The sequence below is a fragment of the Rhodoglobus sp. GW821-FHT12B09 genome (genome assembly GCF_058809925.1).
Map to the genome: position 1 here is coordinate 56,986 of NZ_JBXATB010000009.1, position 57,671 is coordinate 114,656.

A 57,671-nucleotide genomic window follows, 5' to 3' on the forward strand; every position below is an offset into this window, starting at 1 on the left:
CTGGGACCCCCGCGAGCCGACGCTCTGACTACTTCTTCTCGGTGACCTTGCCCTGCTTGATGTGCAGGCGCCGCTCGGCCCGCTTCGCCACAGCCGAGTCGTGGGTGACCACGATGAGCGTGAGGCCGCGGTCGCGCCAGATGCCCTCGAGCAGGTCCATGATCTCGTCACGGGTCTCCTCGTCGAGGCTGCCGGTGGGCTCGTCGGCAAGGAGCACGTCCGGCTCCTTCACGAGCGCCCGTGCGATCGCCACGCGCTGCTGCTGGCCGCCCGAGAGCTCCGCGGGGCGGTGGCCGGCACGGTCGCCGAGCCCGACGCTCTCGAGGGCCGCTGCCGCGCGCGCGCGGCGCTGGTCGCCCGGCAGCCCGAGCGGGGCGAGCGCCGTCTCGACGTTCTCCTGGGCGCTGAGCGTCGGGATGAGGTTGAAGCCCTGGAACACGAACCCCACCTCCCGCGCCCGGATGCCCGCGAGCGCCGAGTCCGGCAGGGCGGAGAGCTCGGCGGGCCCGAGCATCACCGAGCCCTTGGACGGCCGCTCGAGCGCTCCGAGCATCTGCAGCAGCGTCGACTTGCCGCCGCCCGTCGGCCCCTGGATGGCGACCATCTGGCCGTCGGGGATGGACAGCGTGACGTTGTCGAGCGCCGTGATGGTGCGCCGCGACTGCTCGTAGCGCTTGGTGACGTTCGTCAGTTCGTACATGTGATTCGTCCTTCGTCTTCTCTAGGCCACGCTGCGGAGTGCTTCGGCCGGGCGCAGGCGCGCGGCGCGCCACCCGCCCACGGCTCCGGCGAGGATGCCGCCGAGGATCGCGAGACCCACCGCGAGGAGGATCACCGCCACCGTGACGGGCGCGTGCAGGGTGATGTCGGTGGTCGCCGCTGCCGTCTGGGGCCCCGGGCCGCCGAACCCGCCCGGGCGATCGCCGCCGAAGCCCGCGGGCTCCTGGACAGCCGCCGAAGCGCTCAGGGTCGGCGCGATCAGGTTGACGACGAGGATGCCGACGAGACCCACGGCCACGCCGAGCACACCGCCGATCGCGCCCTGCACGAGGCTCTCACCCGCGACCTGCCCGACGATCCGGCGGTTGCTCCAGCCGATCGCCTTGAGCGTGCCGAACTCGCGGGTCCTGCGGGTGACTCCCGAGATCGTGAACAGGATCGCAATCAGGAAGGCAGCCGCCAGCACGAGGACCGACAGCCAGGTGCCGAGGTTCGACACGAGGCCGGAGGCCGTCGAGAGCGACCCGGAGACACTCGCGGCGAGGTCCGCCTGGGTGCTGACCGTGGCATCCGGCAGCGCGGTCTCGATGTCGGCCTGCACCTGCGGGATATCGCTCGACGAGCCGGCCTGCACGTAGACCGAGCTCACCTGGCCGTCGAGCCCGGAGAGCGACTGCGCAACGTCGAGCGGGATGTAGGAGTTGGAGCCCCCGGATGCCACGAGCCCGATGATCTCGAAGTCGGTGCCGCCGATCGACAGCGTGCCGCCCACCGCGAGGTCGGCGCTGGTGGCGTAGTCGGAGTCGAGCACCACCACGTCGGAGCCGGCGTCGTCCGCCGTGAACGTGCGGCCGTCGGCGAGAGTCGCGGAGGTGAGCGGGCCCACCGCCTGCCCCGCGACGTCGATGCCCTCGACCGTGAACGAGTTGACGTTGAACGAGCTGCCGCCCGCGCCATCGGGGCCGCCGGCGGGCGGGCCCGCGGGGAGGCTGCCGTCACCCTGCTGGGAGAAGTCCGGGGTCTCGCCGCTGAAGCTCGTGTTCTGGAGGGAGAGCGTCGCGGTCGCGGCGGAGACGTTGTCGACGGCGAGAACGGTGTCGAGCGTGCTGGCGTCGAAGGTCGCGGTGCCGCGGGCGGCATCGAGCCGCTCCTGCGCCAGGATCGTCGAGCCGTCGGCGGTCTGGCCGTCACCGGCGCCGAAGTCGAACGCGGGCGGGCCGCCCTGGCCGCCCGCGCCCTGGGTGGGCGCCTCGGGAGCCTGGGTCACGGTCACGTCGGTGCCGACGCCGTAGATCGATGCCAAGACCTCGGACTGGGCATCCTTGACGCCCGCGGAGACCGCGTTGACGATGATGACGAGAGCGATCGCCAGGGCCATGCCGATGGCGATGATCGCCGTCTGCTTTCGCCGGTGGGTGAGCTCTCGTAAGAGATAGGTGCCGAACATGGAACTCCTCAGGACGGGTTGATGATGCCTGTGAAGCTAGGGACGGCGGCTATGGCCCTCGTATGGCGAAGCTGGGGAAATGCTGTATCGAAACGGACACCACTCACAGACAGCTCATAGGAACCTCCGAATAATGAGGACCATGACCGATTCGCTGCACACTCCGGCCCCGTCTGCCCCGCCGAGGCTCACCCGTGCCGACGGCAGCCCGGTGCGCGCGGTGGTCGTCGACGACGAGGACTCGCTGACCGACTTGCTCTCGATGGCGCTGCGGTACGAGGGCTGGGACGTGCGCCTCGCCTCGGACGGCCAGAAGGCGCTCACCGTCATCCGCGACTTCCGGCCTGACGTGGTCGTGCTCGACATCATGCTGCCCGACCTCGACGGGCTCACCGTCCTGTCGCGACTGCGGGCCGACGGCATCCAGGTGCCGATCCTGTTCCTCACCGCGAAGGACTCCGTGGACGACCGTGTCGCCGGCCTCACCGTGGGCGGCGACGACTACGTCACCAAGCCGTTCAGCCTCGAGGAGCTCGTGGCGCGCCTGCGCGCGCTCATCCGGCGCTCGAGCCTCACCGTGTCGGCCGCCGAGGAGTCGGTGATCGAGGTCGGCGACCTCAGCCTCGACGAGGACAGCTACGAGGTGCGCCGAGCCGGCCAGATCATCGAGCTGACCGCGACCGAGTTCGAGCTGCTGCGCTTCCTCATGCGCAACCCCCGCCGGGTGCTGAGCAAGGCGCAGATCCTCGACCGGGTGTGGAGCTACGACTTCGGCGGCCGCTCGAGCGTCGTCGAGATCTACATCTCCTACCTGCGCAAGAAGATCGACTCCCTCGGGCCGGCGATGATCCACACGGTGCGGGGGTTCGGCTACGTGCTGAAGCCGGCGGGATGACCCATCGCCTCACCCTGCGCAGGCGACTGGTGCTCGGCATCGTCGCCCTGCTCGCCGCGGTCACGGTGGTGATCGGCGTGGCGAGCGTGCTCGCGCTTCAGGGCTTCCTCGTGGCGCGGCTCGACACGCAGCTGCTCGCCGCGACGAGCCGCTCGCAGGACGCGTTCGACGGCCCGGGCGAGGGCCAGCCGGGCTTCCCGGGCAACCGCCCGCCCCCTGCCGCCCTTCTGAACCTCCCGGGCCAGCGGACCGGCACGCTCGCCGGCACTATCGGCGGAGGCGGGTCGCAGGCTGCCGTTCTCGGTGACGGCGCCACCGCGGAGAGCCTCGATACCGCGCAGCTCGCCGTCATCCTGGCGCTGCCCGCGGACGGGATGCCCCACAACGCCGACCTCGGAGAGGGCCTCGGCACCTACCGGGTCGTCGTGCAGGAGCCGTCGAACGACGGCGACTCCCTCGTGATCGGGCTCTCCCTGGCGGATGTGCAGGCGACCGTACTGCAGCTCAGCGCCCTCGTCGCGGGCATCGGCCTGTTCGGGGTCGCCGCGGCGGCGGTCGCGGGCGTGCTTGTAGTGCGCGCTGCCCTCCGGCCGCTCGAGCGGGTGGCGGCCACCGCCACGCGCGTCTCCGAGCTGCCGCTCGACCGGGGCGAGGTCGCGCTCGCCGTGCGGGTTCCGGAGGCGGACGCCGACCCCGCCACTGAGGTCGGCGCGGTCGGATCCGCCCTGAACCGCTTGCTCGGGCACGTCGCCTCCGCGCTGGAGGCGCGGCAGGCGAGCGAGAACAAAGTGCGCACCTTCGTCGCGGACGCGAGCCACGAGCTGCGCACGCCGCTGGCATCGATCCGCGGCTACGCCGAGCTCACGCGGCGCGGGAACCACGATCTGCCCGAGGACGTCGTGCACGCCATCGGCCGTGTCGAATCCGAATCGGTGCGCATGACCGCCCTCGTGGAGGACCTGCTGCTGCTCGCGCGGCTCGATGAGCACAACCCGCTCGAGACCCTCGACGTCGACCTCGGGCGGCTGCTTGTCGACGCCGTGAGCGACGCACGGGCATCCGGGCTCGACCACACCTGGGCGCTTGACCTGCCGGACGAGCCCGTGCTCGTGCAGGGGGACGCCTCGAAACTGCACCAGGTCGTCGCCAACCAGCTCGCCAACGCGAGCACGCACACGCCCGCGGGAACGCTCGTCACCACCTCCCTCACGACGAGCGGCTCTGACGTCGTCATCGAGGTCGCGGACACGGGCCCCGGCATCGACCCCGGCCTCGTGCCGACGATCTTCGAGCGCTTCGTGCGAGGGGATGGCTCGCGCTCGCGCGCCTCGGGCAGCACCGGCCTCGGACTCGCGATCGTCAACGCCGTGGTCGAGGCGCACGGCGGCCGCGCCGAGGTGGAGAGCGCGCCCGGTCGCACGGTGTTCCGCGTCGTGCTGCACCGCTGAGGCGCCCGGGGCCCCGGCCCCGCCCGGCCCCCGCAGTCTCGGCCCGGCCCCTGCCGGCCCCCGCAGCCCGCCCCCCGGCCCGGCCCGGCAGCCACACCGCCCGCCCATGCGGAGGTTTCGGCACCGTGCTGCCCCCGCGGACGCCGCATGGCGTCAAAAGGTCCGCATGGGCGGGCGGGGCGTGGGCGGGCCGGGCGGGCGGGGCCGGGCGGGCGGCGCCGGCGGCGCTGCGGCCGACGCGTGGCCAGGCCGGGAGGGTGGCACACTGGAGCCGTGAGAGTACCGGCCGCACTGTTCGCCGCGGCCGCGCTGGTCGTGGGGCTCGGCGCACCGGCGCACGCGTCCGAGGGCTCCGTGCCGCTGGAGGTCGCGGCCTTCGTGACGGCCCCCGACGGCCTCATCGCGAGTCTCGACGACTTCTTCGGCCCGGGCGCCGACGGCGGCGGTATCGAGTTCGACGACACCACCGAGACGGGCGCGGTCGCCCGTGTGTTCGCCTTCAGCCCGGAGTGGCTCGCGGGCGGGACTACCGACGAGCCGGTCGAGCTCGTCAACCAGTGGGCGGCCCCGGTGAGCGTCGGCGGCAAGGCCATCGGGGTGGCTGTCATCTGGATCAACCCCGCCACGGTGCGCCCGCAGCTCGCCGACTTCGTGGTGGACCCGGCGTTCGCCGAAGGGCTGGCCGATCTCCCCGCGGACGCCTGGCTCGTCGGGGACGAGCCGCGCGGCGCCTGGTTCGTGCTCGCGCCGCCCGCGCTGACCCCGCTCGTCGTGGGCACCTCGGGCATCTCGGGCGAGACACCGCTCGCGGACTACCAGTCGGACATCACGGCCGCCTCGGCCCAGCCTGCTGCCGAGAAGGCCGCGGACCTCGGGTCGGCGCTCTCCGTCGCGACGATCGTCGGCGGCGCCCTCGTCGTGGCGCTCGCGCTGCTCGTGCCGCTGCTGTGGCGGCGCCGGAAGGCGGCGAGCGCGGAGGCCGGCGAGGCCGAAGTTGCGGGGCATCCCCCGATCACCTAGTCTTACGGAGGCCAAAGACCGCTGGTATCCGCAAGGTGTAAACCCCGCGCAGGTGAATGAAGCAGATTTCCTTTGCTCCGTCCTCCAAGGCCGGAGCATTTTTATTGCCCCGGGTTGTCGATGGCCATGACATCCAACCATTAGGGAGCACCATGGCGAACAAGGAAGCATCAGTCGCCGAGTTGACGGGCTTGTTCCGCGACTCGACCGCTGTACTGCTCACCGAGTATCGCGGACTCACCGTTGCCCAGCTCAAGACGCTGCGGCAGTCGATCAGTGAGAACGCAACATACGCCGTGGTGAAGAACACGCTGACCAAGATCGCGGCAAACGCTGCGGGCATCTCGTCGTTCGACGAGGAGCTCGTGGGTCCGTCCGCGATCGCGTTCGTGCACGGTGACCCTGTCACCGTCGCTAAGAGCCTGCGTGACTTTGCCAAGGCAAACCCTCTGCTCGTGGTCAAGGGCGGTTACTTCGACGGTAACCCGCTCTCCGCTGCAGAGGTAACGAAGCTCGCCGACCTTGAGACCCGGGAGGTGCTGCTCGCGAAGTTCGCGGGTGCCGCCAAGGCCTCGCTGTTCGGCGCCGCATACCTGTTCAACGCACCGCTCGCCCAGGCCGTTCGCACGGTCGACGCGCTGCGCGAGAAGCAGTCCAACTAACAAGTTCTAAAGGAGACACATCATGGCAAAGCTGACCAGTGACCAGCTGATCGAGGCGTTCAAGGAGCTCACGCTCATCGAGCTGAGCGAGTTCGTCAAGAAGTTCGAGGAGACCTTCGAGGTCACCGCCGCCGCCCCCGTAGCCGTTGCCGGACCGGCTGCTGCCGGCGGTGGCGCCGCTGCCGAAGAGGTCGAGGAGAAGGACTCGTTCGACGTCGTTCTCGAGGCCGCCGGCGACAAGAAGATCCAGGTCATCAAGGAGGTGCGCACCCTCACGAGCCTCGGTCTCGGCGAGGCGAAGGCACTCGTTGACGGCGCTCCCGGTGTCGTGCTCGAGGGCGCGAACAAGGAGACCGCCGAGAAGGCCAAGGCCGTTCTCGAAGAGGCCGGCGCGACGGTTACCCTCAAGTAACTTCCGCAACACCTGCAACGCCCCCGGATGCTCGCCCGCGAGCCCGGGGGCGTTCTGGTTCAAGGCGCGCACCAAAGAGGGAAAGGGGCACCCGGTAACCAATCGGGTGCCCCTTTGTTGTGCCGCCTCGACGACTCGGGATCAGGTCCTCATCGTCGTACTAAGAGGCAGCTCGGCGACGGGTTGCTGCCTACACTCGGGTATGTCGAGCTATAGCTAACCAGTCCCCCCAAAGGCGGACAAATAGTTAACGGGTGATTGGGGGGTGAGCGATGGGTGATCTACAGCTGCAGGCCGAGCTCCCTGGCGCGCTGTATCGCCGCCTGACGGGAGCCCACTCCCAGCTTCCGGTACACGCTCTTGAGGTGCGATTTGACCGTGTTCACCGAGATGAACAGCTCGTCCGCCATCTCGCTGACGGTGCTGCCGCGCAGTAGCGCGCGCACGATCTCCCGCTCCCGGAGGCTCAGCTGCATGAGCCCGTCGTCATGGCCGTCGGTACCCCAGTCGCCGACATTGGCGATCAGGTCGTGCACGGCACCGGGCTGCGGCCGGTGCGACGCGCGCTCGAGCATCCCGCGCATGTCCTCGTTGGGCACCAGCCGGAACGGCAGGCGCATGCCGTTGCGCACCGCGAGGATGAGCCCGCGGTCGAACGACAGGTCGGCGAGAACGGTGTTGCCGAGGCGGTAGTGCGCGGCGGCCAGCAGCAGCTGCACGTCGACGAGGGTGCGGCTCGAGTGCGAGTCGCCGAGCGCGACGCAGTCCGCGAGAGCAGCGAGGGTGCCCGCCGCATCGCCGGTGACGAACCGGAGATGGGCGATGAAGCGGCCGGGGCAGTTGGCGTGGTGCTGGGTCGGCTCGAGGCCGCCGAGGATGTCCCACGCGATGTCGCGCTGGCCGAGCCGCAGGAGCAGGGTCGCCCGCAGCCCTTCCGAGACGGTCACGATGAACCCCGGCGGGTCCCATTTCCGCCAGGACTGCAGGCACTGGCGCAGCAGGTCCAGCCCCTCCACGTAGCGTTCGCTGATGATCGAGATGGCGGCCCGCGCGTAGTAGCCGAGCGGCTCCCAGTCCGAGCGCTCCGCGGCTTCGGCGACGACGGGCGCGAGTGCCGTGGCGTCCGCCAGCCGGTTCTGCTCCACCGCGACCAGCAGCTCCGCAACGAGGGCGGCGGCACCGAACGGGCTGGTCAGCAGGGCGTCGGCGCCGGATGCCTCGCGCGCAAGCGAAACGTACCCCGCCGAGAGCTCGAACTCGCCGAGGGAGTACTCGAGCATCGCGAGCGCGGAGTAGCACTCCACGCGCTCGGCGCGGAGGAGGTTGCCGTCGGCGAGCCCGGCCGCCGTGCGCAGTTCCGTCTTCGCCGAGTCGAAATCGCCGAGGTGGTAGAGGGCGATGCCGCGCTGCAGAGCGGTCTTCGCGCCGAACCGGATGCGCCAGGCCAGCGGCATGGTCGTGTCGGGAGAGACGAGGGCCGCGGCCCGGTCGGCAGAGTCGAGGGCCTCGCGCAGCCTGCCGAGCGAGCGCAGGGAGGCCGAGTAGTGCAACTCGATGCCGACGCGCGCGGCGACGGGGGTGGCATCCGTGAAGCCGGCAAAAGCCGCGTCGAAATAGGGGAGAGCCGCGGAGCGACTGGGCGAGCCGATCGACCGCCAGGTCGCCGCGTAGGCGCCGACGAGCCACGGATCGCCGTCCCACAGCTCGGGCGCGAGGCCGTCCAGAAGGCCGCGGAGTGACGCTCCCTCCATGGCGACGAGCGTCGTCCACGAGATGCGCAGGGCGCGCAGGAGGACGTCGCGCCCACCGTCGGACGCAGCAAGGGCGAGGAGGCCGTCCATCGACGACTCCTCGCCTGCGGTGTACAGCTCGCGGATCTCGAGCCCCCTTCCACGCCGTGCAGGCGACTTTACGGGTTCGGAGTCTTTCCTACCCCTGTTTGGGGTGTACCGCGGAAAATTTAAATTTGTCCCCCGATGCGGAGCCGCATTCAGTTGCGCGCGGTTGAGCGCGCCCCCCATAATGGGGACTGCTCACGCCTCCCCCGATCGCGCGGGCATACCCGATCAGCTTCACGCTGGACCGACGCGCCCTACCGCGACGGCTCACAGGTGGCGCGAAGTTGCTTACCCGAAAGCGGCATACCCGATGCAGCCTTTATTCGCCCGACTCCGTTCGCTGCGCCCTGCGCGCTTCAACAGCTCGACCGGCCGCCGCCGGCGAGGCGGCATCGCCGTCGCCGCGGGCCTCGCTCTCGCGCTCATCGCCGGCTCCGGCATCGCCGTGGCAGCGGTCTCCTCCGCACAGGCGCACACCCCGGCCATCAACGCCGACTGCACCGGCGTTCACGTGCAGGCCTGGGACTACAACGAGGCCCTCGCGAACACGGTGACGGTCACGATCGTGGGCGGCAACCCCGACGGCTCCGACCGGGTGGAGAACCGCACCTTCGGCAAGTCCTTCGACGAGTGGTTCATGTTCCCCGACCCGAGCGCCGCGTGGACGTATACCGCGACGATCGACGCGGCGGACGACAACGACCCCAACGATGCCGACAGGTGGGACTACAGCTGGTCCGACACCACCGCGGGCTGCTCGACGCCCGACATCGGCGTCACCGCCAGCACGTGCATCCACGCCGGCGACCTCACCACGGTCAACGCCGTGATCGGCCCGCTCGACGCCTCGCACGCCTACACGGTGCAGCTCACGGGCACGAACGGCTACGACAGCGGCCCCGCGGCGATCCAGACCACCACGGCGTCGTGGAGCGGCCTCGACCCCGGCTACGACTACACCGCCGTGCTCGTGGATACGACCAGCGGCCTCTCCGACTCCGACACCGTGCACGCGATCGGCTGCCCGCAGCCGCCGGACTTCACGGTCACCATCGGCCAGTGCACGACGGTGGGCGGCAGCGGCGCGTTCGGCGTGACGGTGTCCGGCCTCGTGGTCGGCCGCGACTACGTGCTCGCCCTCATCAACAGCGCGGGCGGCGCACCGACCGAGGTGCCCTTCACGGCCAGCGGCGCGACGTTCTCGTACAGCTTCGCGACGGCGCCCTCGGGCACCTACTTGGTCAGAGTCACGGATGTCGCGGACGGCGCCTCGAAGGAGAGCAACCCCGCCTCGTTCCTCCCGTGCCCGAACACGCCGGAGCCCGTGCTCGACCCGACCCAGTGCACGTCGACCACCGGAGTCTCCGACGCCTCGATGGTGTCGAGCATCTCCCAGCTGGTGCCGGACCGCTCCTACTCGATCACCATCGTGAGCGGCGCGACCACCGTCTACAGCGAGACGCTCAGCCCCACGAAGTCCTCGACCTGGACGACGACGCTGTTCAACCTGGCGCCCGGAACGTACACGCTCACGGTGACCGACACGACGGACCCGGCATCCGCCGGCTTCACCGCCTCGACAACGACGACCATCAAGCCGTGCCCGACGCAGCAGGTGGTGGACCTCACGGCCACCCAGTGCACGGTGCCCGGCGGTTCCGGCTCGCTGACCGCGACCGTGACCGACTTCTCGGTGGGCCGCAACTACACGGTCGTGCTGACCCAGAACGGCCTGCCGGTCGCGGGCCAGCCGGTCTCGCAGACCTTCGACCCGACCGACGCGACGCCCGGCGTGTTCGTCTACACGGGGTTGAAGCCGAGTCTCACGTACCGTGTCGTCGTCTCCGACGTGACTCCGCTCGCGAAGGCCGCGGCGGGAGCTGCCCTGCCGGTCGCCGCGAACGACATCACGCTGACGGACTGCCCCGGCAACCCGAAGCTCGTCCTCACGCAGCCCACCTGCACGGTCTTCACGACCTCGACGATCACCGTCGACGTGGCCAAGCTGATCGCGGGCCAGACCTACACGGTCTCGGTGACGCGGACCGCCGACGGCCAGCCCGTTCCCGGCGTGCCCGACCAGCAGGTGACGGGAGCGACGCCCACCGCGTCCCTCCAGTACACCGGCGTGCCCGTAGGCCGTGACTACACCATCACGGTGGCCAACGCGACGAAGACGCTCACGGCCACCGGATCCATCCTGCTGACACTGTGCGATCTGCCCACGCTCGCATACACAGGCGCAAGCACAATGACGCCGACGTTGGCGGGACTCGGGTTCCTGCAGTTCGGTCTCGTGCTTGTCGGGATCAGCCTCGTCCGGCGCCGTTCGGGGGCGCGCGAGGTCTGACCCCAGAGGGCTCGGCCGGCGGACTTTTCGGACCGCCGGCCGGGTTCTCGAACTTTCGCTGGTTGGGTGGCGCCCTCTAGGGCGCGTATCGAAGCCAGTGGTGACCGGGTTTCGATACGAGCGCCAGAGCGCTCTACTCAACCCGCCTGCGGCGGTTTCGATACGAGCGCCAGAGCGCTCTACTCAACCCGCCTGTAGCGGCGCGGTCGTGCTCGAGCGCACCTCGAGGCGCACCGGGTAGGGCGTCCAGCCTCGTGACTCGGGCGCACTCTCCTGGTCGAGCTCGGCCATGACCAGCTCCACCGCGGAGGTGCCCTGCGCGCCCGGGTCCTGGGCCAGTGTCGTGAGCCCGAACATCGGCGCGAGCTCGTGCCCGTCGATGCCGACCACCGACAGCTGCGCCGGCACGTGGATGCCGAGCTGGCGGGCGGCGACGATGGTTCCGATCGCGACCTCGTCCGACCCGGCGACGACCGCCGTGGGCCGAGTGCGCGGGTCGGCGAGCACGGCGAGGGCGAGCTCGTAGCCGCCCGGCATGGAGAGCTCGGTCGGCCGGAACGCGTTGTCGCCCACGGGGAGGCCCGCGGCATCCATCGCCCGAGTGAAGCCTGTCAGCCGCTGCGTGTGCACCCGGAAGTCCATCTCGCGGCCCTGGTCGCCGCCGAAGTGCATGATGCTCGTGTGGCCGAGGCTGATGAGGTGCTCGGTGACGAGCGCGGCGGCGGCGACGTCGTCGATGCTGAGCGTGGTGATGCCCGCGATCGGGCCGCCGATGCCGACGATCGGCTTGGCGAGGGATCCGAGCAGCTCGACCTCGTGCGGCGTGAGCTCGATGCCGACCGCGATGACGGCGTCCACCCGCTTGCGGACGAGGAAGTACTCGAAGACGCGGCGGCGCTCGGCGGCATCCGCGCTCAGCCGGTAGAGGGTGAGGTCGTAGCCCGCCGCGATGAGGGCCGACTCGATTCCCTCGAGCACGTCGCCGAAGTACCAGCGGTTGATGTGCGGGATGACCACGCCGACGTTGCGGGTGCGCCCCGTCACGAGGCTCGCCGCGGTGGAGGAGACGACGTACCCGATAGTGGCTGCTGCCGCGACCACCCGGTCCCGGGTCTCGGCGGAGACGTACCCGTTGCCGCTCAGCGCGCGAGAGGCGGTGGCCTTGGAGACTTGGGCGATGCGGGCGACGTCGCTGAGCGCGCTCATGCATCTCCCTTCGCCGATGAGTGGACGGTGCACAGCATAGCTCGGAACTCAGCGCTGTGGAACCGGTTCCACAACTCTCGTGTCCTCCACCTTGCGGACTTTTTGGGAGCGCTCCCATCAAAGTAGGTCACGTCTGGGACTCGATAGACAACAGTTCATGCCAAGCGCTTGCATTGGCCGTGGTGTTGCCTTAGCTTGTGACGTGGAACCGGTTCCCGAAACGGTGCGGTATCCGACCTTGCAATCACCAACCGCGTGGCTCGAAGACCGTGCCGCGCGGCGACCTCAATGAGGAGGAAAGTATGAGTTTCACAGTGCACCGCCGATTCGCAGCACCACTGGCCGTACTCGCCGTCGCAGGGCTCGCACTCGCGGGCTGCTCGGGCGACGCCGGCGGCGGCTCAGGCCCAGGGGATGCGGGCGAGGCCGATGGCGTCGTGACCATCACCGGCACCATCCAGGACACCGAGGCCAAACTCCTCGAGCAGTCCTGGGCGGACTGGGAGAAGGCCAACAACATCGACATCCAGTACGAAGGCACCAAGGAGTTCGAGGCTCAGATCAGCACGCGGGCTCAGGGCGGTACCGCTCCTGACCTCGCGATCTTCCCGCAGCCCGGCCTCATGGGCGACCTCGCGTCGCGCGACCTGATCCAGCCGGCGCCCGAGGGCGTCGCCAAGAACGTCGCCGACAACTGGTCGAAGGACTGGGCCGGCTACGCGACCGTCGACGGCACGCTGTACGGCGCTCCGCTGATGGCGAGCGTCAAGGGCTTCGTCTGGTACTCCCCTTCACAGTTCAAGGAGTGGGGCGTTGAGGTTCCCACCACGTGGCAGGAGCTGCTCGACCTCACCAAGACGATCCAGGAGAAGACCGGCAAGGCGCCGTGGTGCGCGGGCTTCGGCTCTGACGCGGCCACCGGCTGGCCCGGCACCGACTGGGTGGAGGACCTCGTCCTGCGCCAGGCCGGCCCGGAGACCTACGACAAGTGGGTAAGCCACGACATCCCCTTCACCGACCCGGCCATCAAGTCGGCGTTCGACTCGGTGGGCGAGATCCTGCTGAACCCGGACTACGTGAACGCGGGCTTCGGCGACGTCAAGTCGATCAACACCACGCCGTTCGGTGACCCGGCCCGCGCCCTCGGCGACGGATCGTGCGCGCTGCACCACCAGGCCTCGTTCTACGACGGCTTCATCCAGGACCCGGCCAACGGCAACGCCACGGTCGGCCCGGACGCCGACATCTGGGCCTTCATCCTCCCGGGTGAGACCGCCGGTGCCCCCGCCGTCACGGGTGGTGGCGAGATCGTCGCCGCCTTCTCGAACGACGCCGACACCATCAAGGTGCAGGAGTACCTCTCGAGCGCAGACTGGGCCAACAGCCGCGTCAAGCTCGGCGGCGTGATCTCGGCCAACAAGGGCCTCGACCCGGCCAGCGCCTCCAGCCCCATCCTGCAGCAGGCCATCAAGGTGCTGCAGGACCCGAAGACCACCTTCCGCTTCGACGCATCTGACCTGATGCCCGGCGTGGTCGGTTCCGGCTCCTTCTGGACCGGCATGGTCGACTGGATCAACGGCAAGTCCACGGACGACGTTCTCAGCGAGATCGACGCCACCTGGCCGTCCGAGTAGTACAGCAGTAGCAGTGAGGGCCGGCGGAGATCTTCCGCCGGCCCTCTCTTCCCCCTAGTCTCGAAAATGCTCCGAGTCCACCGTCGTACTCGAAAGGATGTCCATGTCAGGGTTCCTGAAATGGCTCGCCACGCTTCCCCCGTTCGCGCAGATCCCGCTCGTGCTCATCGCGTTCGTCGCGGTGGCCGGCCTTCTGATCTTCTTCATCGAGATAGCTCCTCGTAGCGGACGCCTCTACACTGTCATCCGGCTGCTGGTCTGCGTGCTCGCACCGGTGGCCATCTTCTTCGCCCTCGGGTCGATCTGGGCGGCGGCCATCGCGGCGGCCGTGCTCGGCGCCCTGTTCTTCCTGCTCGACTACCGGTCGAAGCAGGGGGCGGGCTACCTGTTCCAGCTCATCGGCTTCCTGAGCCCCGCAGTCGTGCTGCTGCTCATCGGCCTCGTGTACCCGACCATCGCCACCTTCTTCAAGGCGTTCATGAACTCGCGCGGCTCCCGGTTCGTGGGCTTCGACAACTTCATGTTCGTGTTCGGGCAGGAGAGCAACCGGGTCGCGATCCTCAACACCGTCATCTGGGTGCTCGTCGTCCCCGCGTTCTCGACGATCGCCGGCCTCGCGTACGCGGTGTTCGTCGACAAGGCACGCGGTGAGAAGCTGCTGAAGGCGCTGGTCTTCATGCCGATGGCCATCTCGTTCGTGGGCGCCTCCATCATCTGGAAGTTCGTCTACGACGCGAACCAGGCTGGGGAGCCGCAGATCGGCTTGCTCAACGGCATCATCACCTTCTTCGGAGGGCAACCTGTCGACTTCATCAACGTGGCGCCCTGGAACAACCTCTTCCTCATGGTCATCCTCATCTGGGTCCAGACCGGATTCGCCATGGTGGTGCTCTCGGCGGCGATCAAGGGCGTGCCAGCGGAGCAGATGGAGGCCGCGCAGCTGGATGGTACGAATGCGTGGCAGCGCTTCACCAACGTCACAGTTCCGGGAATCCGCAGCTCGCTCATCGTGGTGCTGACGACGATCTCCATAGCCTCGCTCAAGGTCTTCGACATAGTCCAGACCATGACCGGCGGCGCCAACGGCACGAACGTCCTCGCCAACGCGGTGTACGCGCAGAAGCTCGAGGAGGGCCGTGCCTCGGCCTTCGCCGTGATCCTGTTCATCCTCGTGCTGCCGATCATCATCTTCAACGTCCGCCAGATGCGCCTCCAGAAGGAGATCCGATGAGCGCCGTCACCCCGATCGACCTGCCGATCGACGTCAAGACCAAGAAGCAGCTCGCCCGTGGCGAGAAGGCCCTCGAGCGCTCGCTCGTGCGCAACACCAAGAACAAGCTCACGAGCAAGGGCGCCACGACGGCCGCGATCATCATCGCGATCCTGTGGACCACGCCCACCCTCGGCCTGCTCATCACCTCGTTCCGCCCGCCGGAGCTGATCAACACGAGCGGCTGGTGGACCATCTTCGCCAACCCCGGGTTCACGATCAGCAACTACCAGGCGGTGCTCGGCGGCGAGGCGACGACCGTCAGCCTGGGTCAGGCGTTCATCAACTCGATCGCCATCACCATCCCCGCGTCGATCTTCCCGCTCGTGATCGCCTCCCTGGCGGCCTACGCCTTCGCGTGGATCCCGTTCAAGGGGCGCAACATCCTCTTCATCGGGGTGTTCGCGCTGCAGGTGGTCCCGATCCAGATGGCGCTCGTGCCGCTGCTGAGCCTGTTCTCCCGCGGGCTCAAGATCGGCGGCGTCGAGATCTTCGACGGCCTCGGCGCGGGCGGCAACTCGTACGGCCAGATCTGGATCGCGCACACGATCTTCGCCCTGCCGCTCGCGATCTTCCTGCTGCACAACTTCATCAGCGAGATCCCCCACGAGCTGATCGAGGCGGCCAGGGTGGACGGTGCCGGCCACGGCCAGACCTTCTTCCGCATCGTGCTGCCGCTGGCCATGCCCGCGATCGCGTCCTTCGCGATCTTCCAGTTCCTCTGGGTGTGGAACGACCTGCTCGTCGCCCTCGTCTTCGCGGACGGCGCAGTCGGGCCGATCACGAAGGTGCTGCGCGAGATCACCGGCAACCGCGGCCAGGACTGGTACCTGCTCACGGCCGGTGCCTTCGTGGCCATGATCGTTCCGCTCATCGTGTTCTTCGCGCTGCAGCGGTTCTTCGTCCGCGGCCTGCTCGCGGGTTCCACGAAGGGCTAGCTAGCCAGCCAGCGGGTTGAGTAGTGCGCTCTGGCGCGCGTATCGAAACCAGCGTCCGCGGGTGAGCGGTTTCGATACGGCCGCGGGCGGCCTACTCAACCCGCGGGTTGGGGGCGGCCTACTCAACCCGCGGGCCGCGGGCGGCCTACTCAACCCGCGGGCCGGGGGCGGCCTACTCAACCCGCGGGGGCGTCGTAGGGTGAAGCAATGAGTGGAATGCGCGGCGGGGGCGGCCGCATGATGGGCGGCGGCGACGCGGCGGCGCAGCGGGCCGCGAACGCGACGGCGCCCAAGATCCCCGACCTGCTCAAGCGCATCGCACAGCTGTTCGCACCCCACCGCCGGGCGCTCACGACCACGATCATCCTCGTGCTCATCAGCGCGGGCATCAGCGTGCTGCCCCCGCTCATCACGAAGGAGCTGTTCGACAAGGGCCTCTTCCCGGCCGGCGGTCCGAACATCCCGGTGCTCGCGGAGCTCGTCACGGCGATCGTCGTGCTGCTGGTCGTCTCCGCGGCGATGGGCGTGTGGCAGACCTGGCTGACGGCCAACGTCGGCAACAAGGTCATGGGGGCCCTGCGGATCCGGCTGTTCGGCCATCTCCAGGCGATGGAGCTCGCGTTCTTCACGCGCACCAAGACGGGCGTGATCCAGTCGCGGCTGCAGAACGACGTCGGCGGGGTCGCCGGGGTGCTGAGCAACACGATCTCGAGCGTGATCGGCAACACCGTGACCGTCATCGCGGCGTTCGTGAGCATGCTCGTGCTGAGCTGGCAGCTGACGGTGGTGGCGGTCATCCTGCTGCCGGTCCTCGTCATCGCTCAGCGCAGGGTCGGCCAGGTGCGCGCGCGCATCGCCACCAAGACGCAGGAGTCGCTGAGCGACATGACCGCGATCACGCAGGAGGCGCTGAGCGTCAGCGGCATCCTGCTCGCGAAGAGCTTCAACCAGCAGCAGGCCGAGACGGCTCGCTACGACGCCGAGAACCAGAACCAGATCTCGCTGCAGGTGCGCCAGCAGATGAGCGGCCAGTGGTTCTTCGCGATGGTCAACATCTTCCTGTCGATCATCCCGGCGGTCATCTACATCGTCGCCGCCTACCTGATCACGGGCGGGGTGGATGTCACGGCCGGCACGATCGTCGCCTTCACCACGGTGCAGGCGCGCCTCATGTTCCCGCTGCTCGGGCTGCTGCGCGTGGCGCTCGACCTGCAGACCTCGTCCGCGCTGTTCGCCCGCATCTTCGAGTACCTCGACCTGGTGCCGGCGATCACCGACCGCCCCGACGCGCACGCGGTGCGGCCGGAGCAGCTGGGCCGCATCGAGTTCGACGACGTGGTCTTCAGGTATCCGGATGCCCCGGCCGACAGCCCCGCAACGCTCAAGGGCGTCTCCTTCACGATCGAGGCGGGGCAGTTCGCCGCCTTCGTGGGACCCTCCGGCGCGGGCAAGACGACGGTGAGCTACCTCATCCCGAGGCTGCACGACGTGACCGACGGCCGGGTGCTGTTCGCCGGCGACGATGTGCGCTCGCTCGAGGCGGACTCGCTGGTGCGCAACATCGGCATCGTGAGCCAGGAGACGTACCTGTTCCACGCGACCATCGGCGACAACCTCCGCTACGCGAAGCCGGGCGCCACGGCCGACGAGCTCGTGGCGGCGGCGAAGGCGGCGAACATCCACGACACCATCGTGTCGTTCCCCGACGGCTACGACACGGTCGTGGGGGAGCGGGGGTACCGGCTCTCGGGCGGCGAGAAGCAGCGCATCGCGATCGCGCGGGTACTGCTCAAGGACCCGGCCGTGCTGATCCTCGACGAGGCGACGAGCGCGCTGGACTCCATCTCCGAGCGGGTGGTGCAGGAGGCCCTGGATACCGCCTCGCGGGGCCGCACGACGATCGCCGTGGCGCACCGGCTCTCCACCGTGGTGGACGCGGACGTGATCTTCGTGGTCGTCGCAGGCAAGGTCGTCGAGCACGGGACGCACGCCGAGCTGCTCGCGGCCGGCGGCATGTACTCCTCCCTCTACGCGCAGCAGGTGCAGTAGCCCACCCGGGTGGCTAAAGTGAACCCGTGTCAACCCAGCCCGCCCCGCCTGCGCAGGGCTCGATCGTGCTGCCCAGCCCCGGAACCAGGGCGGGGCTGAGCATCCGGTCGATCCTGCTCATCATGCTGCTGCTGGTGAGCGTCGCCTCGAGCGTCGTCGTGGGACTGATCGGGTACGTGAACGGGCGCGAGTCCCTGCGGGAGGCCGCGTTCAGCCGGCTGATCGAGGTGCGCGACTCCCGCGCGCGCGAGATGCGCGAGCTGTTCGACACGATCGAGAGCACCCTGCTGCTGAACGCGCGCGGCGAGAGCGTGCGCGAGGCGGTCCAGGCGTTCGCTGCAGGCTTCGCCGAGCTCGACCAGGGCGAGCTGACCGACGACGAGCGCACCGCGCTCGAGCAGTACTACACGCAGACCTTCGGCCCGAAGCTCGCGGAGGCGACCGGCCAGACTGTCGACGCGTCCACCCTCGTGCCGACCAACCCCGCCCAGGCCTACCTCGAGCTGCACTACACGGTGCCGCCCGCCGACTTCGACGCGGCGCTCGCCGTCGACGACGCGGGGGACGGCAGCGCCTGGTCCGAGGCGCACGCGCAGTACCACGACTACTTCCGCCGGATGACGCAGCTCTTCCACTACGAGGACGTGCTGTTGCTCGACACCCAGGGCAACGTCGTCTACTCCGCGTACAAGGGCGTCGACCTCGGCACCAACCTCGACACCGGACCGCTGCACCGCACCAACCTCGCGACCGCCTACGCCCAGGCGCTCACGGGCAATGTCGCGGACACCGTGGTCTTCACCGACTTCGCCGCCTATCCGCCGTCCCTCGGCGTGCCCGCGGCCTGGGGCGTCACCCCGGTCGCGGTCGACGGCACGATCGTGGGCGCGCTCGCCGTCGAGCTGCCCGTGGACTCCATCAACCAGGTCATGACCGGCGGCGGGGACTGGGAGTCGAGCGGCCTCGGCGCGACCGGCGAGACGTACATCGTCGGTGCTGAGGACAACCTCATGCGGTCGGCATCCCGCGATCTCATCGAGCACCCGGACGACTACGAGCGGCTCGCCATCGCGGCCGGCACCCCGCCGGAGGCCGCGCGACAGGCGGTCGCGACCCAGAACACCCTGCTGGTGCAGCCGGTGCGGACGAGCGCGGTCAGCGACGCCGCCGAGGGCCAGACCGGCACCACCCTCGCGATCGGCTACCTCGGCAGCGAGACGATCGCCGCCTACGCGCCGCTCGACCTCAACGGGCTGGACTGGGTGATTGTCGCGGAGATCGACAGCTCCGAGGCGTTCGCGCCCGTCGACGTGTTCACGCGCAACCTCGTGCTGTCGTCCGCGATCATCGTGCTCGTCGTATCACTGCTCTCGCTCATCATCGCCGGAGTCATCGTGCGGCCGCTGCGCCGCCTCCGCGACGCCGCCCGCAGGATCGCCGCGGGCGAGCAGGGCGTGCAGGTGGACGCGGGCACGAGCGACGAGCTCGCCGACGTCGGCTCCGCGTTCAACGACATGAGCCGGAGCCTGCAGGTGAAGGCCCTGCTGCTCGAGGAGCAGCAGGCGGAGAACGAGCGGCTGCTGCTCTCCCTCATGCCCGAGCCCCTGGTGAAGAAGTACAAGGAGGGCGCGCGGACGATCGTGCTCGACCACCAGGAGGTGTCCGTGCTGTTCGCGGACATCGTCGGCTTCGAGGCGTTCAGCCGCGGGATGCCCTCGGAGGAGGCGCTCGAGAAGCTGAACGAGATCATCCGCGCGTTCGACGACGCCGCCGACAAGTACGGCGTGGAGCGCGTGCGCACCACCCGCTCGGGGTACCTCGCCAGCTGCGGACTGACCATCCCGCGCGTTGACAACGCGCGCCGCATGGTCGACTTCGCGATGGAGCTCGAGCGCATCGCCGAGCGCTACGGCGGCAAGCACGGCGCGGCGCTGAGCATCCGGGCCGGCATCGACACCGGCACCGTCACGAGCGGCCTCGTCGGGCAAGCCCACATCGCCTACGACCTGTGGGGCGACGCCGTGAACCTGGCGTTCCAGCTGCAGGGCACGAATCGCGACTCCGGCATCTTCCTCACCCAGCAGGTCGTCGACCGGATGCCCGACACCGTCCATGTGCGCGACTGGGGGTTCGTCAACACCGCCGCGGGCCCGCAGAAGGTGTGGCGCGTCGACCCGGACGACGTGCACGCCGGGGTCGAGGCGTGAGCGAGTTCTGGCTCCAGCCCTGGTTCTGGCCGGCGGTCGGCGTCGTCATCGGCCTCCCCGTTGTACTGCTCGTACTCACCGAGGTGCAGAGCATGCTCGAGCGGCGCGGGAGCCGGGCGACCCGCATCATCCTGCTCCTGCGCAACTACGTCGCACCGGTAGGCGCGCTGCTCCTGCTCCTGAGCCAGGCGCAGTACGCGAACATCGAGCTGACCTGGACGCGCGTGGTCGCCACGGTGTTCGGGTTCCTCGTGATCCTGGTCCTCCTCAACACCCTCAACTTCGCCCTCTTCGTGACGGCGAAGGAGGGCACGTGGCGCAGCAAGATCCCGTCGATCTTCGTGGACATCGTCCGGATCATCCTGATCCTCGTCTGCCTCGCCGTGCTGTTCTCGGCGGTGTGGGACGCGGACGTCGGCGGGCTGTTCGCCGCGCTCGGTGTCGGATCCATCGTGATAGGGCTGTCGCTGCAGAACGCGGTCGGCTCAATCGTGACCGGGCTTCTGCTGCTGTTCGAGCAGCCGTTCCAGCTGGGCGACTGGCTCGAGGTCAACGGCACGCGCGGCCGGATCGTCGAGGTCAACTGGCGCGCCGTGCACATCAAGACGTCGCGCGGCGTGCTGGTGATGCCGACGGCGTCGCTCGCGCAGTCCGCGTTCCTCAACCTCAGCCGCAAGCCCACGCCGTTCGAGTTCGACATCGTCGTGAAGTTCTCGACGGACGACGCCCCACAGGATGTGATCGACGTGTGCACGCGGGTCGCCGCCGACCTGCCCGCGGCTGTGCCGGGAGAGCCGGCGACGATCACGCCCATGCCGAAGGCGAAGTACGAGGTCGAGGTCGCGATCAACAGCCCGGCCGACAACGCGACGTCGATCGGCATCTTCCGCAAGCGCCTGTGGTACGCGGCCCGCCGGGCCGACCTGCACCTCGACGGCGACCTCACCGACAACTACAACACCCCGGCCAAGGTCGAGGCCGCGGTGCGCCGCGTGGCGCCGGCCCTGTACCTGACCGCCGAGGACGTGCTGGTCGTCGCACCCCAGGCGCGCCTCGAGCGCTGGGGAGAGGGAGAGGTTGTGCAGCGCCCCCTCACCGTGCCCGACGGGATGCGCTACATCGTGGAGGGCACCGCCCAGCTCGCCACCCCCGTCGAGGCCGGTGCCGAGGTGCGCTTCGCCACCCTCGACCGCGACGACGTGATCGGCCTCACGGCCCTTACCCGCCAGGGCGTCTCCGCGCGGATCACGGCGACGAGCGATCTCGCCGTGCTGTTCATCCCGGTCGGGGTGCTCGACGGACTCGTGAAGTCCCGCCCCAAGCTCGCCCGCGACATCGGCCAGGAGATCGACAACCGCCGCACGCTCGCCTACGCCGCCCTCAGCGCCGCGGGCGTGGACGTGCCGGCGGGCTCGCGCCTCATCGCCTAGCCGCGCTACTCAGCCCGCAATCGGCCGGCGGGATGCTCGCGCGGAGCTTTCGGCACCATGCTGCCCCCGCGGCTACCGCATGGGCCCGAAACCTCCGCATGGGGCAGCGCGCCGGGGCGCCCGGTACGCAACCGCCCTAGGACCGCGCCGCGAGCATCTGCTGCATCACGGCGATCTCGCTGGTCTGCGCGTTCACGATGCTCGTCGCGAGGTCGACGACCACGCGGTTGCGGCTGCGGTCGAGCACGGCCTGCGCCATCTCGACGCCGCCCTGGTGGTGGGCGATCATGAGGGTGAGGAAGATCCTCTCCGCCTCGACCCCGGTGGCGGCCTTGAGGGACGCGATCTGCTCCGCGGTCGCGAGCCCGGGCATGGTCGCGCCGGGGGCCGTCGGGTCCATGCTCATGCCGTGGCCGCTCCCGCCGGCGAGCGTCGGGCGGGTCATCCACGTCATCGAGGGCTCGGACGGCGCCTGCGAGAGGCCCCAGTCCGCCAGCCAGCCGTACATCTGCCCCGACTGCTGCGCCTGCGACGTCGCGATGTCGTAAGCGAGGGTGCGGACATCCGGATCGTCGGTGAGGTCTCGCACGATCAGCGCGAGATCCACCGCCTGGTTGTGGTGAGTCTGCATGTCGCGCGCGAACCCGGCCTCGACGCTGCGGTCGAGCGGGCTGCTATCGCCGGGCGCGCTCAGGCGGCCGATGACGAGGGATGCCGCGACCAGCAGCAGCGCCGTGAGCACCGCCGCCACGGCGAGCCGGGCACGCCGACCGGGGTCGTGGCCCGCTTCGCGCGCTACGACGTCCCCGCCACCGTCGGTCACCGGGATCAGGCGATCTTGCCCGGACCGTCGAGGCCGCCGGTGCAGGGCGCGCCGGGCTCGGGAGCGGTGGCCGCCTTCCAGAACTTCGTGATGAACTGCTGGAGGCGCGGGTCGTCGACCCCGTCGAGCTGCACCTGGGCCGACCACGCCGAGATGACGACGGGCGCGGGGAGCCCCGGGTAGGGCGAGACCACCGCGTACGTGGAGGGCGCGTCGCTCTGCAGCTTGGAGATCTCGTCGGCGCTCAGGGCGTCGGGGTCGTAGGTGATCCACACGGCGCCGTGCTCGAGGTCGTGCACCGCGTTCTCGTTGGGCACCGGCTCGGTGTAGACGCCGCAGTTCAGCCACGTGGCGTTGTGGTTGCCGCCGGCCGGCGGGTCCATGTCGTACTCCGCCTTGTAGTCGACGGTGCCGTCGACGTGGGTGGCGGTGAGCGTGCCGAAGGTCTTGAGGCCCTTGATGTCGATCGCGCTCGGGTCGGGCTTGGGCGTGGAGCCGACGATGACGAAGGTCACGATCAGGGCCAGCACGAGCACGCCGCCGACGATGCCGCCGATCAGGCCGATGCGCTGATTGCGCTTCTGGCGGGCCATCTGCTTCTGCATCTGCGCGACCTTCTCCGCTCTGCGGATATCGCGCTGCTGCTTGACTGTGGGTTTCGAGGGGTCGGGCACGGCAATCCTGTCGGCTCGGAGAAAGGTTGTCGCCTCAATCATGGCGGCAAAAGGCTCGGAAAGCGGTGTGAACGCCGCCCAAGTCATACGAATCGGGCCGCTGGTAGATTTGCGGGACCATGAAGTACGCAAACACCGTCATCGACCTGGTCGGCAACACCCCGCTCGTGCGGCTCAACCGCGTGACCGAGGGAATCGCGGCGACGGTGCTCGTCAAGGTCGAGTATCTGAACCCCGGCGGCTCGTCGAAGGACCGCATCGCCACGCGCATCATCGACGACGCGGAGGCCAAGGGGCTCTTGAAGCCGGGCGGCACGATCGTGGAGCCCACGAGCGGCAACACGGGCATCGGCCTCGCCCTGGTCGCGCAGCAGCGCGGCTACCGCTGCGTGTTCGTGCTTCCCGACAAGGTGGGGGAGGACAAGCGCAACGTGCTCCTCGCGTACGGCGCCGAGATAGTCGTCACCCCGACGGCCGTGGAGCCGTCGAGCCCCGAGTCGTACTACTCGGTCTCCGACCGGCTGGCACGGGAGATCCCGGGCGCGTTCAAGCCGAACCAGTACTCGAACCCCAACGGCCCGCTCAGCCACTACGAGACCACCGGCCCCGAGATCTGGGCCGACACCGAGGGCAAGGTCACGCACTTCGTGGCGGGCGTCGGCACCGGCGGCACCATCAGCGGTGTCGGCAAGTACCTCAAGGAGGTGTCGGGCGGCTCGGTGGTCGTGATCGGCGCCGACCCCGAGGGCTCCGTGTACTCCGGGGGCACCGGCCGCCCCTACCTCGTCGAGGGCGTCGGCGAAGACTTCTGGCCGACGGCCTACGACCCGTCCGTGGTCGACGAGATCATCGCGAGCTCCGACGCCGAGTCGTTCGACTTCACCCGCCGGCTGGCGCGCGAGGAGGGGCTGCTCGTCGGCGGCTCCAGCGGGCTGGCCGTGGCATCCGGCCTCAAGGCCGCGGCGAAGCTCGGGCCCGACGACGTCATGGTCATCCTCCTGCCGGACGGCGGCCGCGGCTACCTGGGCAAGGTATTCAACGACAAGTGGATGCGCAGCTACGGGTTCCTCTCGGACACCGAGGAGCGCACGGTCGGCGACGTGATCAAGACGAAGTCCGGCGAGCTGCCCGACCTCGTCCACGTGCACCCCACCGACACGGTCCGCGACGCGATCGAGATCATGAGCAAGTACGAGGTGTCGCAGATGCCCGTGCTCACGGCCGAACCGCCGGTGGTGATGGGCGAGGTGATCGGCGCGATCGACGAGCGCTCCCTGCTCGAGGCCGTGTTCAGCGGCGGCGCGAAGATGACGGACGCCATCCGGGAATTCGTCGGCCAGCCGCTCGGTTTGATCGGTGTGCACGAGTCGCTCAGCGCCGCGCGCACCGCCCTGGCAAGCACGGACGCGCTCCTGGTCACCAACGACGGCAAGCCCGCCGCAGTCCTGACGCGGCACGACCTGCTGACGTTCCTCTCCGAATAGAAATGACCACAGTGCCCTCCGAGCAGTACGCCTTCCCCACCCGCGCCATCCACGCCGGGCAGGAGTTCGACCCCACCACCGGCGCCGTCGTGCCCCCGGTCTACCTCACCTCCACGTTCGTGCAGGACGGCATCGGCGGCTTCCGCGGCGGCTACGAGTACGCGCGCGGCGGCAACCCCACCCGCGACTCGCTGCAGGAGCTGCTCGCCTCCCTCGAGGGCGGGCTCAAGGCTTTCAGCTTCGCGTCCGGCCTCGCCGCGGAGGACACGCTGCTGCGCTCTGTGCTGGGGCCCGGCGACCACATCGTCATGGGCAACGACGTCTACGGCGGCACGCACCGACTCGTCAGCCGCGTGTTCATCCCCTGGGGCGTCTCACTCTCGACGGTGAACATGAGCGACCTCGACGCGGTGCGCGCGGCGATCCGGCCCGACGCCACGAAGGTGCTGTGGATCGAGACTCCGAGCAACCCCCTGATGAAGATCAGCGATATCGCTGCACTCGTCGCGATCGCCAAGGAGACGGGCATCCTCGTCGTCGTCGACAACACGTTCGCGTCGCCGTACCTCCAGCAGCCGCTGTCGCTCGGCGCCGACGTCGTCGTGCACTCGACGACCAAGTACCTCGGCGGCCACTCGGACGTGCTCGGCGGCGCCGTGATCGTGAACAGCGAGGAGCTCGCCGAGAAGGTCGGGTTCCTGCAGTTCGGCGTCGGCGCGGTCTCCGGCCCGATGGACGCCTGGCTCACGGTGCGCGGCATCAAGACCCTGGCCGTGCGGCTCGACCGCCACTCCTCGAACGCGCAGTCGATCGCGGAGAAGCTGGTCGGCCACCCCAAGCTCGACGCCGTGTACTACCCGGGGCTGCCCGACCACCCGGGCCACGACATCGCCGCGAAGCAGATGAAGGCGTTCGGCGGCATGATCTCCGTCGCGGTCAAGGGCGGTGTCGGCCCGGCGAAGGCGTTCGCGGAGTCGATGCAGCTCTTCCAGCTCGCGGAGTCGCTCGGCGGCGTCGAGTCGCTCGTCTGCTACCCGTCGGACATGACCCACGCGTCCGTGCGCGGCACAGATCTCGAGGTGCCGGAGAACGTCGTGCGCCTGTCGGTGGGCATCGAGGATGCCGCCGACCTCGCGTCCGACGTGCTCGGAGCGCTCGACCGGCTGTAGCTCAGCCAACTCCCAGCGCGGTAGCGGCTGGGGCCCAGACTGCAGGTCCACAGTCAGCGGAGTGAGAACTCCTGACGGACTGCGCCTCGACGTGGTCGTCCCCGTCTACAACGAGCAAGAATCGCTCGAGCGGAGCGTGCGCGTCCTGCACGCGACCCTGGCCGAGCAGTTCGATGAGCCGTGGCGCATCACGATCGCCGACAATGCGAGCACGGATGCCACGGCCGCGATCGCCGCGGGCCTGGCCGCCGAGCTTCCCGGCGTCGTCCTGCTCCACCTGGAGGAGAAGGGCCGCGGCCGCGCCCTCAAGCGCGCGTGGCTCGAGTCGGAGGCGGAGGTGGTCGCGTATGTCGACGTCGACCTCTCCACCGACCTGCGGGCCCTCCCGCCGCTCGTCGCGCCGCTGCTCTCCGGCCACTCGGACATCGCGATCGGCACGCGCCTGGGCCGTGGCTCGCGAGTGGTGCGCGGCGCCAAGCGCGAGTTCGTCTCGCGCAGCTACAACCTCCTGCTGCGCAGCGCGATGGGCGTGACCTTCAGCGACGCGCAGTGCGGCTTCAAGGCGATGCGGCGGGATGTCGCGCAGCGCGTGCTGCCCCTCGTCGAGGACACCGGCTGGTTCTTCGACACCGAGCTGCTGATCATCGGCGAGCGCGCCGGCCTGCGCATCCACGAGGTGCCCGTCGACTGGATCGACGACGAGAACTCGAGCGTCGACATCGTCGCGACGGCCACTGCCGACCTGCGCGGGCTCGTGCGAGTGTGGCGCTCGATCCTCTCCGGGCGGATACCGCTCGAGGATGTCTACGCGGAGCTCGGCCGGCAGCCGTTCGCCCCGGCCCGGCCGCCGAGCTTCTTCGGCCAGGTCATCCGCTTCGGCATCATCGGCGGCATCTCGACCCTCGCCTACGCCGGCCTCTACTTCGCCCTGCAGTTCGCCGTGCCCGAGCAGGCCGCCAACTTCCTCGCGCTGCTCGTGACCGCCATCGCGAACACCTGGGCCAACCGCCGCTTCACGTTCCGCGTGCGCGGGCCGCAGGGCGCGCTCAAGCACCACGTGCAGGGGCTGGTCGTGTTCGGCGTCGCGTGGGGCATGACGGCGGGCTCGCTCGCCGTGCTGCACCACTACCTGCCGGCCGCGGGCCCGCACCACGAGCTGCTCATCCTCACGGCCGCGAACCTCGCAGCCACGGTCATGCGGTTCCTCGCGCTGCGGCTCTGGGTGTTCCGCCACCGCGCAGCCCACGCTCCCGTCGAGGCACCGAGCCGCGTGGTCACCTCGCGCGACCGGGTACTGAGCTCGTGACCGCGACTCGCGGACTGAGCCTGTCGAGCCCGCTCAGCGCCACGCTGACGAGAATCCGCCAGGTGCAGTCGACGATCGGCTGGGAGCGGCCCGCGTTCATCGGCCTGCTCGCCCTCACGGCGCTGCTCTACCTCGTCAACCTCTCGGTGAGCGGCTGGGCGAACTCCTTCTACTCGGCCGCTGTGCAGGCCGGATCCGTCAACTGGGAGGCCTTCTTCTACGGCTCCTCGGACGCGGCCAACTCGATCACCGTCGACAAGCCGCCGGCCAGCCTGTGGCTCATGTCGCTGTCGGTGCGACTGCTCGGCCTCACCCCGTTCGCCATCCTGCTGCCCGAGGCGCTCATGGGCGTCGCGACCGTCGCCGTGCTCTACCTCATCGTGCGGCGCCGGTTCCCGGCGGGCACCGCCCTGCTGGCGGGCCTCACCCTCGCTCTGACCCCGGTCGCCGCGCTCATGTTCCGGTTCAACAACCCGGACGCCCTGCTCGTGCTTCTCCTCACCCTCTCGGTGTACTTCACGCTGCGCGGCATCGAGAGCGGCAGGCTCCGCTGGGTGCTGCTCGCGGGTGCGATGGTCGGCCTCGGCTTCCTCACCAAGCAGCTGCAGGCCTTCCTCGTCCTGCCGGTGCTCGCGGGCGTGTACCTGTACGCGTCGCCGCGCTCCCTCCGGGTGCGGTTCGGCCACCTCTTCGGCGCGCTCGGCGCGGTGATCGTGAGCGCGGGCTGGTGGGTCGCGATCGTCGAGCTCGTGCCGGCGGGCGCGCGCCCGTACATCGGCGGCTCGCAGGTCAACGACTTCCTGGAGCTCACGTTCGGCTACAACGGGCTCGGCCGCCTCACCGGTCACGAGACGGGCAGTGTGACGAGCCCCACGGCAGGCTCGCACTGGGGATACACCGGCCTCGACCGCCTCTTCAGCGGAGACTTCGGCGCGCAGGTGACGTGGCTCATGTTCGCCGCCCTCGCGGGACTCGGCGCCGCCCTGTGGCTCATGCGCCGCCTGCCGCGCACCTCGACCGCGCGCGCGACCACCCTGCTGCTCGGCGGAACGCTCGTCGTCACGGCCCTCGCCTTCAGCTTCATGGCGGGCATCTTCCACGCGTACTACACGGTGGCACTGGCCCCCGCCCTCGCGGGAACGTTCGCCATCGGCGCGGGGCTGCTGTGGTCGCGGCGCCGCACGCGCTGGGCGCGCATCGTGATGGCCGTGCTCGTCGCGGGGACGGCGGCCTGGGCGTTCGAGCTGCTGCTGCGCTCCGGCTCCTGGCTGCCCTGGCTGCGGTGGGCAGTCCTCGCGCTCGGGATCGCGGGCACGGTGCTGCTGCTCGCGCGCGGCGGCCGGGCGCGGGCGCGCGCCGTGGCATCCGTCTCGCTCGCCGCGGTGCTCCTCGGGCCGCTCGCCTTCACGCTCGTCACGCTGGCCGTGCCGCACACCGGCTCGGTCGTGATGGCCGGGCCCTCGTCGCCGGGGAGCTCGGGCATCGGCGGGCCGGCCAGCCCGCTGGCGCCCTTCACGGTGCACGGCGCCCAGGGCGGCGGTCTGCTCGACGCGGCGCAGGTGAGCCCCTCGCTCGCGAGCACCCTCGCGGTGGACGGCACCGACTACACGTGGCTCGCAGCGGCGATGGGCTCGAACCAGGCCGCGGGCTACCAGCTCGCGACGGGATTGCCGGTCATGCCGATCGGCGGCTTCAACGGCAGCGACCCCTCGCCGACGCTCGAGCAGTTCCAGCGGTACGTCGCGGACGGGCGCATCCACTGGTACATCGTCGGCACCCTGGGGCGGTCCAACGGCGGCTCCAACTCGTCGTCGCTCATCTCGGGCTGGGTGGTCGGCAACTTCCAACAGGTGACCATCGAGGGCACGCGGTTCTACGACCTCACGAAGCCGCTGGCGTGAACTCGTAGCGCGCTGTCCGTTTGTCGCGCGACAGCGTCGGGAGCCCCCGCCAAGATTGACGGGTGACTACGGAAGCCCACACCGGGCGGCTCGGCCTCGGGCAGGCCTCCGCCCTGTACATCGCGGCGGTGCTCGGCACGGGCATCCTCGCCCTCCCCGGTCTTGCCGCGGATGCCGCCGGGCCGGCGTCGATCGTGGCCGTGCTGGCCGTGCTCGTCGCCTCGATCCCGCTCGCCGGGACCTTCGCGGCGCTCGCCGCTCGCTACCCCGACGCGGGCGGGGTGGCGACGTTCGTGCGCCTCGCGCTCGGGCCCACCGCGGCCCGGATGAGCGGGTACTGGTTCTTCTTCGGGGTGAGCTTCGGCGCGCCCGTCGTCGCGATCCTCGGCGGCGAGTACGTGGCCGCGGCCATCGGCGCCCCGCGGTCCTCCGTGCCGTGGATCGGCCTCGCGTTCCTCGTCGTGCCGCTCATCGTCAACGCGTTCGGGCTCCGGCTCACGGGGCGCATCCAGCTCGGGCTCACCGCCCTGCTGCTCGTCGTCGTCATCGGGGTCGTCGTGGTCTCCGCGCCCGCCTCGGACGCGGCCAACTTCACGCCCTTCCTGCCGAACGGCTGGGCGGGCGTCGGCCTCGCGATCAGCCTGTTCGTCTGGGCCTTCGCGGGCTGGGAGGCGGTGACGCACATCGCGGGGGAGTTCCGCGATCCGCGCCGCACGATCCCGATCGCGACGGGCATCGCCATCGTGGTGGTCGGCCTCTCGTACCTCGCGCTGCAGGTGGTCACCGTGGGGGTGCTGGGGTCGGGGCATCCCGACAGCCTGGTGCCGCTCATCGACCTCGTCAGCGTGACCGTCCCCGGTGCGGGGCCGATCGTCGTCGCCGTGATCGCCGCGGTCGTCGCCGTGGGGGTGCTCAACGCGTACATCCCGGCGTTCGCCAACCTCGCCGCGTCGCTCGGCCGCGACGGCCACCTGCCGCGGTGGTTCGCGAAGGGGGCCGAGGCGGGGGCTGTGCCGCGCCGCGCGCTCGCGCTGTGGGCCGTGATCGCCCTCGTGTACTTCGCGGCGATGGTGGCCACGGGGCTGCAGCTCGAGCCGTTCATCCTCATCCACACGAGCTCGATGGTCGCGGTCTACGCGCTCGGCATGGCCGCGGCCGTGCGGCTGCTCGAGCGCTTCTCGCTGGGCTGGTGGATGGCCGTGGTCTCCGTCGTGCTCGTCGCGGGGCTGCTCGTGCTGGCGGGCGCGCACCTGCTCATCCCCGCGGTGCTGGCGGTGGCCGCGGTCGTGGTGACCGCCGTGAAGCGATTGCGCCGAGGGTAGCTCACTAGGATTCAGGGCATGAGCGCGGCGACCGGCGGAGGCAGGCCCAACATCCGTCAGGTCGCGACGCTGGCCGGGGTCTCGCACATGACGGTGTCGCGCGTCCTCAACGCGAGCGAGAGCATCGCCCCCGCCACCCGGGAGCGCGTGCTCGAGGCGATGCGGCAGCTCAACTACACCCCGAACAGCGCAGCGCGGGCCCTCGCCTCCCGCAAGACCAACCGCATCGGAGTCGTGGTGGACAGCGTGGTCGAGTACGGCCCCGGCAGCACGCTCCGGGCCATCGAGGACGCCGCGCACGACCGCGGCTACACCGTGTCGTCGGTGGCGGTCTCCGCGGACCGCTCGGTCACCGCGCACGACGCGCTCCTCAGCCTCGTCGCGATCGGCATCGACGCCCTGTGCCTGATCACGCCGCGCACCTCGTCGATCGACCTGCTGCGGGAGGTGTCGAACGGCATCCCGACCCTCGTGGTGAAGGCGGAGCCGGAGGACGACTTCTTCACGGTCTCGGTCGACCAGAAGCAGGGCGCGGCGCTCGCGGCGCAGCACCTCATCGACCTCGGGCACCGGAGCATCCTGCACCTGTCGGGGCCCCAGGACTGGCTGGACGCCCGCGCGCGCGATCGCGAGTGGCACGACCACCTCGAGCGCGCCGGCCTGCCGCACCGGGAGTCGGCGGTGGGGGACTGGAGCTCCGACTCGGGCTACGCGTTCGGCAGCACTGTCGAGCCCGACTTCACCGCCGTGTTCGCGGCGAACGACCAGATGGCGCTCGGGCTCATCCACGCGTTCCACGAGCGGGGCATCCGGGTGCCGGAGGACGTGAGCGTGGTGGGCTTCGACGACGTTCCGGATGCGCGGCACTTCCTGCCCCCGCTCACGACCGTGCGGCAGGACTTCCACGCCCTGGGGACCCTGAGCGTCGCGACGCTGCTCGCCGCCCTGGACGACGGTGACGTGCCGCAGCGCACCCTCCTCGAGCCCGAGCTCGTGGTGCGGGCATCCACCGCGCCTCCGCGGTGACCGGCCGGCCGTTCTTGCGGCTGTTCGATGTGACCGGTAACATCGCACCGTGACCAGCTTCAGCCTCGACGTCGAGGCCTCCATCGCCACAGTCCGGCACGATGTTGCCGCGCTTCACTCAGAACTCGTCAGGTACGGGCTCGTGGTGTGGACCGGAGGCAACGTCTCCGGCCGCGTCCCCGGGGCGGACCTGTTCGTGATCAAGCCGTCCGGGGTCTCCTACGACGACCTCGCTCCCGAGAACATGATCCTCTGCGACCTAGACGGCCACGTGGTGCCCGGCACCCCCGGCAGCGACAGCTCGCCGTCGAGTGACACCGCGGCGCACGCGTACATCTACCGGAACATGCCGCGGGTGGGCGGTGTCGTGCACACCCACTCCACCTACGCGACGGCCTGGGCCGCCCGCGGGGAGGAGATCCCGTGCGTGATCACCGCCATGGCTGACGAGTTCGGCGGTCCGATCCCGGTCGGGCCGTTCGCAATCATCGGGGACGACTCCATCGGCCGCGGCGTCGTGGAGACTCTCACCGACCACCGCTCGCGCGCCGCGCTGATGCAGAACCACGGCCCGTTCACAATCGGCGCCTCCGCGAAGGACGCGGTCAAGGCTGCGGTCATGGTCGAGGATGTCGCGCGCACCGTGCACATCGCGCGGCAGGCCGGCCCGCTCATCCCGATCCCGCAGGACGCCATCGACAGGCTGTTCGACCGCTACCAGAACGTGTACGGGCAGTGACGGCCACCGCACTCGGCATCGAGCTGGGCTCGACCCGCATCAAGGCCTGCCTCGTGGACGCGGACGATCCGTCGCGCGTGCTCGCGGTCGGCGAGCACGAGTGGGAGAACCAGCTCGTCGACGGCCGCTGGAGCTACTCGCTCGAGGACGTCTGGGCCGGCGTCCAGGCGGCCTACGCGGCACTCGTGGCCGCCCTCCCCGAGAAGCCGTCCTCGTTCGGCGCGATCGGCGTCTCGGCGATGATGCACGGCTACCTCGCCTTCGACGCCGAGGGCGAGCTGCTCGTGCCCTTCCGCACGTGGCGCAACACCTCCACGGGGCCCGCCGCGGCTGCGCTCACGAGCGCGTTCGGTGCGAACATCCCGCTGCGCTGGTCGATCGCGCACCTGTACCAGGCGGTGCTCGACGACGAGCCGCACGTCGGCGACATCAGCTTCCTCACGACTCTCGCCGGCTACGTGCACTGGAAGCTCACCGGCTCGAAGGTGCTGGGCGTGGGCGATGCATCCGGCATGTTCCCGATAGCCGCCGGCGGCTACGACAGCGGGATGCTCGAGGCCTTCGAGCGGCTGGCACCCGGGCTGCGCCTTCCCGGCCTCCTGCCCGAGGTCCTGCTGGCCGGACAGCCCGCCGGCGCACTGACCGCCGAGGGCGCGGCGCTGCTCGACCCGACCGGCGCGCTGCAGGCCGGCGTTCCGCTGTGCCCGCCCGAGGGCGACGCCGGTACCGGCATGGTCGCGACGAACTCGGTGGCTCCCCGGGCCGGCAACGTCAGCGCCGGCACGAGCATCTTCGCGATGGTGGTGCTCGAGCGGCCGCTCGCGACGGTGCACGACGAGCTCGACGTGGTGACCACCCCTGCAGGCGACCCGGTCGCCATGGTCCACTGCAACAACGGCGCGAGCGAGCTCGCCGCGTGGGTGTCGGTCTTCCGCCGGTTCGCGGATGCCGCGGGCGCGCCGATCACCTCCGACGCCGCGTACGCCGCGCTCTTCCGGGAGGCGCTCGAGGGCGAGGCGGATGCGGGCGGCATCCTCGCCTACAACCAGCTCGCCGGCGAGCCGATCGCCGGCCTCGACGAAGGGCGCCCCCTCGTCGTGCGCACGAGCGAGAGCAGCTTCACCCTCGCCAACTTCATGCGCGCCCAGCTGTACGGCGTCTTCGCCAGCCTGAGCCTCGGCATGGCAGTTCTCGACGAGGAGGGCGTGGAGCTCGACAGGATGTTCGCGCACGGCGGCATCTTCCGCACGGCCGGAGTGGCGCAGCGGTTCCTGGCCGCGGCTCTCCGCACCCCGGTGTCGATTGCGGAGACCGCCTCGGAGGGCGGGCCGTGGGGCATGGCCGTGCTCGCCGCGTACTCCGTCTCCGGCGGCGGGCATTCGCTCGCCGACTACCTGCACACCGAGGTCTTCCGCGGCGCGACGTTCACCGTCGTGGAGCCCTACTCGGACGACGTCGCGGGCTTCGCGTCGTACCTCGGCACCTACCGCGCGGGCCTCGCCATCGAGCGCACCGCGGCACAAGCGATCTGACGAAGGAGTCCCCATGGGCACGAGCATCATCCCCGACCTCACGACCAAGCAGGTCTGGTTCCTCACCGGCAGCCAGGGCCTCTACGGGGAGGAGACCCTCCGCCAGGTGGCCGAGCAGTCGCAGGAGGTGGCCGCCGCGCTGGCGGGGGCGTCGGCCATCCCGGTCACCGTCGTGTGGAAGCCCGTCCTGACCAGCAGTGACGCGATCCGCCGAGCAATGATCGACGCGAACAGCGACGACTCGGTGATCGGGGTCATCACCTGGATGCACACCTTCAGCCCGTCGAAGATGTGGATCCACGGGCTCGGCGCGCTCAGCAAGCCGCTGCTGCACCTGCACACCCAGGCGAACGTCGCGCTGCCCTGGGACGAGATCGACTTCGACTTCATGAACCTCAACCAGGCGGCCCACGGCGACCGCGAGCACGGCTACATCCTCAGCAGGATGAGCATCGCCCGCAAGACCGTGGTCGGCCACGTCTCCAACCCCGCGGTGATCGACCAGGTCGCCACCTGGACTCGTGCGGCTGCCGGGTGGGACGCCGCGCAGAACATGAAGCTCGCGCGCTTCGGCGACAACATGCGCTACGTCGCCGTGACCGAGGGCGACAAGACCGAGGCCGAGATCCGCTTCGGCGTGCAGGTCAACACCTGGGGCGTCAACGAGCTGGCGGATGCGGTGGCCGCCGCGTCGGACGCCGACGTCGACGCGCTCGTGGCGGAGTACCTCGAGTCGTACGACGTCGTGCCCGAACTGCTCGTCGACGGCGAGCGGCACCAGTCCCTGCGGGACGGAGCCGCTATCGAGCTCGGCCTGCGGTCGTTCCTCGAGGCAGGCGGGTTCACCGCGTTCACGACGAGCTTCGAGGATCTGGGCGCGCTCAAGCAGCTTCCCGGCCTCGCCGTACAGCGGCTCATGGCCGACGGCTACGGCTTCGGTGCCGAGGGCGACTGGAAGACCGCGGTCCTGGTGCGGGTCGCCTCCGTCATGGGGGCCGGCCTGCCCGGCGGCGCCTCCCTCATGGAGGACTACACGTACCATCTCGTCGCCGGCGAGGAGAAGATCCTCGGTGCGCACATGCTCGAGGTGAGCCCGTCCCTCAGCTCGGAGCGCGCGAGCCTGGAGATCCACCCGCTCGGGATCGGCGGCAAGGACGACCCGGTGCGCCTGGTATTCACCGCCGACTCCGGCCCCGCCGTCGTCGTCGCGATGAGCGACATGCGCGACAGGTTCCGGCTCGTCGCGAACGTCGTCGAGAATGTTCCTCTCGACGCCCCGATGCCCAACCTCCCGGTCGGCCGGGCGGTGTGGAAGCCCGCACCGGACTTCGCGACATCCGCCGCCGCCTGGCTCACCGCGGGCGCCGCCCACCACACGGTCATGACGACGGCGGTCGGCGTCGACGTGTTCCGCGACTTCGCCGAGATGGCGGGCACGGAGCTGCTCGTCATCGACGAGGGCACCACGCTGCGCGACTTCCAGCGCGAAGTGAAGTGGAACGCCGCCTACTACCGTCTCGCCCAGAGCCTCTGAGCGTCGCGGCGGTGGTCCGCGTGCATAATAGGACCACTAATGTGAACGTACACAAGCAATGGAGCGCGGACCACCCACATGGAGCCAGAGAAAGTCCGCGCGCCGAACATCCGTGACGTCGCACGGCTCGCGGGGGTCTCGTACCAGACCGTCTCCCGCGTGCTCAACGAGCACCCGAGCATCCGGCCCTCCACCAAGGAGCGCGTCCTCGAGGTCATCAGCGAGATCGGCTACCGGCCCAACCAGGCGGCGCGCGCCCTCGTCACGAGCCGGTCGCGCACCATCGGCGTCCTGACCTCGCAGAACGCGCACTACGGCCCGACGACGAGTGTGACGGCGATCGAGCACGCGGCGCGCGAGGCCGGCTACCGCATCAGCGTCACGAGCCTCGCCTCCACCGAGCACACCTCGATCAAGGCTGCACTCGAGCAGCTCCAGACGCAGGCGGTCGAGGCCCTCGTCGTGATCGCCCCGCAGGTGCGGGTGCTGGAGGCGATCCGCGAGCTCGAGATCACCGTCCCCTATGTGACGCTGCAGAACGCCGACGTCGGCGGGCACAACAGCATGTCGGTGGACCAGGTCGCGGGGGCGCGGATGGCGACCCAGCACCTCATCGACCTCGGGCACACCGAGATCATGCACATCTCCGGGCCGCAGGACTGGATCGAGGCCGAGGCGAGGATGCAGGGCTACCTCGACGCGATCAACGAGAGCGACCTGCGCACCCGGGCGCCGATCCTCGGCGACTGGAGCAGCCACTTCGGCTACTACGCCGGCCTCGAGCTGCTGAAGTTCAGAGACTTCACCGCACTCTTCGCGAGCAACGACCAGATGGCGCTCGGCTTCATGCACGCCTGCTGGGACTCGGGGCTCTCCGTCCCCGGGGACATCAGCGTCGTCGGCTTCGACGACATCCCGGAGGCCGCGCACTTCTACCCGCCGCTGACCACGGTGCGCCAGAACTTCACGGAGATCGGCCGGAGGGCCGTGTCACTGCTGCTCACGGAGCTGCAGGGCGGCACGGTCGCCTACGACACGATCGTGCCCGAGCTCGTGGTCAGGCGGTCCACCGCGGCACCGTCCGTGTGATCGTGACTGTTTGGTGACCTCTCCCGCTTGACAGATGTGACCGTTTCGCGTGTAACCTGATCGCAGATGTGAAACGGTCACATCCTGATTGCAGCAGCCCCAGCTCACACACAGACGATGGAGTCTCATGCCCGGCACGAGTGACCTTCCCGGTGTGAGCTCGCTCAGCCCGGCGATCGAGGTCGCTGTCGCCCGCACTCGCGATGAGGTTGCGGCGCTGCACGCCGAACTGGTGCGCAACGGCCTCGTGGTGTGGACCGGCGGGAACGTCTCCGCCCGCGTGCCCGGTGCCGACGTCTTCGTGATCAAGCCCAGCGGTGTCTCCTACGACGACCTGCGCCCGGAGAACATGATCGTCTGCGACCTCGACGGCGCGGTCATCCCCGACACCCCCGGTTCTGAGCGCACGCCGTCCAGCGACACGGCCGCCCACGCCTATGTGTACCGGAACATGCCCGAGGTCGGCGGGGTGGTGCACACGCACTCCACCTACGCGACGGCCTGGGCCGCCCGCGGCGAGGAGATCCCGTGCGCCACGACCGCGATGGCCGGCGAGTTCGGCGGGCCCGTCCCGGTGGGGCCCTTCGCGATCATCGGCGACGACTCGATCGGCCGCGGCATCGTGTCGACGCTGGCCGACCACCGCTCCTCGGCCGTGCTCATGCGCAACCACGGCCCGTTCACGATCGGCGCGACCGCCAAGGACGCGGTCAGGTCGGCAGTGATGGTCGAGGATGCCGCGCGCACGGTTCACATCGCGCGACAGGCCGGCCCGCTCCTGGCGATCCAGGACGACGCCATCGACGCGCTGTTCCACCGCAGCACCCAAGCTTCCCGGGATTCCTTCCCGGAAGAGGTCAGGCCTTCATGGACGAGGCCCGACTACACGCACCACAACTGACAATGACGTCCACACGAAAGGAAACACAGTGAAGAAGAGAAGCATTCTCTCGCTCGTTGCTGCTGGAGCCATGGTTGTCGGCCTCGCGGCCTGCGCCCCGGCTGCCGACACCGGAAGCGGCGAGGGCGGCGGCGAAGGCGGCCTCATCGGCGTTGCCATGCCGACGAAGTCGTCCGAGCGCTGGATCGCGGACGGCAAGGCACTGAAGGAGACCCTCGAGGCCCAGGGCTTCACGGTCGACCTGCAGTACGCCGAGGACGACATCCCCACCCAGGTCAGCCAGGTCGAGAACATGATCACCAAGGGCGCCAAGGCCCTGATCATCGCCGCGATCGACGGTACGACGCTCACCAACGTGCTGCAGGAGGCCGCGGACGGCGACATCCCCGTCATCGCCTACGACCGCCTGATCCGCGACTCGGAGAACGTCAACTACTACGCGACGTTCGACAACTTCCTCGTCGGACAGCAGCAGGCCTGGACGCTCCTCAACGGCCTCGGCCTGACGGAGCTCGACGGCACCGCGATCGCGGACGCGCCCAAGGGCCCGTTCAACATCGAGCTGTTCGCCGGTTCGCCTGACGACAACAACGCGACGTTCTTCTTCAACGGCGCCATGGACGTGCTCCAGCCGCTGATCGATGACGGAACGCTCGTCGTCAAGAGCGGCCAGACCGACTTCACCGCAGTGGCAACGCTGCGCTGGGACGGCGAAGTCGCCCAGAGCCGCATGGAGGACATCCTCACGTCGACCTACTCGGACGGCAGCAAGGTCAACGCTGTTCTCTCCCCGTACGACGGCCTGTCGCGTGGAATCATCTCCGCGCTGACGGACGCCGGCTACACGGTGGGCGACGAGTGGCCCATCATCTCGGGCCAGGACGCCGAGGTCGACTCGGTCAAGGCGATCCTCGCCGGTGAGCAGTACGCCACCATCTTCAAGGACACCCGCGAGCTCGCCAAGGTCGCTGCGGCCATGGCGATCGCCGTCCTCGGTGGAGACGAGCCGGAGATCAACGACACCACCACGTACGACAACGGCAAGCTCATCGTTCCGTCGTACCTGCTCCAGCCGGTGCAGGTCGTCAAGGACAACGTGAAGGAAGCCCTCGTTGACACGGGCTACTGGACCGCTGCCGAGATCGGCCTCTAACCAGCGCCGTTTGGCATAAGCACCACGCCGGTGGCGGGGAGGCAAGCCCTCTCCGCCACCGGCTCTCAAGCACTACGCTCCACACAAGCCGTTCGACAAGGAAGCCGGAGAAAGCCCGTGACCACCAACATCCTGGAAATGCGTTCCATCACCAAGACGTTCCCGGGCGTGAAGGCACTCCAGGACGTGACCCTCGAAGTAGCCCGCGGCGAGATCCACGCCATCTGCGGCGAGAACGGTGCGGGCAAGTCCACCCTGATGAAGGTGCTCTCCGGCGTCTACCCGCACGGCAGCTACGACGGGGACATCGTCTTCGAGAACGAGGTCGTCGGGTTCCGCGACATCCGCGACTCCGAGGCCAAGGGCATCGTCATCATCCACCAGGAGCTCGCGCTGAGCCCCTATCTCTCGATCGCCGAGAACATCTTCCTCAACAACGAGGTCAAGGGCGCGTTCGGCCTCATCGACTGGAACAAGGCCAACAGCGAGGCATCCACGCTGCTCGCCCGTGTCGGCCTCCGGGAGAACCCGACCACCAAGATCCTCGACTTGGGCGTCGGCAAGCAGCAGCTCGTCGAGATCGCCAAGGCCCTCTCCAAGAAGGTCAAGCTGCTCATCCTCGACGAGCCCACGGCCGCCCTCAATGACGAGGACTCCGACCACCTGCTCGACCTGATCCTGCACCTCAAGGAGCAGGGCATCACGTCGATCATCATCAGCCACAAGCTCAACGAGATCAAGAAGATCGCCGACTCGGTGACGATCCTGCGCGACGGCAAGACCATCGAGACGATCTCCCGGACGGACGTCACGGAAGAGCGCATCATCAAGGACATGGTCGGCCGCGACCTCGAGCACCGCTACCCGGACCACACGCCGCACATCGGCGAGGAGATCCTGCGGGTCGAGAACTGGACGGCCCACCACCCGCAGGACTCCAGCCGCGTCATGGTCGACAACGTGAACCTGTCGGTGCGCCGCGGCGAGATCGTCGGCATCGCGGGGCTCATGGGCGCCGGCCGCACCGAGTTCGCGATGAGCCTGTTCGGCCGCAGCTACGGCAGCCGCATCTCGGGCCGGGTCTTCAAGAACGGCAAGGAGATCCAGACCCGCAGCGTCGCCGAGGCGATCGACAACGGCATCGCCTACGCCACCGAGGACCGCAAGATGTACGGCCTCAACCTCATCGAGGACATCAAGCGGAACATCTCGATGGCCTCCCTGCGCAAGCTCGCGCGCGCCGGGCTCGTCAACGACAACGAGGAGTTCGAGGTCGCCAACAAGTACCGCAAGGAGCTCAACATCAAGGCGCCGTCGGTGCTGTCGAAGACCGGCAAGCTCTCCGGCGGCAACCAGCAGAAGGTCGTGCTGAGCAAGTGGATCTACTCCGACCCCGACGTGCTGATCCTGGATGAGCCGACCCGCGGCATCGACGTCGGTGCGAAGTACGAGATCTACACCATCATCAACCGGCTCGCGGCCGAGGGGAAGGGCGTCATCGTCATCTCCTCGGAGCTGCCGGAGCTGCTCGGCATCTGCGACCGGATCTACGCCCTCTCCGAGGGGCGGATCACCGGCGAGCTGCCGATCGCCGAGGCATCCCCCGAAGCCGTTCTCAAACTCATGACCATGGAATCGCCCCGCTGAGCGGGCCGCACACGACCCCACCAAGGAGCACGAACATGACCAACAACGACAGCGAGCTCGTCGAGAAGGTCGGCCCCGCGCCGTCCCGGCTGACCTCGTCGATCAGCCACATCGTCACGGACCTCGGCAAGAACGGCATCTTCATCGCCCTCATCGCCGTGGTCGTGCTGTTCTCGATCCTGACGAACGGCATCCTGCTGCGGCCGCAGAACATCTCGAACCTGATCGTGCAGAACGGCTACATCCTGATCCTCGCGATCGGCATGGTCATGGTGATCGTCGCCGGCCACATCGACCTCTCGGTCGGGTCGGTCGCGGCGTTCATCGGGGCGGTCTCCGGCGTCTTCGCGGTGAAGATGGAGCTGCCGTGGTGGATCGCGATCATCCTGTCGCTGCTCATCGGCGCCCTGGTCGGAGCGTGGCAGGGGTTCTGGATAGCGTACGTGGGCATACCGGCGTTCATCGTGACGCTGGCGGGCATGCTCATCTTCCGAGGGCTCGCGCTCGTGGTGCTCGGCAACGCGAACATCGGCTCGTTCCCGGCGGAGTACCGGGCGCTCGGCAACGGGTTCTTGACGAACGTCTTCGGGGAGTTCGCGATAGACCCGCTGACGATGGGCCTCGCGGCGATCGCCGTGATCGGCTTCATCGTGCAGAGCGTGCGCACCCGCAACGGGCGCCAGAGCTACGGCCAGGAGGTCGAGCCGCTCGGCTGGTTCGTCGGCAAGATCGTTCTCGTGACGGTGGGAGTCGGGGCATTCGCCCTCGCGCTGGCCAGCTTCAAGGGCATCCCGGTGACCCTGATCGTGCTCGCGGTGCTCGTGATGGTCTACGGCATCGTCACCAACCGCAGCGTCTTCGGCCGCCACATCTACGCGATCGGCGGCAACCGCCACGCGGCCGAGCTGTCGGGCGTCAAGACCCGCCAGGTCGACTTCTTCATCTTCGTGAACATGGGCGTGCTCGCGGCGCTCGCGGGCCTGGTCTTCACCGCGCGCCTCAACCTCGCGGGCCCGAAGGCCGGTGACGGCTTCGAGCTCGAGGCGATCTCCGCGGCCTTCATCGGCGGCGCGGCGGTGCAGGGCGGCGTCGGCACCATCGGCGGCGCCATCATCGGCGGTCTCATCATCGGAGTGCTCAACAACGGCATGTCGATCCTCGGCATCGGCATCGAGTGGCAGCAGGCGGTCAAGGGCCTCGTGCTGCTGTTCGCGGTGGCCTTCGACGTGTTCAACAAGCGCCGCGCGGGCGGCCGCTAGAAGCTGCACCCCACAGGGCCCGGTCGCCTCGGCGGCCGGGCCCTCGCGCGCTCCGGGGTGCGCGCGGCCCGCCCGCTGCCGAGCTTCCGCCAACCCCGGCACTCCCTCCCGACGTGGCCGGGGGCGCCGCCCGTCTCGGCCTGTGAGACGCGAGAAGCGGGCTCCGGATGTCGGTGCTTCCGTCATTTCGGACAGCGGACGCTCACTGCCAGTTTCATCAATGTGATCCCTCACATGACTGGCTGACGTCATTTCTCCGCACAGGGAACACCGGAATATCAGGGATCTTGACCCACGCCGTTATCCAATCGTTACCGTAGCCGTCTTGCTGTGATGCGGAATGTGAAGGCTAACATTGGCTGTCACCTGCACTGAGGCAGCGTGGACGCAGGTCGGCTCCGGCCGGGCCCCAGACAAGGAGGTTTAGGGAATGAAGAAGTTTCTGAGCGGTTTCGTGGTTGTGGGGGCCATTGCTCTCACACTGTCCGGCTGTGCCGCGAGCGGCGGTGCTGGCGAAGGCGGCGGCGGGTCTGACCTGATCACCGTCGGATTCGCGCAGACCGGCTCTGAGAGCGGATGGCGCGCGGCCAACACCGAGTCGATGAAGACCGCCTTCTCGGAGGAGAACGGCTTCAAGCTGATCTTCAACGCAGCGGACAACAAGCCCGAGAACCAGATCGCCGCGGTCCACAGCTTCATCAACCAGGGCGTCGACGCGATCGTCATCGCCGCGGTGGTGACCACGGGCTGGGACGACGTCCTGCAGGAGGCGAAGGACGCCGGCATCCCCGTCGTCCTCGAGGACCGCACGATCGACGCCGACCCGAGCCTCTACGCCGCCTGGATCGGCGACGACTTCGAGAAGGAGGGAGAGACCGCGGGCGCCTGGGCAGCCAAGACCTTCGGCGACACCCCGACGAACATGGTCGTGCTGGAGGGCACCACCGGCTCGTCGCCCGCCATCGACCGCGCCACCGGATTCAGCAAGTCCATCGAGGGCACGTCGATCACGACCCTCGACTCGCAGACCGGCAACTTCACGCGGGCCGATGGCAAGACCGTCATGGAGGGCTTCCTCCAGAAGTACGGCAAGACGATCAACCTCCTGTTCGCCCAGAATGACGACATGGGCCTCGGCGCCCTCGACGCCATCAAGGCCGCCGGCCTGGTGCCCGGCAAGGACATCCAGATCGTCTCGATCGACGCCACGAAGGACGGCATGACGGCACTGGCCAACGGCGAGTTCAACTACATCGTGGAGTGCAACCCGCTCCTCGGTGACACCGTCGCGCAGGTCGTGAAGGACGTCATCGCGGGCAAGACCGTGGAGAAGAAGATCTACGGTGTGGACGGCGAGTTCGACCAGGCTGCCGCAAAGGCCGCGCTGCCCGACCGCAAGTACTGATCCCTCGCGGCCCAGGCCGCACGCCGGCGGGGCGATACTCATCGCCCCGCCGGTTCCCCGTTCGTCAGCGGCCCTCCGGGGCCGCTCAGTAGAGAAGAATCCGGACAGTGGTCGACAACAGCGTGGTCGTCGAGATGAGCGGCATCTCCATCGAGTTCCCGGGCGTGAAAGCGCTGGACGGCGTGAGCCTCTCCCTCCGGGGCGGCGAGATCCACTCCCTCCTCGGAGAGAACGGCGCCGGCAAGTCGACCCTCATCAAGGCCCTGACCGGCGTTTACCCGGTCGACGCCGGAACCATAGAGGTGGCCGGCGTGAGGACGACCTTCGCCGGCACGGCCGACGCGCAGGCCGCCGGAGTCGCTACGGTCTACCAAGAGGTCAACCTCTGCGCCAACCTCAGCGTGGGCGAGAACGTCATGCTCGGCAACGAGGTGCGCGGACCGCTGGGGATCAACTGGCGCGCGACCCACGACCGGGCCCGCACCTACCTCCGCGAGCTGGGGCTCGACATCGATCCCCGCTCGCCGCTGGCCGTCCACTCCCTCGCCGTCCAGCAGCTCGTCGCGATCAGCCGCGCCGTGGTCGTCGACTGCCGCGTGCTGGTTCTGGATGAGCCCACCTCCAGTCTCGACCGCTCAGAGGTCGAGCAGCTCTTCGCCGTCATGCGCAGGCTTCGCGACCGCGGCGTCGCCATTCTCTTCGTGTCGCACTTCCTCGATCAGGTCTACGAGATCTCCGACCGGATGACCGTCCTGCGCAACGGGCGCCTCGAGGGCGAGTACGGGGTGGCCGAGCTCGACAGGCAGCAGCTCATCTCTAAGATGCTGGGCCGCGAGCTCGCCGAGCTCGACTCGATCGGCCGCGCGGCCAATCGCGCAGTGGACCGGTCGGGCGAGCCCATCCTCAAGGTGCTCGCGCTCGGTCGCAAGGGCAGTATCGAGCCCGTCGACCTCGAGGTGTTCGACGGCGAGGTGGTGGGGCTCGCCGGACTCCTGGGATCCGGCCGCACCGAGCTCGCACGCCTGATCTACGGGGCCGACCACGCCGACCGTGGCAGCACCCAGGTGCGCGGAACGTCCACGCGCCTCACCAACCCCCGCGCGGCGGTCGACAACCGGATCGCCTTCTCCTCCGAGGACCGCCGGGAGGAGGGCATCATCGGCGACCTGACCGTGGCCGAGAACATCGTGCTGGGGATCCAGGCCAAGCGGGGGTGGCTGCGCAAGGTCGGCGCAGCCCAGCAGGACAGCATCGTCGCCGGGTACATGGAATCGCTGAGCATCCGGCCCAACAACCCTGCCGCGCTCGTCCGCAACCTGTCGGGCGGCAACCAGCAGAAGGTGCTCCTCGCCCGCTGGCTCGCCACCGCGCCGCAGCTGCTGATCCTGGATGAGCCGACCCGCGGCATCGACATCGGCGCGAAAGCCGAGATCCAGCGGCTCGTGGCCGGGCTCGCCGAGGGGGGCCTGGGTGTGATCTTCATCTCGTCGGAGCTGGACGAGGTGCTGCGCCTCTCCCAGCGCATCGTGGTCATGCGCGACCGTCGCAAGATCGCAGAGCTTGACAACACTCCCGAGACCGGGATTGATGACATAGTCGCACTGATCGCCAAGGAGGGCGCAGCATGAGATCGACACTGACGAAGGTTCTCAAGAACCGGATCATGTGGCCGGTGGGCGCCCTCGTGGCGCTCGTCGCGATCAACTTCATCTCCCGCCCGAGCTTCCTGAGCATCACCGTGCAGAACGGGCAGTTCTACGGGTCGCTCATCGACATCCTGCGCAACAGCGCACCGCTCATGCTGGTCGCCCTCGGCATGTGCCTGGTGATCGGGACGAGGGGGATCGACCTCTCCGTCGGGGCGCAGATGGCGATCTCGGGCGCCGTGGCCTTGACGATCATCGCCGACTCCCCGAGCCCCGACAGCCTGGGGACCGTGATCGTGGCCATCCTCGCCGGGGTCGGGCTCACCCTCGCCTTCGGACTGTGGAACGGCTTCCTGGTCGCCGTCCTCGGCATCCAGCCCATCATCGCCACACTGGTCCTGATGCTCGCGGGCCGGGGAATCGCCCTGCTCATCACCGGCGGCTTCATCACCACGATCAACAGCACGCCCTACAAGGCGATCGCCGGCGGCTACGTGTTCGGGTTCCCGTTCGAGTTCCTCGTCTCCCTGGTGGCCATCGTGGTCGTCAGCCTGCTCGTGCGGCGCACGGCGCTGGGAGTGCTCACCGAGTCGGTGGGCATCAACCCCGCCGCCAGCCGGCTGGCGGGGGTCCGATCGCGCGGCATCGTGTGGAGCCTCTACGGCCTCAGCGGGTTGCTCGCCGGTGTCGCGGGCGTGCTCTACAGCTCGAACATCATGGCGGCCGACGCGAATGCCGCGGGGGTGAACATCGAGCTCGACGCCATCCTCGCGGTCGTGCTGGGCGGCACCTCCCTCGCGGGCGGCAAGTTCACACTCGCCGGCACCGTGGTCGGGGTGTTCACCATCCAGACGCTGACGTCGACCATCACGTTCCTCGGGGTCCCGCCGGCCGTCACTCCGGTGTTCAAGGCCATCGTCGTGATCATCGTGTGCCTCTCCCAGTCCCCGCGGGTGCGGGCCTGGCTGGCAGGCCTTCGGCCACCCACACGGCGGGCCCCGGTGCCGGACTCGCCCTCGATCGAGCGGACTGCATCATGACCATCACCACGGAGCGAGAGGCCCCGGCCGCGCACGAGACCGCCCCGGCCTGGCGCCGGGCCGTCATCTCCCGGTTGTCGTGGGTGCCGGTGCTGGCTGCCGTCGCCCTCCTCGTCATCATGTTCGCCGCATCGCAGGCGTATTTCGGACGGTTCGTGACGCCGGGCGTGCTGTCGTCCCTGCTCGTCGACAACGCCTACCTCATCGTCCTCGCCGCCGGAATGACCTTCGTCATCCTCTCCGGGGGCATCGACCTGTCCGTCGGCGCCGTGATGGCCTTCACCGGCGTGCTCGCGGCGTCGCTGCTCTCGATCGGGGTGCCGTCGGCCGTCGTCATCCCGATCATGATCGCGGCGGGCGCCGTGTTCGGCGTCATCATCGGGGTGCTCGTCCAGTACTTCAACGTGCAGCCGTTCATCGCCTCCCTCGTCGGGATGTTCCTCGCGAGGGGGCTCTGCTACGTTCTGGCGCCGAGGGCGATCAAGGTGACCGACGAGTGGGTTCTCGGCCTGCAGTCGACGAAGCTCGGCGGCGGGGGCTGGTACATCACGGCCACCGTCATCATCGCGCTCGCGGTCGTGGTGGTGGCGGCATGGGTGCTCGGCTACACGCGGTTCGGGCGCACCGTGTACGCGGTCGGCGGCAGCGAGCAGTCGGCGCGGCTCATGGGCCTGCCGGTGGCGCGCACCAAGGTCCTGGTCTACGTGATCAGCGGCGCGCTCGCGGGTGTCGCGGGGCTGCTGTTCACCTCGTACACCGCCGCGGGCTACAGCCTGAACGGTATCGGGACTGAGCTGGACACGATCGCCGCGGTCGTGATCGGCGGCACGCTGCTGACCGGCGGAAGCGGGTACGTGGTGGGCTCGCTCGTGGGCGTGCTCGTCTACGGCGTCATCAAGACGGCGATCAGCTTCATGGGCGTCGACCAGTCGTGGACCCGCATCACGATCGGGGTCCTCCTGCTGGCGTTCGTGGTCGTGCAGCGCCTGATCGTCTCCCGGGCCGGGCGACGCTGAGATGAGCTACTAGGCTCACTAACGCTCGAGGTAGAGCTCAGGAACGCGAGGTCGCAGATGGACGCTGCTCCGGTGGTCGAGGTGGTGGGCGCGAGCCTCCGCTTCGCCGGAGACACCGCGCTCGACAACGTGGACTTCCGGATGTTCCCCGGCGAGGTGCACTCCCTGATGGGGGAGAACGGCGCCGGCAAGTCCACGCTGATCAAGGCCATCACCGGCGCGATCCGCCTCGACTCCGGCGCCGTGCGCCTCGGCGGGGAGCGCGTGGCCTTCGCGACCCCGGCCGCTGCCCAGCGCGCGGGGATCAGCACGGTCTACCAGGAGATCGACCTCCTGCCCAACCTGTCGGTGGCCGAGAACATCATGCTGGGCCGGGAGCCGCGGCGACTCGGGACCATCGACTGGCGGCGGACCCGTGCCGAGGCCGCGGCCGCACTCGACGCGCTGGGAATCGCCGTCGACCCGCGGTCTCCCCTCTCCAGCCACTCCCTCGCGACCCAGCAGCTCGTCGCGATCGCCCGAGCGATCTCGACCGACCTCAAGGTGCTCGTGCTGGACGAGCCGACCTCGAGCCTCGACCAGGACGAGGTGGCGGAGCTGTTCCGGGTCATCCGCGAACTGAAGTCGCAGGGCGTCGCGATCCTCTTCGTCTCCCACTTCCTCGAGCAGGTGTACGAGATCTGCGATCGCATCACGGTGCTGCGCAACGGCCAGCGCGTCGGCGAGTACCTGACGACCGAACTGCTGAGGATCGACCTGGTCCAGAAGATGCTGGGCAAGGAGGCGGCGGCGCTCGACGTGCTCGAGTCACGGCCCGCGGCGGACGCGGACCCGGCGGGCGCGCAGCCCTTCGCCTCCGCGCGCGGGATCGGCAAGCGGTCCCGGCTCCTGCCTACCGACGTCGAGGTGTTCGAGGGGGAGCTCCTCGGAGTGGCGGGTCTGCTGGGCTCGGGGCGCACGGAGCTCGCCCGACTGCTCTCCGGTGTGGACCGGCCTGACGCCGGGGAGCTCGCCATCGACGGCGAGCCGGTGCGCTTCGCCGACCCGCGCCACGCCCTCCGCGCCGGTGTCGCCTACTCCTCGGAGAGCAGGAAGACGGAGGGCATCATCGGCGAGCTCTCGGTGCGCGAGAACATCGTCCTCGCGCTGCAGGCCGAGCGGGGCTGGTTCCGGAAGATCCCGCGCGCGCGGCAGGACGAGCTCAGCGCCAGCTGGATCGAGGCGCTCGACATCCGGCCCGCCGATCCGGAGCGGCCGGCCGGCGTGCTCTCCGGGGGCAATCAGCAGAAGGTGATGCTCGCGCGCCTACTGGCGCTGGCACCGCGGCTGCTCATCCTCGACGAGCCCACGCGCGGTATCGATGTGGGTGCGAAGGTGGAGATCCAGCGCCTGATCACCGAGCTGGCCAGCACCGGGATGGCGATCGTCTTCATCTCGGCGGAGCTCGAGGAGGTGCTGCGGGTGGGGCAGCGCATCATCGTTCTGAGGGATCGCGAGATCGTCGCTACGCTCGACCCGGATACAGTGACAATCGAGATGCTCCTTGCCATTGTCGCCAGGGCGGACAGCGACGAATGAGGCTAGGAGCACGATGACCAGCGCGGACAAGCCGGCGCGCGTGGCGAACATCTTCGATGTCGCGCGCCTGGCCGGCGTCTCCCACCAGACGGTCTCGCGCGTGCTCAACGACATCCCCAGCGTGCGTCCCGCTACACGGCTGCGGGTAGAGCAGGCGATAACCCAGTTGCGCTACAGCCCCTCGCCGGCGGCGAGGGCCCTCGTCACCAAGCGAACCCGGATGATCGGGCTCATCGCGCCCAGCAGTGCAGACTTCGGTCCGTCCTCGATCGCGCTGCACTTCAGCGATGCGGCCCGGGACGCGCGGTACGGCGTGGTGAGCGTCACGTCCGTCAAGGCGGATGCCAGCTCCATCCGCCCCTTCATCGAATCGCTGCTCAGCCAGCGCGTGGAGGCGATCGTGCTCATCGTGGCCGATGTCGCGGTGCTCGACGCCGTGCGCGGGCTCGACACGGGAGTGCCGGTCATCGCCGTCGCGGCGGGCCAGCGGCGCGGCCAGCTGGTGACCTCGATCGACCAGTACCGCGGTGCCAGAGCAGCGGTACGCCATCTCGTCGAGCTCGGGCATCGGAACATCGCCCACCTGGCCGGCCCGCCGGCAGCGCCGGACGCCATAGAGCGGCTGCGGGGATGGCGCGACGAGCTCGCGGCGGCGCAGCTGGTGGCGACGGAGCCCGGCCACGGGGACTGGACCGCCGGGAGCGGGCACAGGTTCGGCATGGAGCTGACCGGCGCGACTGCCGTGTTCGCCGCGAACGACCAGATGGCCCTGGGACTCATGTCGGCGCTGGGCGAGCGCGGCCTGGCCGTGCCGTCCGACGTGAGCGTTGTGGGGTTCGACGACGTGCCGGAGGCGGCCTACTACTCTCCGCCGCTCACGACCGTCTCCCAGGACTTCGCGGCGCTGGGCGCGCTCACGATGCAGCGCGTGCTGATCGCCCTCGAGGAGCCGGATGCCGCCGCCGAGTCGACGCCGATCCCCACGCGCCTCATCGTGCGCAGCTCCACGGCGGCCCCGCCCGCCAGCTGAGCCGCGGCCCCGGCACCCGAGCCGGCCCCCCCCGCTGACTGAGCCGCGGCCCCGGCACCTGAGCCGGCCCCCCGCGAAGGTGAAGTCCGGCAATCGGCCCTTCGCGCGCGGTGGGAACAGCCGATTGCCGACCCTCGGCGGCGCGGCAGGCGGCGGCGCGACCGGCGGCGGCGCGGCCGCTCCTACGCGCGACCGGCGGCGGCGCGCGACCGGCGGGAGAGCGAGTCGATCACGACCGCGAGCAGGAGCACGGCCCCGGTCACGATGTACTGCACGTACGACTCCAGGAAGAGCAGCGCGAGCCCCGAGTTGATCGACATGATCACGACGATCCCGAGCACGGCCGAGAAGGCCGAGCCGCGGCCGCCGAACAGCGACGTGCCGCCGATCACGGCAGCCGCGATCGCGTTGAGGTTGGTGTCGCCGCCGCCGCTCGACGAGTTCGCAGAGGCCGCCCGCGCGGCCGCCATCAGTCCGCCGAGCGCCGCGAAGAGCGAGCACAGTACGAAGACCGAGATATACACGCGGTTGACCCGGATGCCCGCCCGCCGGGCCGCCTCGACGTTGCCGCCCACGGCGAACACCGAGCGCCCCCACCGTGTGCGGGTGAGGAAGAAGTGCATGATCACGACGAGCACGAGGAACAGGGCGAACGGAGCGCCCACGCCGCGGGACAGATTGAGGTACCAGGCCGCGACGCCGAGGAGCACGAGCAGCCCGCCGCTGCGGATCGCGATGATGCTCACCGGCAGCGCCGAGAGCCCCGCCGACTCGCGGCGGCGGGAGAGGGCGAGCGAGTTCCACGCGAAGACCAGCACCGCGATCGCGACGAGCGTGTAGCTCGACCACGCGGGCAGGAACCACTGCTGCCCGAACTGCACGATCACCGAGTCGAAGGGGATGTTGATCGACTTGGTCTTCCCGAGCACGAACAGCTGCAGCCCGAGGATGCCCAGCAGCCCGCCGAGCGTGATGACGAAGCTGGGCACGCCGAAGAGCGTCCGCAGGAATCCGAACGCGAGCCCCGCGAGCACGCCCGCCACGAGGGACGCGAGCAGCACGAGCGGGAGGGGGAGCCCCAGCTGCACGAAGCCGACGGCGAGGATCGCGGAGGAGAGTCCGCTCACCGAGCCGACGGAGAGGTCGATCTCGCCGAGCAGGAGCACGAGCACGATGCCGATGGAGATCGTGCCGACGGCGGCGCTCTGCATCGTGAGGTTCACGAGGTTGGTGCTCGAGAGGAAGTTCGGGTTGAGGATCTGGAACACCGCCCAGATGACGACGAGCCCGAGCACCACGGGGAGCGAGCCGAGGTCTCCGCCGCGCACGCGCTGGGCGAAGTCGCGCGCCGCGCCGCGCACGCCCGTGTAGCGGACCAGGCGCTCGTCCTGCTGGTCGAGCTTGAGCGGGGCAGCGGGTTTCGTGGCGTCGGTCATGAGTCGCTCTCCTCCTGCAGCGCAGCACGGCGGCTGACCGAGTTGTCGCTGGCACCGGTGATGGCCGCGATGATCATCTCGCTCGTGACATCCGCAACCCTGAAGTCCCCGTTGTTGCGGCCCAGCCGCAGCACGACGATGCGGTCGGCGACCGCCTGGACGTCGGCGATGTTGTGGCTGATGAGGATGACGCCGAGCCCGCGCTCGCGCAGCCGCTCGATGAGGTTCAGCACCTCCGCCGTCTGGGCCACGCCGAGTGCGGCGGTCGGCTCGTCGAGGATCACGACGCTCGGCTCCCCGATGAGGGAGCGCGCGATGGCGACGGTCTGCCGCTGCCCGCCCGAGAGCGAGGCCACCGGGATGCGGACCGAGGGGATGCGCGCGCTCAGCTCCCGCAGCAGCGTCCACGACCGCTGCTCCATCTCGACCTCGTCGAGCGCGCCGCCCTTGCGCAGCTCGCGGCCGAGCCACAGGTTGCTGACCACGTCCAGGTTGTCGCACAGCGAGAGGTCCTGGTAGACGGTGGCGATGCCGAGGTCGCGCGAGTCGGTGGGGGTCGGGATGCTCGTGGGAACGCCCCCGAAGGAGATGGTCCCGCCGTCCTGCGGGTGCACTCCCGCGAGGATCTTCACGAGCGTGGACTTTCCCGCGCCGTTGTCGCCCACGATCGCGACGACCTCGCCGGCGTACACGTCGAGGTCGACGCCGCTCAGGGCGCGCACGGCGCCGAACCGCTTGGTGATGCCGCGCAGCGAGAGCAGCTGCTCCGCCGTGCGGCTCTTCGTGGTGGTGTTCATTCGGTCCTAGTTGATTCCCGCTGCGGCACAGGCAGCTGCATACTCGGGCGTGCAGATCTCGGCCACCGTGTAGATCCCATCCTTCACCACCGTGTCCATGATGTTGTCGATAGTGACGACGACGGCGGGCAGCAGCGTCGCCGGGGCGCCGTTCACCTCGATGTCGCCGGTGACGGCCTCGCCCTTCGCGAGCTTGACCGCGACCTCCGCCGCGAGCGTCGCCTGCTGCTTCATCGCCTTGTAGATGGTCATGTACTGGTCGCCGGAGACGATGCGCTGGATGCCCGCGAGCTCGGCGTCCTGGCCGGTGACGATCGGCAATGGCGAGACGTTCGCCGCCTTGAGGGCCGCGATCGCACCGCCCGCCGTGCCGTCGTTGGCCGCGTAGACGCCGGCGATGCGCCCGCCGAACTGCGTGATCTGGCCGGCCACCCAGTCCTGCGCCTTGTCGGGGCTCCAGTCCGGGGAGTCGAAGTCGGCGAGCACGGGGTAGTTGCTCGCGTCGATCTGGCTGTGGGCGCCGGACTTGAACTGCCCGGCGTTCCCGTCGGTGGGCGAGCCGTTGACCATGAGGATGCCCCCGCTCGCGCCGTCGGCATCCAGCTTGTCCACCAGGGCCTTGCCCTGCAGCTCGCCGATGTTCTCGTTGTCGAAGGACACGTAGTAGGCGAGCTGCCCGCCGTTGACGATGCGGTCGTAGGCGATGACCGGGATGCCCTGGGCATTCGCCGCGGCGACGATGCTGGCCGCGGCCGAGGAGTCCACCGGGTCGAGCACGAGCACCTTCACCCCGGACGCCAGGGCGGCCTCGGCCTGGGACTGCTGCTTCGCCGCATCCTGGTCCGCGTTCGAGTAGAGCACGTCGTAGTTGCCGAGCTCCTTGATCCGCTGCTCGAAGAACGGTCGGTCGAACGCCTCGTAGCGCGCGGTCTTGGACTCGGGGAGCAGCAGTGCGATCTTCACGGCGCCGGTGCCGGTGGAGCAGGCGGCCAGTGCCGCGGACGCGAGTATCGCGAGCATGACGACTGCCGCGATCCTGGACTTCATTCGGGTGCCTCTCACTGGGACCGCCTTCGTTGGTGGCTCGAGTGTTGCTGTGGACAGGGGAGATGGTGCTTCAACGGATACCGCGCACGTCGGCTTCGAGCCCGACGTTCTCGATCGCGAGCGCGAGCGCTCCGAGGAGCTCCGCCCTCTCGCCGAGCTCGCCCTGCACGATCTCGGGAACGCCCTCCGCGCCCGCGAGCGCCGAGCGCTCGAGGGCGTGCCTCATGGGGGCGAGGAGGATCTCGCCGGCCTGCGCCAGCTCGCCTCCGATCACGAGCCGTTCAGGGTCGAAGAGGTTGCAGAGGCTTGCCGCTGCAATACCGATGTGCCGTCCGGCGTCCGCGATGACGCGGCGGGCGCTCGCATCGCCGGAGTCGGCGCGCACGAGCAGGTCGCGCAGGCGCTGCATGCCCGGGTCGTCCCGGAACAGCTCGAGCAGGGCGGGCCCGCCGGCCAGGGTGTCGAGGCACCCGCGGCTGCCGCAGCGGCAGATGGGGCCGTTCTCGTCGATCGTGACGTGGCCGATCTGCCCGGCCTTGCCGGTGACGCCGCGGTAGATGGCGCCGTTGATGACGAGCCCGGCGCTGACGCCGTGGCCGACCCTGATGTAGACGGCGCCCCGGGCTCCGCGGGCGGCGCCGGACCGGACTTCGGCGAGGCCGCCCAGGTTCGCCTCGTTGTCCACGAAGACGGGCACCTCGATGCGGTTCTGCATGACCTCCGCGACGCGCACGTTCTCCCAGCCCCGCAGGAGCCCGGGCGTTGCGATCATGCCGGTCTGCGCGTCGATCGGCGCGGGGAGCCCGATGCCGACGGCGAGCAGGTCGGAGAAGGTGGCGTTGACCGACTCGAGCATGTCGCTCAGAAGAAGGGTGGCGCGGTCGAGCTCCCGGTCGTGCCGGTGGTCGAGGGCGAGGGGCACGTGGTTCTCCGCGACGACAGTGCGGCCGACGTCGGAGATCGCGACGCGGAGGTGGCGGCTGGAGAAGTGGAACCCGGCGACGAGGCCGAGCTTGCGCGCGAGGGTGACCTCCGTGGCGCGGCGGCCGCTGCGCGAGGTCACGGAGGTGTTGAGCACGCCCGATGCCGCGAGCTCCTTGACGATGTTGGACACCGTGGCGGGGGAGAGGCCCGTCGACCCGGCGAGCTCGACCTGGGTCAAGTGCCCGTGGTGCATCAGCGACTCGACGATACGCGCGCGGTTGGCTTCGCGTAATGAAGTCTGTGAACCCGGCGTTGGGTTGCGGCTTTGCACCTCACAAAGATACACGGGCGCCGCGGAAATCCGGGCTTCGCCTGTATTTGTGCGGCTCCCGGACATATTCCAAGGTTTCAGCAAGGTCACGATCTTCACAGGCTTGCGTTTACTATTTGACGCCAAGGGATTCGCGGATTAGGTTTTCCGATGCAGGTCGCACCAGAACAACCCGGTGCAGACCGATGACGCGGAGGTCAAACTGTGGAGTTGGCAGGAAACAACGAGCCGACAATCCTGGAGATGCGATCCATCACCAAGGAGTTCCCCGGTGTTAAGGCACTCGAGAACGTCACCCTGAAAGTCCGGGCGGGAGAGATCCACGCCATCTGCGGTGAGAACGGCGCCGGCAAGTCGACCCTGATGAAGGTCCTCTCGGGCGTCTACCCGTACGGCAGCTACGACGGCGAGATCCTGTACCAGGGCGCCGAGGTGCGGTTCAGCAACATCCGCCAGAGCGAGAACGCCGGCATCGTGATCATCCACCAGGAGCTCGCGCTCATCCCGCTGCTCTCGATCACGGAGAACATCTTCCTCGGCAACGAGCCGCGCAAGGGGATCGCGATCGACTGGATCGCCGCCAAGAACCGCGCCGTCGAGCTGCTCGCCCGCGTCGGCCTCGATGACGACCCCGACACCCTCGTGAAGGACATCGGCGTCGGCAAGCAGCAGCTCGTCGAGATCGCCAAGGCGCTCAACAAGTCGGTCAAGCTGCTCATCCTCGACGAGCCGACCGCCGCGCTCAACGAGTCGGACTCCCAGCACCTGCTCGACCTGCTCCGCGGCCTGAAGGGCCGGGGCATCACGAGCATCATGATCTCCCACAAGCTCAACGAGATCGAGGCCATCGCCGACGAGATCACGATCCTCCGCGACGGCAAGACGATCGAGACCCTCGACGTGGCCCGCGACGGCGTCGACGAGGACCGCATCATCCGGGGCATGGTCGGCCGCGTCCTCGAGAACCGCTTCCCCGAGCGCAACTCGACGATCGGCGAGGTGTTCTTCGAGGTCAAGAACTGGACCGTGCAGCACCCGCACGCCGCCGACCGGCTCGTCGTCAAGAATTCGAGCTTCACCGTCCGCCGCGGCGAGGTCGTCGGCTTCGCCGGCCTCATGGGCGCCGGCCGCACCGAGCTCGCGATGAGCCTCTTCGGCCGCTCGTACGGCAACTTCATCTCCGGCCAGGTCTACAAGGACGGCAAGGAGATCCGCCTCCGCACGGTCAACGAGGCGATCGACGAGGGCCTCGCGTACGTGAGCGAGGACCGCAAGGCCCTCGGCCTCAACCTGCTCGACGACATCAAGACCTCGGTGACGGCCGCCAAGCTCAGCAAGATCGCTCGGCTCGACGTCATCGACAAGGTCGAGGAGTACAACGTCTCGGAGAAGTACCGCAAGAGCCTCCGGATCAAGACTCCCAACGTCGACGAGGGCGTGAACAAGCTCTCCGGCGGCAACCAGCAGAAGGTGGTCCTCGCGAAGTGGATGTTCACCGACCCCGACCTGCTGATCCTGGATGAGCCGACCCGCGGCATCGACGTCGGCGCGAAGACCGAGATCTACGGCATCATCCGCGACCTCGCGGCGAGCGGCAAGGGCATCATCATGATCTCGTCCGAGCTGCCGGAGCTCCTCGGAGTCTCCGACCGCATCTACACGATCTTCGAAGGCGCCATCACGAACGAGATGACCGCCGAGCAGGCAAACCCCGAATCCCTCATGCGCAGCATGACTTCCTCGAACAAGAAAGCCTCCTAAGCGATGAGCGACACCACCAAGACAGAGACCGAGAAGACTCCGTTCCGGTTCCGCGACCTCGGCAAGATGTTCGGGGGCGCGCAGTCGAGCGGCCGCCAGTTCGGCATCCTCGGCGCCCTCGTCGTGATCATCGTGCTGTTCGAGATCCTCACGGGCGGCAAGACCCTCGACCCGGTCAACCTCATCAACCTCGTCAACGGAAACGCGTACGTGCTCGTGCTCGCCGTCGGCATGGTGATGGTGATCGTGGCCGGGCACATCGACCTCTCGGTCGGCTCGGTCGCCGCCTTCGTCGGCATCGTCGTCGCGCAGTCGATGTTCGTATGGGACCTCCCCTGGCCCCTGGCCATGGTGCTCGGGCTCCTGGTCGGCGCGATCGTCGGAGCCTGGCAGGGATGGTGGGTGGCCTACGTCGGGGTCCCGGCGTTCATCGTGACCCTCGCCGGCATGCTCTTCTTCCGCGGCGCCAACCAGTTCGTGGGCAACTCCACGAGCATCCCGGTGCCCCGCGACTTCACGTTCATCGGCGGCGGCTTCCTGCCCGACTTCGGGCCGGACTTCGGCTTCTCCAACCCCACCCTCATCCTCGGCCTGCTGGTCGCGATCGCCGTGGTGTGGCAGGAGCGCCGCCTGCGCAGCAACCAGCGCAAGATGGGCGCGGTCTCCGCGCCGCTCTGGGTGAGCGTGGTCAAGGTCGTCGTGCTGCTGCTCGTCGTGATCGGCGCGACCTACCTGTTCGCCTCGGGCCGCGTCGGCACCAGCTACCCGATCGCCGGCATCATCCTCGCCGTGCTCGTGCTCGGCTACTCGTTCCTCACGAACAACACCACGATCGGCCGCCACATCTACGCGGTCGGCGGCAACTGGCGGGCTGCTGAGCTCTCGGGCGTGAACATCCGCCGGGTCAACTTCTTCGTGATCTGGAACATGTCGTTCATCGCCGCGATCGCCGGCATGCTGTGGATCGCCCGGTCCGTGGCATCCGGCCCCGGCGACGGCGTCGGCTGGGAGCTCGACGCGATCGCCGCAGTCTTCATCGGTGGCGCCGCGGTCTCCGGCGGTATCGGAACTATCGTCGGATCGATCGTCGGTGGCCTCGTGATCGCCGTGCTGAACAACGGCCTCCAGCTGCTGAGCGTCGGCGCGGACCGCGTGCAGATGATCAAGGGCCTCGTGCTGCTCGTCGCGGTCGGCATCGACGTCTACTCGAAGCGCCAGGGCAAGCCGTCGATCATCGGCCTGCTGACGAGGGGCCGCAGGTCGGCTCTCGACGAGACACCGGTACCTGCGGCCCCCGCCGGTACACAGACTCCCACCCCTGCGGGTGGGCCCCAGGAAACCGCTCGCCCCCAGGACCTCACTCCCGAAGGCTAAGCACTACGTGGTTTCCATCTATCCAGATGCACCAGGAAAGAGAATATCAATGAAGAAACTCGTTATTGCGACGGCGAGCTTCGCCGCTATCGCAGCGATGACCCTCGCGGGTTGCTCCGCTCGCACGGACACCGGCACCGGAACGGGCGACGAAGCTGCCGCCGGCTTCGCCGCTGACGCCACGATCGGTGTCGCACTGCCCGACAAGACGTCGGAGAACTGGGTCCTCGCGGGCCAGCTCTTCACCGACGGCCTGACCGAGGCCGGCTTCAAGCCCGACGTGCAGTACGCGCCCGCCAGCAACACGGTCGCCGAGCAGCAGAACCAGATCACCTCGATGGTGACCAACGGTGCCAAGGTCATCATCATCGGCGCGAAGGACGGCGCTCAGCTGTCCTCCCAGGTCGAGGCCGCTCACGACGCCGGTGCAACCGTCATCGCGTACGACCGCCTCATCCTGAACACCGAGGCCGTGGACTACTACCTCGCGTTCGACAACTTCAAGGTCGGCCAGCTCCAGGGCCAGGCTCTCCTTGACGGACTCGCCGCGAAGTTCCCGGACAAGAAGACCTACAACATCGAGCTGTTCTCGGGCTCGCCCGACGACAACAACGCCGGTGTCTTCTTCAACGGTGCGATGGACGTCCTCCAGCCGAAGATCGACGACGGAACCCTCGTCGTCGTCTCGGGCCAGACGCAGGTTGCCCAGACGGCCACGCAGGGTTGGCTCGCCGCCAACGCGCAGAGCCGCATGGACACCCTTCTCGCCGGCAACTACCAGGGCAAGGACCTCGATGGCGTTCTCTCCCCGAACGACACCCTGGCCCGCGCCATCATCGAGTCGGTCCGCTCCGCGGGCAAGCCGATCCCGGTGGTGACCGGACAGGACTCCGAGGTTGAGTCCGTCAAGTCGATCATGGCTGGCGAGCAGTACATGACCATCTACAAGGACACCCGTTCGCTCGTGTCCGCTGCCGTGGACATGGTCAAGGAGCTGCAGGCCGGCAAGGAGATCTCCGAGATCAACGACACCAAGTCCTACGACAACGGTGTGAAGGTCGTCCCGTCCTACCTGCTCGCCCCGGTCGTCGTGACCAAGGACAACGCAGTTGAGGCGTACGCCAACAACCCCGACCTCGAGGCAGCCGCAAAGGGCTAACTCGCAGTCAGACGAGGCCGGTCCGGGTTCGCCCGGGCCGGC

General features: G+C 69.1%; 46 protein-coding genes (1 of these 46 running past the window's edge). 36 read left to right on the forward strand and 10 right to left on the reverse strand.

What is annotated here, in order from left to right:
- Positions 1–28 carry the 3' portion of a Gfo/Idh/MocA family protein gene (locus AC1RTC_RS15000; RefSeq protein ID WP_493157046.1) on the forward strand. The gene continues 1,076 nt to the left of window position 1, outside the view, so 28 of the gene's 1,104 nt are visible here — the last part of the coding sequence; the start codon falls outside the window, past its left edge; its stop codon occupies positions 26–28.
- On the opposite strand, the gene AC1RTC_RS15005 is transcribed toward AC1RTC_RS15000, so the two are convergent.
- Both AC1RTC_RS15005 and AC1RTC_RS15010 read right to left on the reverse strand, forming a co-directional pair.
- Positions 29–700: an ABC transporter ATP-binding protein gene (locus AC1RTC_RS15005; protein ID WP_493157048.1), complete on the reverse strand. Its 672-nt coding sequence runs from the start codon at positions 698–700 to the stop codon at positions 29–31.
- Between the two features lie 21 nt (positions 701–721).
- Positions 722–2,167, reverse strand: coding sequence for an ABC transporter permease (locus AC1RTC_RS15010; RefSeq protein ID WP_493157050.1), 1,446 nt, complete (start codon positions 2,165–2,167; stop codon positions 722–724).
- 142 nt (positions 2,168–2,309) lie between these two features.
- Between AC1RTC_RS15010 and AC1RTC_RS15015 the strand changes: the two genes are divergently transcribed.
- The 5 genes from AC1RTC_RS15015 to rplL all read left to right on the forward strand — a co-directional run bounded on the left by AC1RTC_RS15015 (position 2,310) and on the right by rplL (position 6,604).
- A complete protein-coding gene (locus AC1RTC_RS15015) occupies positions 2,310–3,062 on the forward strand; it encodes a response regulator transcription factor (protein WP_493157052.1) in 753 nt (250 codons plus the stop codon).
- Positions 3,059–4,510, forward strand: coding sequence for a sensor histidine kinase (locus AC1RTC_RS15020; protein ID WP_493157054.1), 1,452 nt, complete (start codon positions 3,059–3,061; stop codon positions 4,508–4,510). The genes AC1RTC_RS15015 and AC1RTC_RS15020 overlap by 4 nt, the downstream gene beginning before the upstream one ends.
- Positions 4,511–4,783: 273 nt before the next feature.
- Positions 4,784–5,530, forward strand: a complete 747-nt coding sequence (locus AC1RTC_RS15025) for a hypothetical protein (protein WP_493157056.1) — start codon at positions 4,784–4,786, stop codon at positions 5,528–5,530.
- Between the two features lie 152 nt (positions 5,531–5,682).
- Positions 5,683–6,192: a 50S ribosomal protein L10 gene (rplJ, locus tag AC1RTC_RS15030; protein WP_493157058.1), complete on the forward strand. Its 510-nt coding sequence runs from the start codon at positions 5,683–5,685 to the stop codon at positions 6,190–6,192.
- 22 nt (positions 6,193–6,214) lie between these two features.
- A complete protein-coding gene (rplL, locus tag AC1RTC_RS15035) occupies positions 6,215–6,604 on the forward strand; it encodes a 50S ribosomal protein L7/L12 (RefSeq protein WP_493157059.1) in 390 nt (129 codons plus the stop codon).
- Positions 6,605–6,885: 281 nt separating this feature from the next.
- On the opposite strand, the gene AC1RTC_RS15040 is transcribed toward rplL, so the two are convergent.
- Positions 6,886–8,445: a helix-turn-helix transcriptional regulator gene (locus tag AC1RTC_RS15040; RefSeq protein WP_493157060.1), complete on the reverse strand. Its 1,560-nt coding sequence runs from the start codon at positions 8,443–8,445 to the stop codon at positions 6,886–6,888.
- Between the two features lie 307 nt (positions 8,446–8,752).
- Between AC1RTC_RS15040 and AC1RTC_RS15045 the strand changes: the two genes are divergently transcribed.
- Positions 8,753–10,792 (forward strand): hypothetical protein, encoded by a 2,040-nt coding sequence (locus AC1RTC_RS15045; protein ID WP_493157062.1) that lies wholly within the window; start codon positions 8,753–8,755, stop codon positions 10,790–10,792.
- 183 nt (positions 10,793–10,975) lie between these two features.
- Here the strand turns inward: AC1RTC_RS15045 and AC1RTC_RS15050 are convergent, their stop codons facing one another.
- Positions 10,976–11,998, reverse strand: a complete 1,023-nt coding sequence (locus tag AC1RTC_RS15050) for a LacI family DNA-binding transcriptional regulator (protein ID WP_493157064.1) — start codon at positions 11,996–11,998, stop codon at positions 10,976–10,978.
- A 302-nt stretch (positions 11,999–12,300) separates the two neighbouring features.
- Here AC1RTC_RS15050 and AC1RTC_RS15055 point away from each other — a divergent pair, with 302 nt between their 5' ends.
- The 6 genes from AC1RTC_RS15055 (at position 12,301) to AC1RTC_RS15080 (ending at position 21,526) form a co-directional block, all read left to right on the forward strand.
- Positions 12,301–13,632, forward strand: a complete 1,332-nt coding sequence (locus AC1RTC_RS15055; protein ID WP_493157066.1) for an ABC transporter substrate-binding protein — start codon at positions 12,301–12,303, stop codon at positions 13,630–13,632.
- Positions 13,633–13,729: 97 nt separating this feature from the next.
- The gene (locus AC1RTC_RS15060) at positions 13,730–14,863 is read left to right on the forward strand and encodes a carbohydrate ABC transporter permease (RefSeq protein ID WP_493157068.1); all 1,134 of its coding nucleotides are present in this window, start codon (positions 13,730–13,732) and stop codon (positions 14,861–14,863) included.
- Positions 14,860–15,840, forward strand: coding sequence for a carbohydrate ABC transporter permease (locus AC1RTC_RS15065; RefSeq protein WP_493157069.1), 981 nt, complete (start codon positions 14,860–14,862; stop codon positions 15,838–15,840). The genes AC1RTC_RS15060 and AC1RTC_RS15065 overlap by 4 nt, the downstream gene beginning before the upstream one ends.
- Before the next feature lie 207 nt (positions 15,841–16,047).
- Complete coding sequence (locus AC1RTC_RS15070) at positions 16,048–17,889, forward strand: ABC transporter ATP-binding protein (protein ID WP_493157071.1); 1,842 nt, start codon at positions 16,048–16,050, stop codon at positions 17,887–17,889.
- A gap of 26 nt (positions 17,890–17,915) precedes the next feature.
- Positions 17,916–20,096, forward strand: coding sequence for an adenylate/guanylate cyclase domain-containing protein (locus AC1RTC_RS15075; protein ID WP_493157073.1), 2,181 nt, complete (start codon positions 17,916–17,918; stop codon positions 20,094–20,096).
- A complete protein-coding gene (locus AC1RTC_RS15080; protein ID WP_493157075.1) occupies positions 20,093–21,526 on the forward strand; it encodes a mechanosensitive ion channel domain-containing protein in 1,434 nt (477 codons plus the stop codon). The genes AC1RTC_RS15075 and AC1RTC_RS15080 overlap by 4 nt, the downstream gene beginning before the upstream one ends.
- 136 nt (positions 21,527–21,662) lie before the next feature.
- Here AC1RTC_RS15080 and AC1RTC_RS15085 read toward each other — a convergent pair whose 3' ends face one another.
- Positions 21,663–22,349, reverse strand: coding sequence for a DUF305 domain-containing protein (locus AC1RTC_RS15085; protein WP_493157077.1), 687 nt, complete (start codon positions 22,347–22,349; stop codon positions 21,663–21,665).
- A gap of 5 nt (positions 22,350–22,354) precedes the next feature.
- Entirely contained in the window at positions 22,355–23,023 is a 669-nt protein-coding gene (locus AC1RTC_RS15090; RefSeq protein WP_493157079.1) for a thioredoxin-like domain-containing protein, read from the reverse strand.
- A 119-nt stretch (positions 23,024–23,142) separates the two neighbouring features.
- Here AC1RTC_RS15090 and AC1RTC_RS15095 point away from each other — a divergent pair, with 119 nt between their 5' ends.
- From AC1RTC_RS15095 to AC1RTC_RS15190, 20 genes are all read left to right on the forward strand, one after another.
- Positions 23,143–24,507 (forward strand): cystathionine beta-synthase, encoded by a 1,365-nt coding sequence (locus AC1RTC_RS15095; protein ID WP_493157081.1) that lies wholly within the window; start codon positions 23,143–23,145, stop codon positions 24,505–24,507.
- 2 nt (positions 24,508–24,509) lie between these two features.
- Positions 24,510–25,676, forward strand: a complete 1,167-nt coding sequence (locus tag AC1RTC_RS15100) for a cystathionine gamma-synthase (RefSeq protein WP_493157082.1) — start codon at positions 24,510–24,512, stop codon at positions 25,674–25,676.
- Positions 25,677–25,737: 61 nt separating this feature from the next.
- Positions 25,738–26,982, forward strand: coding sequence for a bifunctional glycosyltransferase family 2/GtrA family protein (locus AC1RTC_RS15105; protein WP_493157084.1), 1,245 nt, complete (start codon positions 25,738–25,740; stop codon positions 26,980–26,982).
- Positions 26,979–28,883 (forward strand): glycosyltransferase family 39 protein, encoded by a 1,905-nt coding sequence (locus AC1RTC_RS15110; protein ID WP_493157086.1) that lies wholly within the window; start codon positions 26,979–26,981, stop codon positions 28,881–28,883. Before AC1RTC_RS15105 ends, AC1RTC_RS15110 begins: the two co-directional genes overlap by 4 nt.
- A gap of 62 nt (positions 28,884–28,945) precedes the next feature.
- Positions 28,946–30,205, forward strand: coding sequence for an APC family permease (locus tag AC1RTC_RS15115; RefSeq protein ID WP_493157087.1), 1,260 nt, complete (start codon positions 28,946–28,948; stop codon positions 30,203–30,205).
- A gap of 18 nt (positions 30,206–30,223) precedes the next feature.
- On the forward strand, positions 30,224–31,231 hold the full coding sequence (locus AC1RTC_RS15120; RefSeq protein ID WP_493157089.1) for a LacI family DNA-binding transcriptional regulator: 1,008 nt from the start codon (positions 30,224–30,226) through the stop codon (positions 31,229–31,231).
- 49 nt (positions 31,232–31,280) lie between these two features.
- Positions 31,281–31,970: an L-ribulose-5-phosphate 4-epimerase gene (locus tag AC1RTC_RS15125; protein WP_493157091.1), complete on the forward strand. Its 690-nt coding sequence runs from the start codon at positions 31,281–31,283 to the stop codon at positions 31,968–31,970.
- On the forward strand, positions 31,967–33,502 hold the full coding sequence (locus tag AC1RTC_RS15130) for a xylulokinase (protein ID WP_493157093.1): 1,536 nt from the start codon (positions 31,967–31,969) through the stop codon (positions 33,500–33,502). The genes AC1RTC_RS15125 and AC1RTC_RS15130 overlap by 4 nt, the downstream gene beginning before the upstream one ends.
- 13 nt (positions 33,503–33,515) lie before the next feature.
- On the forward strand, positions 33,516–35,036 hold the full coding sequence (araA, locus tag AC1RTC_RS15135; protein WP_493157095.1) for an L-arabinose isomerase: 1,521 nt from the start codon (positions 33,516–33,518) through the stop codon (positions 35,034–35,036).
- Between the two features lie 78 nt (positions 35,037–35,114).
- A complete protein-coding gene (locus tag AC1RTC_RS15140) occupies positions 35,115–36,125 on the forward strand; it encodes a LacI family DNA-binding transcriptional regulator (RefSeq protein WP_493157096.1) in 1,011 nt (336 codons plus the stop codon).
- A gap of 127 nt (positions 36,126–36,252) precedes the next feature.
- A complete protein-coding gene (locus AC1RTC_RS15145) occupies positions 36,253–37,026 on the forward strand; it encodes an L-ribulose-5-phosphate 4-epimerase (protein ID WP_493157098.1) in 774 nt (257 codons plus the stop codon).
- Positions 37,027–37,096: 70 nt separating this feature from the next.
- Positions 37,097–38,179 (forward strand): multiple monosaccharide ABC transporter substrate-binding protein, encoded by a 1,083-nt coding sequence (gene chvE, locus AC1RTC_RS15150; protein WP_493157155.1) that lies wholly within the window; start codon positions 37,097–37,099, stop codon positions 38,177–38,179.
- Positions 38,180–38,296: 117 nt separating this feature from the next.
- A complete protein-coding gene (gene mmsA, locus AC1RTC_RS15155; protein WP_493157100.1) occupies positions 38,297–39,826 on the forward strand; it encodes a multiple monosaccharide ABC transporter ATP-binding protein in 1,530 nt (509 codons plus the stop codon).
- Between the two features lie 35 nt (positions 39,827–39,861).
- Positions 39,862–41,085 carry a multiple monosaccharide ABC transporter permease gene (mmsB, locus tag AC1RTC_RS15160; protein ID WP_493157102.1) on the forward strand — a complete coding sequence of 408 codons (1,224 nt, stop codon included), beginning with the start codon at positions 39,862–39,864 and terminating at the stop codon, positions 41,083–41,085.
- A gap of 430 nt (positions 41,086–41,515) precedes the next feature.
- Positions 41,516–42,490, forward strand: a complete 975-nt coding sequence (locus AC1RTC_RS15165) for an ABC transporter substrate-binding protein (RefSeq protein ID WP_493157104.1) — start codon at positions 41,516–41,518, stop codon at positions 42,488–42,490.
- Between the two features lie 134 nt (positions 42,491–42,624).
- Entirely contained in the window at positions 42,625–44,118 is a 1,494-nt protein-coding gene (locus AC1RTC_RS15170; RefSeq protein ID WP_493157156.1) for a sugar ABC transporter ATP-binding protein, read from the forward strand.
- A complete protein-coding gene (locus tag AC1RTC_RS15175) occupies positions 44,115–45,176 on the forward strand; it encodes an ABC transporter permease (RefSeq protein WP_493157106.1) in 1,062 nt (353 codons plus the stop codon). The genes AC1RTC_RS15170 and AC1RTC_RS15175 overlap by 4 nt, the downstream gene beginning before the upstream one ends.
- Positions 45,173–46,192 carry an ABC transporter permease subunit gene (locus AC1RTC_RS15180; RefSeq protein ID WP_493157108.1) on the forward strand — a complete coding sequence of 340 codons (1,020 nt, stop codon included), beginning with the start codon at positions 45,173–45,175 and terminating at the stop codon, positions 46,190–46,192. Before AC1RTC_RS15175 ends, AC1RTC_RS15180 begins: the two co-directional genes overlap by 4 nt.
- 57 nt (positions 46,193–46,249) lie before the next feature.
- On the forward strand, positions 46,250–47,770 hold the full coding sequence (locus AC1RTC_RS15185; protein ID WP_493157110.1) for a sugar ABC transporter ATP-binding protein: 1,521 nt from the start codon (positions 46,250–46,252) through the stop codon (positions 47,768–47,770).
- 13 nt (positions 47,771–47,783) lie between these two features.
- Complete coding sequence (locus AC1RTC_RS15190; protein ID WP_493157112.1) at positions 47,784–48,800, forward strand: LacI family DNA-binding transcriptional regulator; 1,017 nt, start codon at positions 47,784–47,786, stop codon at positions 48,798–48,800.
- A gap of 182 nt (positions 48,801–48,982) precedes the next feature.
- Here the strand turns inward: AC1RTC_RS15190 and AC1RTC_RS15195 are convergent, their stop codons facing one another.
- The 4 genes from AC1RTC_RS15195 to AC1RTC_RS15210 form a co-directional block, all read right to left on the reverse strand.
- Positions 48,983–50,236 (reverse strand): sugar ABC transporter permease, encoded by a 1,254-nt coding sequence (locus AC1RTC_RS15195; RefSeq protein ID WP_493157114.1) that lies wholly within the window; start codon positions 50,234–50,236, stop codon positions 48,983–48,985.
- Positions 50,233–51,033, reverse strand: coding sequence for an ATP-binding cassette domain-containing protein (locus tag AC1RTC_RS15200; protein ID WP_493157116.1), 801 nt, complete (start codon positions 51,031–51,033; stop codon positions 50,233–50,235). The genes AC1RTC_RS15195 and AC1RTC_RS15200 overlap by 4 nt, the downstream gene beginning before the upstream one ends.
- A 6-nt stretch (positions 51,034–51,039) precedes the next feature.
- On the reverse strand, positions 51,040–52,080 hold the full coding sequence (locus AC1RTC_RS15205; RefSeq protein WP_493157117.1) for a substrate-binding domain-containing protein: 1,041 nt from the start codon (positions 52,078–52,080) through the stop codon (positions 51,040–51,042).
- A 70-nt stretch (positions 52,081–52,150) separates the two neighbouring features.
- Positions 52,151–53,350, reverse strand: coding sequence for an ROK family transcriptional regulator (locus AC1RTC_RS15210; RefSeq protein WP_493157119.1), 1,200 nt, complete (start codon positions 53,348–53,350; stop codon positions 52,151–52,153).
- 228 nt (positions 53,351–53,578) lie between these two features.
- Here AC1RTC_RS15210 and mmsA (AC1RTC_RS15215) point away from each other — a divergent pair, with 228 nt between their 5' ends.
- The 3 genes from mmsA (AC1RTC_RS15215) to AC1RTC_RS15225 are packed head-to-tail and all read left to right on the forward strand — an operon-like array spanning position 53,579 to position 57,629.
- A complete protein-coding gene (gene mmsA, locus AC1RTC_RS15215) occupies positions 53,579–55,096 on the forward strand; it encodes a multiple monosaccharide ABC transporter ATP-binding protein (protein WP_493157121.1) in 1,518 nt (505 codons plus the stop codon).
- A gap of 3 nt (positions 55,097–55,099) precedes the next feature.
- Entirely contained in the window at positions 55,100–56,470 is a 1,371-nt protein-coding gene (mmsB, locus tag AC1RTC_RS15220) for a multiple monosaccharide ABC transporter permease (protein WP_493157123.1), read from the forward strand.
- Positions 56,471–56,519: 49 nt separating this feature from the next.
- Positions 56,520–57,629: a substrate-binding domain-containing protein gene (locus AC1RTC_RS15225; protein WP_493157125.1), complete on the forward strand. Its 1,110-nt coding sequence runs from the start codon at positions 56,520–56,522 to the stop codon at positions 57,627–57,629.
- The last annotated feature ends 42 nt before the right edge of the window (positions 57,630–57,671 follow it).

Excerpts from the sequence above, each read along its gene's own strand:
- AC1RTC_RS15005 (WP_493157048.1), bottom strand. The coding sequence starts at position 700 with ATGTACGAACTGACGAACGTCACCAAGCGCTACGAGCAGTCGCGGCGC.
- AC1RTC_RS15010 (WP_493157050.1), bottom strand. The coding sequence starts at position 2,167 with ATGTTCGGCACCTATCTCTTACGAGAGCTCACCCACCGGCGAAAGCAG.
- AC1RTC_RS15015 (WP_493157052.1), top strand. The coding sequence starts at position 2,310 with ATGACCGATTCGCTGCACACTCCGGCCCCGTCTGCCCCGCCGAGGCTC.
- AC1RTC_RS15020 (WP_493157054.1), top strand. The coding sequence starts at position 3,059 with ATGACCCATCGCCTCACCCTGCGCAGGCGACTGGTGCTCGGCATCGTC.
- rplJ (WP_493157058.1), top strand. The coding sequence starts at position 5,683 with ATGGCGAACAAGGAAGCATCAGTCGCCGAGTTGACGGGCTTGTTCCGC.
- rplL (WP_493157059.1), top strand. The coding sequence starts at position 6,215 with ATGGCAAAGCTGACCAGTGACCAGCTGATCGAGGCGTTCAAGGAGCTC.
- AC1RTC_RS15040 (WP_493157060.1), bottom strand. The coding sequence starts at position 8,445 with ATGGACGGCCTCCTCGCCCTTGCTGCGTCCGACGGTGGGCGCGACGTC.
- AC1RTC_RS15045 (WP_493157062.1), top strand. The coding sequence starts at position 8,753 with ATGCAGCCTTTATTCGCCCGACTCCGTTCGCTGCGCCCTGCGCGCTTC.
- AC1RTC_RS15050 (WP_493157064.1), bottom strand. The coding sequence starts at position 11,998 with ATGAGCGCGCTCAGCGACGTCGCCCGCATCGCCCAAGTCTCCAAGGCC.
- AC1RTC_RS15055 (WP_493157066.1), top strand. The coding sequence starts at position 12,301 with ATGAGTTTCACAGTGCACCGCCGATTCGCAGCACCACTGGCCGTACTC.
- AC1RTC_RS15060 (WP_493157068.1), top strand. The coding sequence starts at position 13,730 with ATGTCCATGTCAGGGTTCCTGAAATGGCTCGCCACGCTTCCCCCGTTC.
- AC1RTC_RS15065 (WP_493157069.1), top strand. The coding sequence starts at position 14,860 with ATGAGCGCCGTCACCCCGATCGACCTGCCGATCGACGTCAAGACCAAG.
- AC1RTC_RS15070 (WP_493157071.1), top strand. The coding sequence starts at position 16,048 with ATGAGTGGAATGCGCGGCGGGGGCGGCCGCATGATGGGCGGCGGCGAC.
- AC1RTC_RS15095 (WP_493157081.1), top strand. The coding sequence starts at position 23,143 with ATGAAGTACGCAAACACCGTCATCGACCTGGTCGGCAACACCCCGCTC.
- AC1RTC_RS15100 (WP_493157082.1), top strand. The coding sequence starts at position 24,510 with ATGACCACAGTGCCCTCCGAGCAGTACGCCTTCCCCACCCGCGCCATC.
- AC1RTC_RS15120 (WP_493157089.1), top strand. The coding sequence starts at position 30,224 with ATGAGCGCGGCGACCGGCGGAGGCAGGCCCAACATCCGTCAGGTCGCG.
- araA (WP_493157095.1), top strand. The coding sequence starts at position 33,516 with ATGGGCACGAGCATCATCCCCGACCTCACGACCAAGCAGGTCTGGTTC.
- AC1RTC_RS15140 (WP_493157096.1), top strand. The coding sequence starts at position 35,115 with ATGGAGCCAGAGAAAGTCCGCGCGCCGAACATCCGTGACGTCGCACGG.
- AC1RTC_RS15145 (WP_493157098.1), top strand. The coding sequence starts at position 36,253 with ATGCCCGGCACGAGTGACCTTCCCGGTGTGAGCTCGCTCAGCCCGGCG.
- chvE (WP_493157155.1), top strand. The coding sequence starts at position 37,097 with ATGGTTGTCGGCCTCGCGGCCTGCGCCCCGGCTGCCGACACCGGAAGC.
- mmsB (WP_493157102.1), top strand. The coding sequence starts at position 39,862 with ATGACCAACAACGACAGCGAGCTCGTCGAGAAGGTCGGCCCCGCGCCG.
- AC1RTC_RS15165 (WP_493157104.1), top strand. The coding sequence starts at position 41,516 with ATGAAGAAGTTTCTGAGCGGTTTCGTGGTTGTGGGGGCCATTGCTCTC.
- AC1RTC_RS15170 (WP_493157156.1), top strand. The coding sequence starts at position 42,625 with ATGAGCGGCATCTCCATCGAGTTCCCGGGCGTGAAAGCGCTGGACGGC.
- AC1RTC_RS15175 (WP_493157106.1), top strand. The coding sequence starts at position 44,115 with ATGAGATCGACACTGACGAAGGTTCTCAAGAACCGGATCATGTGGCCG.
- AC1RTC_RS15180 (WP_493157108.1), top strand. The coding sequence starts at position 45,173 with ATGACCATCACCACGGAGCGAGAGGCCCCGGCCGCGCACGAGACCGCC.
- AC1RTC_RS15185 (WP_493157110.1), top strand. The coding sequence starts at position 46,250 with ATGGACGCTGCTCCGGTGGTCGAGGTGGTGGGCGCGAGCCTCCGCTTC.
- AC1RTC_RS15190 (WP_493157112.1), top strand. The coding sequence starts at position 47,784 with ATGACCAGCGCGGACAAGCCGGCGCGCGTGGCGAACATCTTCGATGTC.
- AC1RTC_RS15195 (WP_493157114.1), bottom strand. The coding sequence starts at position 50,236 with ATGACCGACGCCACGAAACCCGCTGCCCCGCTCAAGCTCGACCAGCAG.
- AC1RTC_RS15200 (WP_493157116.1), bottom strand. The coding sequence starts at position 51,033 with ATGAACACCACCACGAAGAGCCGCACGGCGGAGCAGCTGCTCTCGCTG.
- AC1RTC_RS15205 (WP_493157117.1), bottom strand. The coding sequence starts at position 52,080 with ATGAAGTCCAGGATCGCGGCAGTCGTCATGCTCGCGATACTCGCGTCC.
- mmsA (WP_493157121.1), top strand. The coding sequence starts at position 53,579 with ATGCGATCCATCACCAAGGAGTTCCCCGGTGTTAAGGCACTCGAGAAC.
- mmsB (WP_493157123.1), top strand. The coding sequence starts at position 55,100 with ATGAGCGACACCACCAAGACAGAGACCGAGAAGACTCCGTTCCGGTTC.
- AC1RTC_RS15225 (WP_493157125.1), top strand. The coding sequence starts at position 56,520 with ATGAAGAAACTCGTTATTGCGACGGCGAGCTTCGCCGCTATCGCAGCG.